Origin of the sequence: Pseudomonas sp. LAP_36, assembly GCF_019456785.1 — a bacterium.
GTDB lineage: Bacteria > Pseudomonadota > Gammaproteobacteria > Pseudomonadales > Pseudomonadaceae > Aquipseudomonas > Aquipseudomonas tritici.
Genome location: NZ_JAHZMS010000003.1, coordinates 656606 through 714072, shown reverse-complemented (window position 1 = coordinate 714072; position 57467 = coordinate 656606). Strand labels below are relative to the sequence as shown.

Here is a 57467-nt window from a genome sequence, read left to right as displayed (position 1 = left end):
CGCCAAGCTGGAGGTGTTGATCGAGCAGACCGGCGCCGATGAGCTGATTTTTACCAGCGACCTGTACGAACATGCTGACCGGATTCATTCCTATGAGCTGCTCGCGCAAGTCATGAAAGGCTAAACCCGAGGCGAAAAAAAACCGACGCACTCGCGTCGGTTTTTTATGTCTGGAGCACGAGATTAACCGCGCTTGTAGACGATTTCCTTGGTACCGCCTTCGCAGCTGCCGACCACTTGAGCGTCGGTAGAAGCGCCTTTATCCACCACTTCGAGCGAATAACCTGAAGCGCCCTTGGCGTCGATTTTCGCTGCGATTTCGCTTTTCAGCTCTTCGCATGGCTTGCCCGCCGCCAGGGCTGTACCTGCAATGCTCAACAGACCGACTGCTAACAGAAACTTCTTCATCCGTTACTTCCTTACGCTGATCGAATAGAACGTGCCGACGCTGTCGCATCGGCACCCCAACGTTGTAGCGCAGGTTATGGCAATCGGCCAGTCAGCAAGTTCAACTCACAGGATCAACTGCTGGCAATTCGGAACCCTACCTTGAGCGTGACCTGATAGTGCGCGACCTTGCCATTCTCGATATGGCCGCGGGTTTCAGTCACCTCAAACCATTCCAGATGCTTGATGCTCTTGTTGGCTTCAGCCACCGCGTTGTTGATGGCGTCTTCGATGCTGGTGGTGGACGAACCCACCAATTCGACTTTCTTGTACGTGTGATGATCAGACATGGCGTTTCTCCTGAGGTCTCTAGTGAGCGTAGCAGTCAATGTTCCTACTGCTTCTGGCGACGATTCGTCCTCGAAAGTTCAGATTTACTGCACTTTTTGAATAGGCCGCAGTCGGTATCTACACACGCCACTCAATCACTTCAGGAGATGTCCACATGGCCAACACTTCTTTACGCAAAGCGTCACTGGAAAGCATGGAAGCCGAGATTTCGAGCCTGCTCAAGTCCCTTGAGAGCCTCAAGGACGATGCGTCCGACGAGTCGCGCAAAACGTTGAAGGCCCTGAAAAGCAATGCCGAGAATGCCCTCAAGCACTCCCGTCATCTGATCAGCGATGCCTACGAAGAAAGCAAAGTCAAAATCCGCGAAACCAGCGTTGCTACCCGTGACTACGCGCAAGAGCACCCATGGACCACAGCCGGCGTTGCTGTCGGCGCACTGGGTCTGCTGGCAGCCTATCTGCTGTGCAAACGTGGTGACTGATTTTTTACCCGCTAATCAGCCTGGCGCAACAGCTCAACCTTGAGCCACTGCGCCAGTTGCCCGGCGCGCCCGTCTGCGGCGCGCTTGGGTAGCCACAACGCCAGGTGCGCCGGGGTTTCACTGAACCCCCACGGCGCCACCAGGCGACCCGCCCGCAAATCCTCTGCTACCAGCGGTTCCGGCGCAATCGCCACACCCAGCCCTGCCACCGCCGCCTCCAGCAAATAATATAAATGCTCAAAACCCTGGCCGTGCTTCAACGCGCCCGGCTTGATGCCGTGTTGCTGCGCCCAGCTGGGCCAGGCTTGCGGGCGCGATGTGGTGTGCAGCAACGCTTCATCGCACAACGCAGCGGCGGGTGCCTCGCGCAACCGCTCGTAACCGGCAAAACGCGGGCTCATCACCGGGCCGATGCGTTCGCTGGCCAGTTCATACACCTGCATATCCGCCGGCCAAGGCGGTTCGGCGAACACCAGCAGCGCATCCAGGCCGGGGCGGCGAGGATCAAGATCACCGTCACCTGCCGACAGGTGCAGGCGCAGATCCGGCAAGTCCGCATTCAAGCGACCCAGGCGCGGGATCAACCAACGCGCCAGCAGGCTGCCTGAACAGCCAAGCACGAAGGGCGCGTCAGCGCTGGCCTGGGTCAGCTCTGCACATGCATCCCTTAATCGCTCAAAGGCTTCGGCGCTGGCATCCCGTAGCCGCACGCCGGAATCTGTGAGTTTAAGGCCGCGCCCATCCTTGACGAACAAGCTGACACCCAGGTGTTCCTCCAACACCTTCAACTGCCGACTGACGGCGCCGTGGGTCACGTGCAATTGTTCGGCTGCTTGGCTGACGCTGTTCAGCCGCGCGGTGGCTTCAAACGCGCGAAGGGCATTGAGGGGTGGAAGGTCTCGGCTCATCTGTGAGTTTTCCTGACAGGTTACGGCGATCTTATCGGTTTTCAGCATAGGCCGTCAGGGGTAGAGTGGCCCTCATTGTTTCTCATACCGATTCTTTCCTGGAGCGTCCCATGACTCAGTCCCAGACCGATCTACGCAACGGCCCTGACGCCAGCGGCCTGTTTGGCGCGTTCGGCGGCCGTTACGTTGCTGAAACCCTGATGCCGTTGATCCTCGACCTGGCCCGCGAATACGAAGCGGCCAAGATTGATCCGGCATTCAATGAGGAATTGGCCTACTTCCAGCGCGACTACGTCGGGCGCCCGAGCCCACTGTATTTCGCCGAACGCCTGACCGAGTTCTGCGGCGGCGCCAAGATCTACCTCAAGCGCGAAGAGCTGAACCACACCGGCGCGCACAAGATCAACAACTGCATTGGCCAGATCCTCCTGGCGCGGCGCATGGGTAAAAAACGCATCATCGCCGAGACCGGCGCCGGCATGCACGGCGTGGCCACTGCCACCGTAGCCGCGCGTTTTGGCCTGCAATGCGTGATCTACATGGGCACCACCGACATTGAGCGCCAACAGGCCAACGTGTTCCGCATGAAGCTGCTGGGCGCTGAAGTGATCCCGGTGGTGGCCGGTACCGGCACCCTGAAAGACGCAATGAACGAAGCCCTGCGTGACTGGGTGACCAACGTTGAAGACACTTTCTACCTGATCGGCACCGTGGCCGGCCCACACCCGTACCCGGCGATGGTGCGCGACTTCCAGGCCGTGATCGGCAAGGAAACCCGTACCCAGCTGCAAGCCCAGGAAGGCCGCCTGCCGGACAGCCTGGTCGCATGCATCGGCGGTGGCTCCAACGCCATGGGCCTGTTCCACCCGTTCCTGGATGACACCAGCGTCGAAATCATCGGCGTGGAAGCCGCCGGCCACGGCATCGAAACCGGCAAGCATGCCGCCAGCCTCAACGGCGGCGTGCCGGGCGTGCTGCACGGCAACCGCACCTTCCTGTTGCAGGACGACGACGGCCAGATCATCGACGCCCACTCGATCTCAGCCGGCCTGGACTACCCTGGCATCGGCCCTGAACACGCCTGGTTGCACGATATCGGCCGCGTCCAGTACACCTCGGTGACCGACGATGAAGCCCTCGATGCGTTCCACAAATGCTGCCGCCTGGAAGGGATCATTCCTGCACTGGAAAGCGCCCACGCCCTGGCCGAAGTGTTCAAACGCGCACCGACCCTGCCGAAGGATCACCTGATGGTGGTCAACCTGTCCGGCCGTGGCGACAAAGACATGCAGACCGTCATGCACCATATGGAAAACTCTCTACAAGAGCCAGCCAAGCAGGAGAAACACTGATGAGCCGCCTGCAAACTCGCTTTGCCCAACTCAAAGAACAAAACCGCGCTGCCCTGGTGACCTTCGTTACCGCCGGCGACCCTGGCTATGACACCTCGCTGGCCATCCTCAAAGGCTTGCCCGCCGCTGGCGCCGACGTGATCGAGCTGGGCATGCCCTTCACCGACCCGATGGCCGACGGCCCGGCGATTCAGTTGGCTAACATCCGTGCGCTGGAAGCCAAGCAGAACCTGGTAAAAACCCTGCAGATGGTCCGCGAGTTCCGCAAGGACAACAACGACACGCCGCTGGTGTTGATGGGCTACTTCAACCCGATCCACAAATACGGTGTGCCGCAGTTCATCGCCGACGCCAAGGAAGCCGGTGTGGATGGCCTGATCGTCGTCGACATGCCGCCTGAGCATAACGGCGAACTGTGCGACCCGGCCCAGGCCGCCGGTATCGACTTTATCCGCCTGACCACGCCGACCACCGATGACGTGCGCCTGCCGACCGTCCTCAACGGCAGCTCCGGCTTTGTGTACTACGTGTCGGTAGCCGGTGTGACCGGTGCTGGCGCCGCTACCCTGGAGCACGTCGAAGAAGCCGTGACTCGCCTGCGTCGGCATACCGACCTGCCGATCAGCATTGGTTTCGGTATCCGCACCCCGGAACAAGCCGCCGCGATCGCGCGCTTGGCGGACGGTGTGGTGGTGGGTTCGGCGCTGATCGATCACATCGCCAATGCCAGCAATGACCAACAAGCCATCGACGGCGTGTTGACCCTCTGCGCGGCGCTGTCGGAAGGCGTACGTAACGCCCGTAAGTAAAGGCCCCGTAACCAGTAGGTAAAGTTCCTGATACAGAGGAATCAACCCGCTCGGGCACAGCCTAAACAGCAAGACCAAGGGATTTCGAACCTCGTTCGAGATCCCTTTTTTGTGTGTGTGCCCTGAGGAATACCCGATGAAAATGCCCAAATCCGTGATTGCAGGCCTTGGCGTGCTGGTGCTCGGCGCCAGCGCCCTGGTGCAGGCCGCGCCGTACGACCAAGGCGGCCCTGACCGTGGCGGTCCACCAGGCCAGCACGAACAACGTGGCGACGAGCATCGCGGCCCGCAGGACAACCGTCGCGGCGGCCCACCCCAGGATTTCGGCCCGGTGCGGCAGATCATCCACGACAATCACGGCCAGTTCTCCCGTGGCGCACCGCCACCGCCGAATGTGCGCCTGGTGCGTGGCCAGCCGTTGCCGCGTGGCTACTACGGCGAACGCCTTGACGGCCGTGCCCTGGCACGCCTGCCGGTGTACCCGGGTTACGAATGGCGCCGCTCCGGGCCGGATGTGGTGCTGATCGCCGTGGGCACGGGCGTCGTTTATGAAATCCTGGATGGCGTGTTGAACTGACCACGCGACAGCTGCATTTCTTCCGCTAGGCTTGGAGGGGAACACACCGTTCCCCTCTTAACCCACTTCATGCCTATTGCCGTCTAACCACCTCTGCAAGCCACGTATTTCTTGCCTCTCGGTCGTTAAGTTATTCGCATCAGAAGTCATCTTTGGCTCCCCGGAGTACAACATGGCATTTGATCTCATCACCGCATCGGACCGCCGCCACTCAACCTTACAAAAAGGCTTCAACCTGCGCTGGCCACTGGGCAATGTGCAGGGTCAATCCGCACCTAATGGCGCCGACCTGATTTACCTTTGTTACACCCCGCAGGACATCATCGCCGCAGCCGCTCAGGCGCTGGCGGTGCCCAATGGCCGGATCACCGTGCGCAGCGGCGGTCATTGCTATGAAGGTTTCGTGTCGAACAAGATGCCCAACAGCATCAATGAGGCACTGTCGATTCTGGATATCAGCCAACTCAACCAAGTGCTGTACGACGCCAACGGGCAGATCCGCTCCGACCTGGTACCCACCTCACCTCATCGCTACAGCTTTCGCCTGGAAGCGGGCGGCCAGAACTGGGACGCCTACGTAGCGCTGTACAAATTGGCTAACAAGAGCCTGCCCGGCGGCTCGTGTTACTCGGTCGGGCTGGGAGGCCATATCTGCGGGGGCGGCTATGGGTTGCTGTCGCGCAAGGATGGTTTGGTGTGCGACTGGTTGAGCGGTGTCGATATGCTCGTGCCAAACGCCCAAGGCGACGGCCTGATACCGGTGCATGTAGCCCGCAATAGCACAGATCAGGACGAGCTGGATCTGTTTGCCGCGTGCTGCGGCGCAGGCGGCGGGCAGTTCGGGATTATCACCAGCTACTACTTCGAAGACTTGCCTGACGCCCCCAATGAAGTGCTGTGGCTGGTGATGGAGTGGGACTGGTCGCTGCTGACCAAGCCAGCGCTCGACAACCTGCTGACGGCTTATCAGGACTGGTTTGCCCGCAACCAAGCCCACCCAGACACCTGGGGCCTGGCGACCAAGTTGGAAATGCGCCATCAGAACACCGGCAATGTCACCCTGGATGTTCATTATGTGGACAAGGATGGCGGGCTGAATGATCGGGCAGCCTTCGATGATTTCGTGACCGCCATGCTCAATGCCATCGGCATTCCCGCCACCGAATGCCTCAGCCAACTACCCACGACCCACCTGCCACGCAGCAACCCGGCAGGGCGCACGATCAACTCACTGTCGACGGCGCTGGCGGCCACACGTCAAATGGATTGGCTGCATTGCCAGCAGACACTCAACGGGTCCGGGCCCAACCAGCGTGGCCGGTATAAGTCGGCTTACCAGACAGGCGTGTTCACCCCAACGGTGCTGCAGGCGATCTGGGACACGCTGACGTGGAATGACTCTGAGAAATTTCTGACTCAAAGCCTGATCCAGATCCAGTCGTTCGGTGGGCAGATCAATGAAGCCAGCGCCGCAGTCCGCCGTGAATCATCAGTCGCGCAGCGCTCGTCGTACTTGAAGTGGCAACCACAGTGCTATTGGCGTGATGAAGAGATCGCGGCGGATCAAGCACATGAGAAGTGGATCCAAGGGTTGTTTTTCGCAGCCTTCGCCAATGACAGTGGCGTTCCGGTCAATGCCCAATTCCAGGGGTGCTACATCAATTACCCGGACCGCGACATGCTGTTTATTGGCGGTGACCCAAGCAAGGGCCTGAACCCGCAGTGGTACAAGATCTTCTTCCCTGACCTCATGATCGAAAGCCGCCTGCGCCGCACCAAACAGCGCTGGGACCCGCTGAATGTGTTCCGCAACGAAATGTCTGTGCCATGACCCAGGGCAGAGGGCGACCGCGAGGTCGCCCATTTTTTTACAACTCGATCCGCTCGACCTTGCCGACCAGCAAGATGTAGGACAGCGCCCCAAGCAACGCCAGCACCGCGATATAGGTAATCGCTGGCGCAAACGAATCACCGCTGGCCAGAAAGCCAATCACGATCGGCGTGGCAATCGCCGACAGGTTGCCGATGAAGTTGAACACACCACCGGTCAAACCCAGCAACCGTGCAGGCGCGAGAGTCGAGACCAGCGACCAGGTGATCGACGCCAGGCCATTACCAAAGAACGCCACCGCCAGGAACGCAATCACCCACGCGGTCGAGTCCACATAGTTGGCGCCGATGATCGCCGTGGAAATCAGCAAACCGCCAATGATCGGCAGCTTGCGTGCAAAACCCACCGACGCGCCGCGACGAATCAACCAGTCGGAAAAAAGCCCGGAACACAGCACACCGACAAACGCCGCAAGGAACGGCAGCGATGCCAGCAGGCCGGACTTGATGAAGTCCATGCCGCGATACTTCACCAAATAGGTCGGGAACCACGTCAGGAAAAACCACAGTGTGGAGTTGAGGCAGAACTGCCCCAGGTAGATCCCCCAGAGTTTGCGCTTGCTCAACACGATGCCCAGGTCGACCCAACTGAACGGCGCCTTGACGGTTTTTTCCTGCATGTCGACCAGCCCGCCGCCTTCACGGATCAGCTCGATTTCCGCAGCGTTCGCGCCTTTGAAATCCTTGGGCTCGCGGTACACCGCGTACCAGATCACCGCCCACACAATCCCCACGCCACCGGTCGCCACAAACACCATGTGCCAGCCAAACGCATGCTGCAGCCAAGCCAGTACCGGCGTGAGAAATGCCAGCCCGACAAACTGGCCCGAGGTGTAGACGCCAATCGCCGTGGCGCGCTCACGCTCGGGAAACCAGGTGGTGACCACACGGCTGTTGATCGGATAGGCCGGCGCTTCCAGCGCGCCCACCGCCATGCGCAGCACGAACAACGCGATAAAGCTGGCGGCGAAGCCGAGCATTACGGTGGCGATGGACCACAACAGCAGTGCTGCGGTGTAGAGGATGCGCGGTGGCACGCGATCGACCAGCCAGCCACCGGGGATTTGCATGGCGGCGTAAGTCCAGCCGAAGGCGGAGAAGATCAGGCCGACGTGCACCGGGTCGATCCCCAGTTCACTGGTCAGCGCCGGGGCGGCGATCGACAGGTTGCTGCGGTCGAGGTAATTGATCACCACGGTGATGAATAACAGCACCATGATGAAAAAACGCTTTCTGGTAGGCGTGACTAAAGACGCCTGCCCGGTGAAGGATTCAGGGTGCATGAGGGGGTGCCTCTTCTTATGTTTATTGAGGACAAATCTTGCTGAAAGAACCCGGTCAATGTGGGAGCAGGCACGCCAGCGCCCACATTTTGAATGGGTTTCTTCAGAGAACTATCACCACTCGGCAAAGCTGCCGTCGGCATGGCGCCAGATCGGGTTGCGCCAGCGATGGCCGATGGCCGCGCGTTCGATCACGTATTCCTCGTTGATCTCGATACCCAGGCCCGGTCCGTTAGGGATTTTCACGAAGCCTTTGTCGTAATCAAATACACGCGGGTCCTTCACATAGTCGAGCAAGTCGTTGCTCTCGTTGTAGTGAATGCCCAGGCTTTGTTCCTGGATAAACGCGTTGTAGCAAACCGCGTCCAGTTGCAGGCAAGCCGCCAAGGCAATCGGGCCCAGCGGGCAGTGCAGGGCCAGGGCCACGTCGTAGGCTTCGGCCATGTTGGCGATCTTGCGGGTTTCGGTGATGCCGCCGGCGTGGGAGGCGTCCGGCTGGATGATGTCGACGTAGCCTTCGCTGAGCACGCGCTTGAAGTCCCAGCGCGAGAACAGGCGCTCGCCCAGGGCAATCGGGGTGCTGGTCAACGGTGCCAGCTCCTTGAGGGCTTCGTAGTTTTCGCTGAGCACTGGCTCTTCGATAAACATCAGTTTGTACGGGTCCAGTTCTTTCATCAGCACCTTGGCCATGGGCTTGTGCACCCGGCCATGGAAGTCGACGCCAATGCCGACGTTCGGGCCGACCGCATCACGCACGGCGGCGACGTTGGCCAAAGCCAGGTCGACTTTTTCGAAGCTGTCGACGAACTGCAATTCTTCGGTACCGTTCATTTTCACCGCAGTGAAGCCACGGGCCACGGCTTCCTGGGCAGCACGAGCGGTGTCGGCCGGGCGGTCGCCGCCGATCCACGAGTACACGCGGATCTTGTCACGTACCTGGCCACCGAGCAGGTCGCTGACCGACACGCCAAGAGCCTTGCCCTTGATGTCCCACAGCGCCTGGTCGATACCGGCGAGGGCGCTCATGTGCACGGCGCCGCCGCGGTAGAAACCCCCGCGATAGAGCACGGTCCAGATGTCTTCGATGTTGCGTGGGTCTTTGCCGATCAGGTAGTCGGACAGTTCTTCGACGGCAGCCGCCACGGTGTGGGCGCGGCCCTCGACTACGGGCTCACCCCAGCCGGTCACACCCTGGTCGGTCTCGACCTTGAGGAAGCACCAGCGCGGCGGGACGATAAAGGTCGTCAGTTTGGTGATTTTCATCTGTTATCTCTCTTATAGATGCGGCGCCTGTGGGCGCGAAACTTGAATTCAGTTCAGGGCTTTCCAGGCGGCGACATAAGCCTGGGCGCGGCTCGCTACCTGATCCACTGTCATGCCCGGTTTGAACAACCCGGAACCCAGCCCGAAGCCTTTGGCGCCGGCGTCGATAAACACCTGCATGTTGTCCGGGGTGATGCCACCCACCGGCAGCAACAACGTGCCTGCCGGCAATACCGCCAGCCACGCCTTGATCACCGACGGGCCCATTTGCTCGGCCGGAAACAACTTCAACACATCGGCACCTTCGGCCAGTGCGGCGAAGGCTTCGGTGGGCGTTGCTACACCCGGTGAAAGGAACAGGCCCGCTGCTTTGGCGGCGCGCAATACCTTGGCATCGCTGTGGGGCATCACGATCACCTGGCCACCAGCGGCTTTCACCTGCTCGACCTGCTCAGGCAGCAACACCGTACCGGCACCGATCAGGCAATCGGCGGGCAGGCTGTCGCGCAGGGTGCGGATGCTGGTGTAAGGGTCGGGCGAATTCAGCGGGACTTCGATCACCCGAAATCCGGCCTCGTACAGCACCTGGCCAACGGCCTTGGCTTCGTCCGGGCGGATACCGCGCAGGATGGCGATCAAACCGTTTTGCGCGAGTGCTTGCTTGAGCATGTCAGGCCTCCGATACAGGTTGAGTGAGCCCAGCCGCCACTGCCAGTTGCCACAGGCCGCGTTCGCTGGCTTCCTGCGCCAGGCTGACGTGGGCGAAGCCGCAGAGGGCGAGGGCGCGTTGATAGCGGGCGCAGAGTGGCGCGGCACCGACCAGAATGATCGGCGTGTGTTTGGCCTTGCCGGGCAAGCCGGCGAGTTCATGGCCGATGAGCAAACCCGAGAGGTAATCGGGCTGTTCGTCGGGGGCGAGTTCGGCGGTGAGCCCAAGGGTGCGCGCGCTGAACAAGGTGGACAGCACGCCGCGCTGGCCGTCTTTGGAGAGCGCCACTTGCACGCCTCGGTCAAACGCTTCGGCTTGGAATATTTCAGACGGTTGCTGGGTACGGCCGAGGATGCTGTGCTTGCTCAGTACTGCAAACAGCTCACCGGTCATGAAGGTGTCGAAGTGAGTGATGCAGCCATCGACCACCTCGACCCACTTGGAATGGCTGCCGGGCAGGCCGATCAATACATCGGCGCCCAACCCTTGCAGCACGCCCAATACTTGGGTTTCTTCGCCGCGCATCACGTTGGGCAAACCGTTTTGCTCGATCACACCGGGCACGATATGCACATCAACCCCGCGCAGGCTGCGCACCTTATGCAGCGCCTGGCCCAAGCGGGCGACGTCGACGGGCGTATTGCGATAAGCCGCTTCGCTCCAACCCTGGGCGCTGCCGACCATACCGCAGGCGATCACCGGGAGGTCGGGTTGCGCCTCAAGCCAATCCCCGCACGCCGCATCGAACGCCAACTCGAAGCCATCGCTGCAATGCACACCGGCAATGTCGCGGGGCTCACTGGGCAAATGCATGATGCCCCACGCCAGCGAGCGCTGTTCCAGCACCACGCCTGCGGGGCCGAGTTTATAAGCACGAAGGGAACTGGTTCCCCAATCGAGCGCGATCAATTGCGCCTGCATCGCTTCACCTGAGTTCTGAGCGGATGCAGCGAATATAAACCTACGCGCGAGGAAGTCTCAATATATAAATATCAATCCCATATTTAGGGATAGCATTTAAGAAAAAGCTGACAAGTTCAGTTCCCGCATGGCCCCCATCCAGATGGCATAGTCGGTGTGATCTTTCAGGTCATCGCCGGTATCCGGGTGCAGGAACACCACCAGCCCATTGCGATGGATGACCAGCCACGGCAACACCACGCCAATGTATTCGGCGTCGAACGCGAGCTGGCAGCTCCAGTCCGGGTGCGGGCCCACGGGCCGTTCGTGCACACGGCCCATGCGCAGCGGGAAAAGCTTGGCGGCGTCTTCGCACAAGGTGCGCGCCTGCTCAATGGTGCTGGCGTCAAAGTAGATATGGGCGTGATAGCCCTTGATACGTTGCATGACCGACTCCGGATCCAATGTGCGCCAAATCCTAGACCGCAATGGACGGCAGGGCCAGCCCGGTCAGCGACTGCGCGCTGCTGGCCTGCTCGGCCACCAGCCAGTCGACAAACCGCTCCACCAGCTGCCCCCGGCGTTTGCGTTGGGGCTGCACCACGTAATAGCCGAAACGCGAGATGACGGTGTCGCTGAGCGGTCGGCACAGCCAGTTCTGCTCCAACAGGTTATCCACCAGATGGCGCCAACCGATGGCCAGACCCTGGCCGGCAATCGCGGCCTGGATCAGCAGCGTGTAGTTGTCGAAGCGCAGTTGGCCGGGCGTGGGCGCCGTGGCGATGCCCAGTTCGCGAAACACGCCGCTCCAGTCGAACCACTGGCTGTTATTTTCCTGGCGCAGGTGCAGCAAGGGGAAATCGTGCAAATTTTGTACAGTCAGCGGTGTGGCCTGGTCCTTCAGCCACTGCGGGCTGCACACCGGGAACACTTCCTCGTTGAACAACCACAGGCTGTCGCCCTGCTTGAAACGCCCGTCGCCAAACAGCACCGCCACATCGATATCGCTGCGCAGGGTGGCGTGGTTGCGTTCGCTGGTCACCAGGCTCACATCCACCTGGGGGTTGGCTGCGTGAAAGCGATGCAAACGCGGCATCAGCCAATAGGCGGCGAAAGCGAAGTCGGTGGCCACTTGCAGCACTTCGTGCTGATCCTGCTCGGTGATCGCACTGAGGCCCGCGTTGATGGCCTGCAAACCGCCCTGCACATGCTCGAACAACAGGGCACCGGCGTCGGTCAGTTCGATACCCCGGTAGATCCGATCAAACAAACGGATCGCCAGTTGCTCTTCCAGGCGCTTGATCTGCTGGCTGATGGCCGGTTGGGTGGTGCCCAGCTCCATCGCGGCGGCGGTAAAGCTGCGGTGGCGCGCTGCGGCTTCGAAGGCGCGCAGCAAATCGAGGGACACGTCACCGAGGGCTTCATACATAAGCTGTGCTTATCCTAGACATTGCTTTTCATGGGCTTTACCCCAATTTCCATGGGCTGCATGCTCATTCGCATAAACACCGCCTATGGAATGCCGAGAACCCATGAAGCGCAAGAACATTCTTTTTATCATGGCCGATCAAATGGCCGCGCCGTTGCTTCCGTTCTACGGTTCTTCGCCTATCAAGCTGCCTAATCTAAGCCGCCTCGCTGCGCAGGGCGTGGTGTTCGACGCGGCGTACTGCAACAGCCCGCTGTGCGCACCGTCGCGTTTCACCCTGGTCAGTGGCCAGTTGCCGAGCAAGATCGGCGCCTACGACAACGCCGCCGATTTCCCCGCCGATGTACCGACCTATGCCCACTACCTGCGTCGCCTCGGCTACCGCACGGCTTTGTCGGGCAAGATGCACTTCTGCGGGCCAGACCAACTGCACGGTTATGAAGAACGCCTGACCAGCGATATTTACCCCGCCGACTACGGTTGGGCGGTGAACTGGGACGAGCCGGACGTACGACCCACTTGGTATCACAACATGTCCTCGGTGCTGCAAGCCGGCCCGTGCGTGCGCACCAACCAGCTGGATTTCGACGAAGAAGTGGTGTTCAAGGCGCAGCAATACCTGTTCGATCACATCCGCGAGGACGGCGACCAGCCGTTCTGCTTGACCGTGTCGATGACTCACCCACACGATCCGTACACGATTCCCAAGCCATTCTGGGACCTGTACGACGACGCCGACATCCCGTTGCCTGCGACACCCGCGCAAGGTGATCTCGACCCGCACTCCCAGCGCCTGCTCAAGGTCTACGACCTGTGGGACAAGCCGCTGCCTCTGGATAAGATCCGTGATGCCCGCCGTGCCTACTTCGGCGCGTGCAGCTACATCGACAACAATGTCGGCAAGCTCCTGCAAACGCTGGAAGACACCGGCCTGACTGACGACACGATCATCATCTTCTCCGGCGACCACGGCGACATGCTTGGCGAGCGCGGCCTCTGGTACAAAATGCACTGGTTTGAAATGGCTGCCCGCGTGCCGCTGCTGGTCAGTGCGCCGGGGCAATTCGCGCCGGGCCGCGTAACCCAAGCCGTCTCAACCGCCGACCTGCTGCCAACCCTGGTGGAACTGGCCGGCGGCGAGCTTGACCCGCGCCTGCCGCTGGACGGCCGCTCGCTGGTCCCGCACTTGCAAGGGCAGGGCGGGCACGACGAAGTGTTTGGCGAATACATGGCCGAAGGCACTATCAGCCCGCTGATGATGATTCGTCGGGGTGCCTACAAATTCATCTACAGCGAAGACGACCCTTGTCTACTGTTCGATGTACACAACGACCCGCACGAGCGGGAGAACCTCAGCCAGTCACCGGAACACCGGCCACTGTTCGAGGCGTTTTTGAGTGAGGCGCGGGCCAAATGGGACATCCCGGCGATCCACCAACAGGTGCTCGCCAGCCAACGCCGCCGCCGCCTGGTGTTTGAAGCACTGACCCAAGGCAAGCTGAAGAGCTGGGATCACCAGCCATGGGTAGACGCCAGTCAGCAGTACATGCGCAACCACATCGACCTCGACGACCTGGAGCGCAAGGCACGTTATCCACAACCCTGCCAAAACCAATAAATAGACTGAGGGAAGGCCATGCAAAAGTTGACTGTAGTGCTGGGTATGTTGGTGTTGAGTAGCGCCAATGTGTACGCGGACGCCAGTTGCGAGACCGTGAAGATGGCTGATCCGGGCTGGAGCGATATCGCCGCCACCAATGCCATCACCGGTTTTTTGCTGACGGGCATGGGCTATAAGGCCAAGGTCGACACCCTCGCGGTGCCAATCACTTTTGGTGGGCTCAAGGACGGCCAGGTGGATGTGTTCCTGGGCAATTGGATGCCGGCGCAGCAGGGCTTTTACGACAAATTCGTGGCCAATGGCGATGTGGTGCAACTGGCGAAAAACCTCGAGGGCACCGAGTTCACCCTCGCCGTGCCCGACTACGTATGGGACGCCGGGGTGCATGACTTTGCCGACCTGAACACGTTTGCGGACAAGTTCGACAAGAAAATCTATGGCATCGGCTCCGGTGCGCCGGCGAATATCTCGCTGCAGGAGATCATCAAGAAGAACGACTTCGATCTCGGCCAGTGGAAGCTGGTGGAGTCCAGCGAACAGGCGATGCTTGCCGAAGTCTCGCGGGCCGTTAAGAAGCAGAAATTCGTCACCTTCCTTGGCTGGACGCCACACCCGATGAACGTGCAATTGAAAATGCACTACCTCAAAGGAGGCGAGAAATACTTTGGCGACACTGGCAGCGTGTACACCCTGACCCGCAAGGGTTACGCACAGGCCTGTCCGAACGTAGGCAAATTGCTGACCAACCTGAGTTTTACCCAGGAGATGGAGAACAGCATCATGGCTGAGGTGGCCAACAACAAGGTCAGCAATGCGGATGCGGCGAAAGCGTGGATCAGGGCGAATCCGGCGGTGCTGGATAAATGGCTGGACGGCGTAAAAACCCTGGATGGCAAGGATGCGTTGGCGGCGGTAAAAGCCAAACTCTAAAGCCCAACACCAATCCCTTGTGGAAGCTGGCTTGCCAGCTTCCACAAGATCCGGTGTGTACTGATACCCTGAGCCAAACCTTTTCTACCCGAGCCTTCGATGCCCCGGCCCAACCGCCACACACTTTTCCCCTTCCTCGCCTGGCTCCCGCGCCAAACCCGCGCCAGCGTCGGACGCGATGCAATCGTCGGTCTCAGCGGCGCCGTGCTCGCGCTGCCGCAGTCGATTGCCTACGCGCTGATCGCGGGTCTCCCACCCGAGTACGGCCTGTATGCCGCGATCATCCCAGTATTGATCGCCTGCCTCTGGGGCTCATCCTGGCACCTGATCTGCGGCCCCACGGCGGCGATCTCCATTGTGCTCTACGCCAGCGTCAGTCCGTTGGCCGTGCCGGGGTCACAGGACTACATCACGCTGATCCTGCTGCTGACATTCCTTGCCGGGGTGTTTCAGTGGTTACTCGGCATGCTGCGCTTTGGCACTTTGGTGAATTTCGTCTCCCATTCGGTGGTGCTGGGTTTCACCCTGGGTGCTGCGGTCGTGATCGCACTGGGGCAGTTGCCCAACCTGCTGGGCCTGGATTTGCCGAGCCAGGCCACGGCAATCAAGAGTTTACTGGCGCTTGTGGATCACGGTGGAGAATGGGACCACGCCTCTCTCACCCTTGGCCTGGGCACTTTGTTGGTCGGCGCACTGCTCAAATACCTGGTGCCCCGCTGGCCGACGCTGTTGATCGCCCTGGCACTCGGCAGCCTGGCGGCGTGGCTGTGGCCAGCCCTGTTCGGACATGTGGCACGGGTCAGTTCGTTTATCGGCAAACTGCCACCGTTCAGCCCGTTGCCGATGGACCTGGACATGATCCTGCGCCTGCTGCCCAGCGCCGTGGCGGTGGGCATGTTGGGGCTGGTGACCAGCCTGTCGATTGCCCGCTCGCTGTCGGCGCGTTCACAGCAATTGCTTGATGCCAACCAGGAAGTCCGTGCGCAGGGTTTATCCAATATCGTTGGCGGATTTTTCTCCGGCTATCTGTCGGCCGGCTCCTTTACCCGCTCGGGCCTCAGCTATGAGGCGGGCGCCTGCTCGCCGTTGGCCGGCGTGTTTTCGGCGCTGTGGGTGGCGTTGTTCGCGTTGTTGGGTGCGGCGCTGATCGCGCACATTCCAATCCCGAGCATGGCCGCGAGCATCCTGCTGATTTGCTGGGGTTTGGTGGACCATCGCGGCATTCGCGCGTTGTTCCGCGTCAGTCGCGCTGAGTTTGTGGTGATGAGCCTGACGTGCGTGGCGACCTTGTTGCTGGAGCTGCAAACGGCGATTTACGCCGGGGTATTGGCGTCGCTGTTTTTCTATCTCAAACGCACGTCGCAACCTCGGGTTCAGCAATGGCGAGACGGGGATGAAGATGTGCTGCGGGTGGGCGGCTCGATCTTTTTTGGCGCCAGCCATTATCTGCAGGTACGCCTGCAAAGTTTGCAGGGCGAGCGGGTGGTGATTGAGGCGCAGCAGATCAACTTTATCGATTATTCGGGGGTGGAGATGCTGCACCAGGAAGCGCGGAGGTTGAAGGGGTTGGGGCGAAGTTTGACATTGCGCCGGGCCAGGCCGCAGGTGGTGGAAGAACTGAAGAAGCTCGAAGGACCGGCAAACTGCCCCCTCCATTTCGAAGACTGAACGCAGTTAAAACTGTGGGAGCTGGCTTGCCTGCGATAGCGGTGGATCAGCCATTACATCTGTATCTGCTGGACCGCCATCGCAGGCCAGCCAGCTCCCACATTAGATCTTCATGGGCGTGAAATCAGTTGGCAGCCAACTGCCGGCGCAGCTCAGCCAACACCGGCGCCGACTCCGGGCGCACACCGCGCCACAGGTAGAAAGCTTCGGCCGCTTGCTCCACCAACATGCCCAACCCATCCATTGCCACGGCTGCGCCTTGTTCAGTCGCCCAGCGGCAGAACGGGGTAGGTTCCTTGGCATACATCATGTCGTAGCAAAAGGTCTTACCCGGCTCGATCAGGCTGCCAGCAATCGGCGGTACATCGCCTGACAGGCTGGCCGACGTAGCGTTGATGATCACGTCCACCGGCTCACGCAGCCAGTCGAACCCACTGGCAGACACCGGGCCCAGATCGGCAAACAACTCGGCAAGCAACTCCGCCTTTTCCACCGTGCGGTTGGCGATGATCAGCGAAGCCGGCTGCTCGGCCAGTAACGGCTCCAGCGCGCCGCGCACCGCCCCACCGGCGCCCAGCAGCAGGATGCGTTTGCCTTGCAACGTCAACCCGGCGTTGACCTTGAGGTCGCGCACCAGGCCAGCACCGTCGGTGTTGTCGCCGAGCAAGGTGCCCTCGGCGAGTTTACTCAACGTGTTCACCGCGCCAGCGCGTTGGGCGCGCTCGGTGAGGGTGTTGGCCAGGCGGTAGGCGTCTTCCTTGAACGGCACAGTCACATTGGCGCCACGGCCTTGTAGGAAAAACTCACGGGCGCAGCCGGTGAAATCCGCAAGCGGCGCAAGCAAGGTGCTGTAGTCCAGTTGCTCGCCCGTCTGCTCGGCGAACATGCGGTGGATCAGCGGCGACTTGCTGTGGCCGATGGGGTTGCCAAATACCACATAACGATCCATCAGACCGCCGCCTTGGGCGCAGCGATGCCCAGCCAATCGCGGTCTTGCAGGAAGTAATCGGTAAGGCGCGCTTCTTCGCTGCCAGCCTCAGCCTTCCAGTCATAGCTCCAGCGCACTTGCGGCGGCAGCGACATCAGGATCGACTCAGTGCGCCCGCCCGATTGCAGGCCGAACAGGGTGCCACGGTCGTAGACCAGGTTGAATTCAACGTAGCGGCCGCGACGGAATTCCTGGAATTCGCGCTGTTGCTCGGTGTACGCGATGGCCTTGCGCCGTTGCACGATCGGCAGGTAGGCGTCGATAAAAGCGTCGCCGATGGCGCGGATGAAGGCGAAGCAGGTGTCGAAGTCCCACTCGTTCAAGTCATCGAAGAACAGGCCGCCAATGCCACGCGGTTCGTTGCGGTGCTTGATATGAAAATAACTGTCGCACCAAGCCTTATAGCGCGAATACACGTCCGCGCCGAATGGCGCACAGGCCTGCTCGGCCACGCGGTGCCAGTGGATGCAGTCTTCTTCGTTACCGTAGTAGGGCGTGAGGTCGAAGCCGCCGCCAAACCACCACACCGGCTCTTCGCCTTCTTTTTCGGCGATGAAAAAGCGCACGTTGGCATGAGAGGTCGGCACATGGGGATTATGCGGGTGGATCACCAGCGACACGCCCAGGGCCTCAAAGCCGCGACCGGCCAACTCTGGGCGATGCGCGCTCGCGGACGGTGGGAGACCGCTGCCAAATACGTGGGAAAAGTTAACGCCGCCTTTTTCAATCACCGAACCGTTTGCGATCACACGGGTGCGACCGCCGCCGCCCGCAGGCCGGGTCCAGGCGTCTTCGATAAAACGAGTGTCCGTCTCGAAGGTTTCCAGGGCGCTGCAAATGCGGTCTTGCAGGTCAAGCAGGTAGGCTTTTACGGCCTCGGTGCGGGTAGTCATGGCATCACCTTGAATCGGGCAAAGCTACGCGAAGCCATTGGGCGTCGGCGGCAAATGGGCGCACAGGATAACACCGCACCCCATTGCGTCGCAGTTGACGAAGATCAAGCTTAGGAGTTCGATAGGCGGCTACGCGAGTTCGAACCAAGGAGAAGGCAGATGGCAAAACGTATCCAGTTCAGTGCCCATGGCGGCCCCGAAGTGCTTGAGTATGTCGACTACACGCCAGCGGAGCCTGGCCCGCAGCAGGTTCGCGTGCGTAACGAGGCGATCGGCCTGAACTTCATCGACACCTATTTCCGCAGTGGTCTGTACGCGCCGCCAGCCCTGCCATCGGGCTTGGGCGCAGAAGGCGCCGGCGTGGTCGACGCGGTCGGCAGCGAAGTCACCCAATTCAAGGTCGGCGACCGTGTGGCCTACGGCAGTGGTCCGTTGGGTGCCTACAGCCAATTGCACGTGCTGCCCGCCGCCCACCTGGTGCACCTGCCGGACGAGATCAGCTTTGAACAAGCGGCCGGCGCCATGCTCAAGGGCCTGACCGTACAGTACCTGCTGCGCCAGACCTATGAAGTGAAAGCCGGTGAAACCATCCTGTTCCACGCCGCTGCCGGTGGCGTGGGCTCGCTGGCCTGCCAATGGGCCAACGCCCTGGGCGTGAAGTTGATCGGTACCGTCAGTTCGCCGGAAAAGGCCGCACTGGCCAAATCCCTCGGCGCCTGGGAAACCATCGACTACAGCAAGGAAAACGTCGCACAGCGTGTGCTGGAATTGACCGACGGCAAAAAAGTGCCGGTGGTGTACGACGGCGTCGGCAAGGACACTTGGCTGACCTCGCTGGACAGCGTGGCGCCGCGCGGGCTGGTGGTGAGCTTCGGCAACGCGTCAGGCGCGGTGGATGGGGTGAACCTGGGGATTCTGTCGGCCAAGGGCTCGCTGTATGTCACCCGGCCTACCTTGGCGACCTATGCCAATAACCCGCAGAACTTGCAGGCGATGGCTGATGACCTGTTCTCGATGATCAAGAGCGGCAAGGTGCGTATTGATATCAACCAGCGGTATGCGCTGGCGGATGCGGCGAAGGCGCAGACGGCGTTGTCGGGGCGGCGGACTACTGGGTCGACCATTCTCCTGCCATAAGGCTATGGATATCTGGAGTCTGTAAGGGCCTCATCGCGGGCAAGCCCGGCTCCCACATTTGACCGCGTTGTCATGAAGGACACCGATCAACTGTGGGAGCCGGGCTTGCCCGCGATGGCCATGACTCGGTCTCAGGAAGGCCGCACCACCTCACCCGTCACCAAATCCCGAATCAGGCTCGGGTTCTTGCGCCCACCCAACGCACCACCCAACACCAGATCCACCTGCCCACGGAAATACTGCTCCACGCGAATCCGTGTGCGCGCAGCCGGGCGCCCCTGAGGGTTGGCCGAGGTGGAAATCAACGGCCCCACCAACGAGCACAAATCCCGCACCAGCGGATGATCAGTGACCCGCACCGCCACGGTGTCGTGCACACCTGTTACCCATTCCGGCAGCAACCCCTGGTGAGGCACCAGCCAGGTGTTCGGGCCAGGCCAGGTGCTGGCCATGCGATCGATCCAATCCTGCGGGAAGTCTTCGAACAGGAAGTCGAACTGGCGGATATTGTCCGCCACCAGGATCAGGCCCTTGTCCACCGAGCGGTTCTTGATGGCGAGCAAACGGTCCACTGCTTCTTCATTCCACGGGTCGCAGCCCAAGCCCCAGACCGCTTCGGTCGGATAGGCAATCACCGCGCCTGCGCGAATTTCTCGTGCGGTTTCCAGCACACGCCACCGGTTGACCATTGTTTACTCTCCAGACTAAAGCTCTGCGCAGTTTACCGATCTTCTTTACAAAACCTAGCAGCGCGCAAGCCAGCGCCCATTTTCACAGATAACCTGACCTTCCAGCTCCAACTCGGTCAGCGTCGCCAGCACCTGGGACAACGGGCGCCCGCTGGCAATCACCAAGGCCTCACTGGTCTGGGGTGCTGCGTGCAACAGCGCCACCAGCGGATGGATGACAGGCATCGGCGCCGGGCGCGACAGCGCTTGCCAGCCACGCAAACCTTCAAGGATGTGCTCGATGGTCTCCACCAGCACAGCGCCGTCGCGGATCAACTGATGACAGCCCTTGGCGCCGGGATGATGGATGGAGCCCGGGATCGCATACACCTCACGCCCCTGCTCGGCGGCCAGCTTCGCGGTGATCAGCGAACCACTGGCCATGCTGGCTTCCACCACCAGTACGCCCAGGGACAAACCACTGATGATCCGGTTACGCCTGGGGAAGTTGCTGGCCTGGGGCGGTGCGTCCAGTGGAAACTCGGAAACCACGGCGCTGCCTTGGTCAATCATCGCCTCCGCGAGCCGTCTGTGGCGTTGTGGATAAAAATTTTCGAGCCCAGTGCCGAGTACGCCGATTGTCTGACCGCCCCCATCCAATGCCGCTTGATGGGCTGCGCCGTCGATGCCTAATGCAAGGCCACTGGTGATGACAAAACCGGCGCTCGCCAGACTGCGCGAAAACGCAGCGGCGGTGTCCATACCAGGACGAGAAGCGCGACGACTTCCGACCATCGCCAGTTGCGGTCTTTCCAGGATTGAAGGGTCACCGGCGACGAATAAAAGCGGCGGCGCATCGTCAATCTCGGCGAGCAGAGCGGGGTACTCCGGTTGGTCCCACATCAGCAAATGCTGGGTCGGGCACGCCAGCCAGGCCAATGCCGCACTGGCGCCGTCGCGGATCTCATGACTGCGCCGGGCATCGGCGCTGATGGCTGGCAACCCCAGCGAACGCCAGGCACTCGCAGGCGCGCTGATGGCCTTTGACGCCGAGCCGAACGCTTCGATCAGTAAGCGAAAACGCTTCGGACCCAGTTCCGGCAGCCTGTGCAAGCGTAGTCGGGCTTCCAGTTCTGACGGGGATACTTCGCGGTTGTTTATGGGATGCATGTGATCGTCCTTGACCGGAACAAGCTGTGGATAACTCTGTTGGTAACTTATTTAGCAGGCTATTTATTGTGTTTGATGGGCAGTCTTGAAACGGTCCATTACCGCCAGCGGCCGTGAAGCACTGAGCACCAGGCCGTAACTGAGCTTTTCGTAGGTGCGAAACACCAGCAGGGTGCCGGCGCGTTCATCAGGGAGTTGCGTCGGCGCGCCAGTGAGGCTGTCGCGGACGGTGGCGCCGGTCTTGATCACGCTGAGCAGTTGGCCTTCGACCAGACCATCGCGTCGGCCTTTGTTGAGGGTCACCGCGTCGAGCACGCCGATGTGCGTAACACCCTTGGGGATATCGATGATGTGTCCTTCAACAAAGGGCACGGTGGGCGCGGTCGCAAGCGTTGTCGGATCGATAGGCGGTTGTGCACGCAGCAAGCGGTCTCCGGGGCGCACCTCCTGCGTGACGCGCTGTACGGTCAGGGTAGTAAGGTCGCCCGCCACGACAAATCGCGCAGTACCAATGTCGTCAGCGTTAACGCCCAACAGCTCTTTAGTCACCGGGTCGGTGTAAACCTTGCCTCGTCGGAATATTCCGTAATTCGGCTGGGAAGGCTCCAAGTCGCCCCTGGCATATACCCGCTCGCCATTGGCACCCAGCACTCGGCCAGCATGGGCGGCAACGATGTACGGCGCGTTGTCCAGGTCTCGAGGCGAATCAAGAATGCGGTTATGCAGTAAAAAGCGCTGGATAGCCTGTTGCGTCGGCTGATCCAGCCGCTGCACAGGCGGCGGCACCAGGGCCATGGCGAACGGGGCCCACAACAGCAAGACGAGTAGCGATTTCCTCATGGGGTGAATCTCCTTTATTATGTGCGTTCGCGTGAAATGCCAGAGCCTTCGCGGCTTTTGGGTGTTTCACACCGGCGGTCTGGGTCCATCCCAACGCCGATTTGCCTCTACCTCACATGTGCAGCAATTACGCTTATGGCTATTTTGAACATCCTCGAATTCCCCGACTCGCGCCTGCGCACTGTCGCCAAGCCGGTGGCCGTAGTGGACGACAAGGTTCGTCAGTTGGTCGATGACATGTTTGAAACAATGTATGAAGCCCCGGGCATCGGCCTCGCCGCGACCCAGGTCAACGTGCATTTGCGTGTCGTGGTCATGGACCTGTCGGAAGACCGCAGCGAGCCGCGGGTGTACATCAACCCCGAGTTCGAACCGCTGACCGAAGAGATGGGCGAATACCAGGAAGGCTGCCTGTCGGTGCCGGAGTTCTATGAGAACGTCGAGCGACCGCTGCGCGTGAAGATCAAGGCCCTGGACCGCGACGGCAAGCCGTTCGAGCTGATCGCCGAAGGCCTGCTGGCGGTGTGCATCCAGCACGAGTGCGACCACCTCAACGGCAAGCTGTTTGTCGATTACCTGTCGACGCTCAAGCGCGACCGGATCAAGAAGAAGCTGGAAAAAAAGCATCGCCAGCAAGCTTGATGCCCTCCTTCCAAAGGCTTGCTGCGGCAAGCCTTTTTCTTTTGTGACTGCTTTTAACCGAGACCACCCATGACCGAGCCACTGCGCATTGTTTTTGCCGGCACTCCTGAATTCGCGGCCGAACACCTGAAGGCACTGCTTGCCAGCCCTTATGACATCGTCGCGGTGTACACCCAGCCGGATCGCCCGGCCGGTCGTGGGCAAAAACTGATGCCGAGCCCGGTCAAGCAACTGGCGCTGGAACACAACATTTCCGTGCTGCAGCCGCCAACCCTGCGTAACACCGAGGCTCAGGCCGAGCTGGCGGCCCTGAAGCCGGACCTGCTGGTGGTGGTGGCCTACGGCTTGATCCTGCCGCAAGTGGTGCTGGATATTCCGCGCCTGGGTTGCATCAACAGCCATGCGTCGCTGCTGCCGCGCTGGCGCGGCGCGGCGCCGATCCAGCGCGCGGTGGAGGCGGGTGACAGCGAAAGCGGCGTAACCGTAATGCGCATGGAGGCGGGTCTGGACACCGGCCCGATGCTGCTGAAAGTCACCACCCCGATCACCGCCCAAGACACCGGCGGCAGCCTGCACGATCGCCTTGCCGAGCTGGGCCCGCCCGCCGTAATCCAGGCCATCGCCGGCCTGGCTGCCGGCACCCTGGAAGGCGACGTGCAGGACGACAGCCTGGCCACCTACGCCCACAAGCTGAACAAAGACGAAGCGCGCATCGACTGGAGGCGCCCGGCCGTGGAGCTGGAACGCCTGGTACGCGCCTTCAACCCGTGGCCGATCTGCCACAGCACCCTCAACGGCGAAGCCTTGAAAGTACTGGCCGCGACCCTGGCCGAGGGCACAGGCGCGCCGGGTGAAATCATCGGCGCCAGCAAGGACGGCCTGTTGGTCGCTTGTGGCGAACAGGCGCTGTGCCTGACCCGTCTGCAATTGCCCGGTGGCAAAGCGCTTAATTTCAGCGATTTGTTCAACAGCCGTCGTGAGAAGTTTGCCCTGGGCACTGTTCTCGGGGTGGTCGCCCAATGAACCCGCGTCTGGCCGCCGCCAAGGCCCTTGCCGCCGTGCTCAACGGCAAGGCATCGCTGAACAGTTCGCTGCCCACGCAGATGGATAAGGTTGAAGACCGTGATCGCGGCTTCACCCAGGACCTGGCCTTTGGCACTGCTCGTTGGCAGCCACGCTTGTCGGCACTGGCCGCCAAGTTGCTGCAAAAGCCGTTCAAAGCTGCGGATGCCGACGTCGAGGCGCTGCTGCTGGTGGGCCTCTATCAGTTGCTCTACACCCGCGTACCCGCTCACGCCGCCATCGGCGAGACGGTCGGTTGCGCCGACAAGCTGAAAAAGCCCTGGGCCAAGGCCTTGCTCAACGCCGTGCTGCGCCGCGCCCAGCGCGAGAGTGAAGCGCTGCTGGCCGAACTGGAACATGACCCGGTGGTGCGCACCGCCCATCCGCGCTGGCTGCAAAAATCGTTGAAGGCGTTCTGGCCTGAGCAATGGGAAGCCATTTGCGCAGCCAACAATGCGCACCCGCCGATGATCCTGCGGGTCAATCGCCGTCATCACAGCCGCGACGCCTACCTGCAATTGCTCACCGACGCTGGCATCAACGCTACGCCGTGCGTGTACAGCGTCGACGGCATCGTGCTCGAAGCGGCCGCCGATGTGCGCAGCCTGCCGGGCTTTGCAGAAGGCTGGATCAGCGTGCAGGATGAAGCCGCACAATTGGCTGCCGACCTGCTCGACTTGGCGCCCGGCCAACGCGTGCTCGACGCCTGCTGCGCACCTGGCGGTAAGACCTGTCACATTCTGGAAGTCGAAACAGACCTCGCCGGTGTCGTCGCTGTCGACCTCGAAGCCAAGCGCCTGGTGCGCGTGCGGGAAAACCTTGCACGCCTGGGCCTCAGCGCCGAGCTGATCGCCGCCGATGGCCGTGACACCGCCACCTGGTGGGACGGCAAACCGTTCCAGCGCATTCTGCTCGATGCACCGTGCTCCGCCACCGGTGTGATCCGCCGCCACCCAGACATCAAGCTCACCCGCCAACCCGACGACATTGCCGCCCTGGCCGTGCTGCAAGGCGAGCTGCTCGACGCGCTGTGGCCGACCCTGGAAGTCGGCGGCATCCTGCTCTACGCCACGTGCTCCACCTTGCCGACTGAAAATACCGAGGTGATCGAAGCCTTCCTCGCCCGCACCAGTGGTGCTCGGGAGCTGGATCTCGCCACAACCGCCGGCATCAAGCAGCCCCACGGTCGCCAACTGCTGGCGCAAGAAGGCGGACACGATGGCTTCTACTACGCCAAACTGATCAAGATTGCCGCCGCGCGCGGCTGAATGGTTTTAAGGGAGTGACCGGATGAAAATCATCATCCTTGGAGCAGGGCAGGTCGGCGGCACGCTGGCTGAACATTTGGCCAGCGAAGCCAACGACATCACCGTGGTCGACACCGACGCCGAGCGCCTGCGCAACCTCGGCGACCGCCTCGACATCCGCACCGTACAAGGCCGCGCGTCGTTCCCGACGGTGCTGCGCCAGGCCGGTGCCGATGACGCGGATATGCTGGTGGCTGTGACCAACAGCGACGAAACCAACATGGTCGCCTGCCAGGTCGCTCACACCCTGTTCCACACCCCGACCAAAATTGCCCGTGTGCGCGAAGCGGCCTACCTGACCCGCGCCGGTTTGTTCGACAACGACGCGATTCCAGTGGACGTATTGATCAGCCCGGAACAGGTGGTCACCCACTACATCAAGCGCTTGATCGAAATTCCGGGCGCCTTGCAGGTAATCGACTTTGCTGGCGGCAAGGCGCAACTGGTCGCGGTGAAGGCCTATTACGGCGGCCCACTGGTCGGCCAGCAACTGCGCCAGTTGCGTGAGCACATGCCCAACGTGGAAACCCGCGTCGCGGCGATTTTCCGGCGGGATCGGCCGATCCTGCCGCAGGGCGATACGGTGATCGAAGCCGACGACGAAGTCTTCTTCATCGCCGCCAAGGCGAATATTCGTGCCGTCATGAGCGAAATGCGCCGACTCGATGAGACCTACAAGCGCATCGTCATCGCGGGCGGCGGGCAGATCGGCGAGCGATTGGCCGAGGCCATCGAAAGCCGCTATCAGGTGAAGATTATCGAGATGAGCCCGGCACGCTGCCGGCATTTGTCCGACACCCTCGACAGCACCGTCGTACTCCAAGGCAGCGCCTCGGACCGCGACCTGCTGATGGAGGAGAACATTGCCGACGCGGATATCTTCCTGGCCCTGACCAACGATGACGAAGCCAACATCATGTCCTCCTTGCTGGCCAAGCGGCTGGGCGCGAAGAAGGTGATGACCATCATCAACAACCCGGCCTATGTCGACCTGATCCAGGGCGGCGATATCGACATCGCCATCAGCCCGCAGCTGGCCACCATCGGCACCTTGCTCGCCCACGTGCGCCGGGGCGACATCGTCAGCGTGCACTCCCTGCGCCGTGGCGCGGCGGAAGCCATCGAGGCCATTGCCCACGGTGACTCGAAGTCGAGCAAGGTGATCGGCAAGGCCATCCGCGATATCGGCTTGCCGCCGGGGACGACCATCGGCGCGATTATTCGTGACGAAGAGGTGATCATTGCCCACGACGATACGGTGATCGAAACCGGGGATCATGTGATCCTGTTCCTGGTGGATAAGAAACATATCCGCGATGTGGAGAAACTGTTCCACGTGGGGTTGAGCTTCTTCTAAATCGGGTATTCCACTGTGGCGAGGGAGCTTGCTCCCGTTGGACTGCGTAGCGGTCCCGTAGATTTTGCGAGCGCTTCGCACTCGAGCGGGAGCAAGCTCCCTCGCCACAACAGCCTTCTTTCGCTCAAGGTGACAGTAAATGCTCGAATCCCTGGAAAAAATGCTCGCCAAGGGCGTGGATAACTCACTGCTTCGCTTTGGTTTGGGCAAGGGTTATCTGGACTTGAAGGAAAACGCCAAGGCAGCGGAGCATTTGCACAAATGCGTCGAGTTCGATCCTAAGTATTCGGCGGCTTGGAAGCTGTTGGGCAAGGCACATATGGGATTGGAGGATCGCGCAGCGGCACGGCTGGCGTGGGAGAAGGGCATCGAAGCGGCCCAGGCCCATGGTGATAAACAGGCCGAAAAAGAGATGACGGTGTTCTTGAAGAAACTCGATCGCCAAACTTGAGCCGATCTTCTGTGGGAGCTGGCTTGCCTGCGATGCAGGCAACTCGGTCTCTCAGTTACACCGAGGTGATGCCATCGCAGGCAAGCCAGCTCCCACATCAGATCTTCATGGGTCTTGAGTCAGAGGTGGCTCAGTACCACCGCGCCTCACCCGGCGGGCGTTTCTTGAAGCGCTTCATGCTCCACATGTACTGGCTCGGGTAAGCGCCGACATACCGCTCCACCACCTTGCTCATCGCCGCGCAGGACGTGGCGGTGTCGGTGCTGTACATATCTTCCGGCGCCGCTTCCAGGATCACTTTGTAACCCGAACCGTCCGGCAGCCGCAGCGCATGCAGGAACACGCCGACCGCTTTGTGGCCCGCCAACATATTTGGCACAAACTTGCTGGTCAGCGCCTGGGTGGCGAAGAACGGTACGAAGATCCCCGCAGATTCCGCCGGCTCCGGGTCCGCCGGAATACCCACCTGGCCGCCCTTACGCACTTCCTTGATCACACTGAGGATACCTTCCTTGGTCGACGCCGCCACCCGGTTACCCAGTTGCACCCGCTGCTTGCGCAGCAACTCATCCACTGCCTTGAGCTTGGGCGGCCGGTAAAAAATGATGGGTTTGCACTGGTTGCAATAGAAATGGTTCAGCACTTCCCAGTTGCCCAGGTGGCTGGTGATGCCGACCACGCCTTTGCCCGAAGCCAAGGCTTCGTGCAGCACGTCCAGGCCTTCGACTTCGCGCACCAGGTCGATGGAGCGCTGGGCTGGCCAGATCCAGGCGCAGGCGCTTTCGGTGAGGGACTTGCCGATGTCCATCAGGCTGCGGCCGACTAACGCTTCGCGCTCGGCGGGGTCCATGTCGGGGAAGCATTTGGAAAGATTGATCCGCACCGTCTCGCGGGAACGGTTGGGGGTTTTCCACATGATCCAGCCAATCGCCGTGCCGACGGCCTGGACTGCGCGCCAAGGCAGCAGGGCAAACAACCGGAGAGCGCCTACCAGCAAGGCGCCTTTAAACTTTTCCACAGGTCACTCCTGTTCGTGTGTGGTGCGCAAAGCGGGCATTCTAACCGGCGTTGGCCAATTCCGCGTAACGGTCGCAGTCCTGAGTGTGGTCCATGACCATCCCCGAAGCCTGCATGAACGCGTAGCAAATGGTTGGCCCGACAAAGGTGAAGCCGGCTTTTTTCAGGGCTTTGCTCATGGCTTCGGCCTCGGGCGTGATCGCCGGGACTTCACTGCGGTCCTTGAAATGATTGACCTTGGGTTTGCCGCCGACAAACGACCAGAGCAACCCCGCTGGGTCGTCCAATTCCAGCCAGGCCGCAGCGTTGCGTCGAGTGGCGTTGAGCTTGAGTCGATTGCGCACGATGCCAGGATCCTGCATCAGGGCTTCGATCTCGCCATCGCTCAACTGCGCCAACCGTTGCGCATCAAACCCGAACAAGACCTTTCGATAATGCTCGCGTTTGCGTAAAACGGTGATCCAGGACAGGCCCGCCTGGAACCCTTCGAGCAAAAGCAACTCGAACAAACCCTGCGCATCGCGCAGCGGCGTTCCCCACTCCTGATCGTGATAAGCCATGTACAGCGGATCTTCAGAACACCAAAAGCAGCGTGGCATAAGGCTCCAGGGGATGGTGGCGCGGCCGAATCGGGTATACTCCCGCTCTTTAAATCGCAGCCCAAGTAACAGGTGAATTTCGTGAGCCAGCCTACGCCAGCCGTGCGTACCTTCCAAGACTTGATCCTCGCCCTCCAGCAATACTGGGCCGAGCAAGGTTGTGTGGTACTTCAGCCCTACGATATGGAAGTAGGCGCCGGCACTTTCCACACCGCTACCTTCCTGCGGGCCATCGGCCCGGAAACCTGGAACGCCGCTTATGTGCAGCCCAGTCGTCGCCCGACTGACGGCCGCTACGGCGAAAACCCGAACCGTCTGCAGCACTACTACCAGTTCCAGGTGGTATTGAAGCCGAACCCGGACAACTTCCAGGAACTGTACCTGGGCTCGCTCAAACACGTCGGCCTGGACCCACTGGTGCACGACATCCGTTTCGTCGAAGACAACTGGGAATCGCCAACCTTGGGCGCCTGGGGCCTGGGCTGGGAAGTCTGGCTCAATGGCATGGAAGTGACGCAGTTCACTTACTTCCAGCAAGCGGGCGGCATCGAATGCTACCCGGTGACCGGCGAAATCACCTACGGCCTCGAGCGCCTGGCCATGTACCTGCAGGGCGTGGACTCGGTCTACGACCTGGTGTGGGCTGACGGTCCGTTCGGCAAGGTCACCTACGGCGATGTGTTCCACCAGAACGAAGTGGAGCAGTCCACCTACAACTTCGAACACGCCAACGTCGACAAGCTGTTCGAACTGTTCGACTTCTATGAAAGCGAAGCCAAGCGCCTGATCGAACTCGACCAGCCGCTGCCGTTGCCAAGCTATGAAATGGTGTTGAAGGCGTCCCATACCTTCAACCTGCTGGATGCGCGCCGTGCTATCTCGGTGACCGCGCGTCAGCAATACATCTTGCGTGTACGCACGCTGGCGCGTTCCGTCGCCCAAGCCTACCTGCTGGCTCGCGCCAAGCTGGGCTTCCCGATGGCAACCCCGGACCTGCGTGATGAAGTGTTGGCTAAGCTGGAGGCTGCACAATGAGTGCTCAAGATTTCCTGGTTGAACTGGGCACCGAAGAGCTGCCACCCAAGGCTCTCAACACACTGGCCGACGCGTTCCTGGCCGGTATCGAAAAAGGCGTGCAAAGCGCTGGCTTGAAGTTCGAAGCGAAGAAGGTCTACGCCGCGCCACGTCGCCTGGCCGTACTGCTGACCGCACTGGAAACCCAGCAGCCGGACCGCAGCATCAACATCGACGGCCCGCCACGCCAGGCTGCGTTCGACGCCGAAGGCAACCCGACTCAAGCCGCCCTTGGCTTCGCCAAGAAGTGTGGCGTCGAGCTGAGCGAGATCGACCAGAGCGGCCCGAAACTGCGGTTCAGCCAGGTCATCACTGGCAAACCGACCGCCAGCTTGTTGCCCACCATCGTTGAAGACTCGCTGAACGACTTGCCGATCCCGAAGCGCATGCGCTGGGGCGCACGCAAAGAAGAGTTCGTACGTCCGACCCAGTGGCTGGTAATGCTGCTCGGTGACCAGGTCATCGACTGCACGATCCTCGCCCAAACAGCAGGTCGTGACTCCCGTGGTCATCGCTTCCACCACCCGCAAGCTGTGCGCATCACTTCGCCGGCCAACTACGCCGCCGACCTGCGTGCCGCCTACGTGCTGGCCGACGCCAATGAGCGTCGCGAGTTGATCAGCAAGCGCACCGAGGAGCTGGCCCGCCTGCAGGAAGGCACCGCTATCGTGCCGCCAGGCCTGCTCGACGAAGTGACCGCATTGGTCGAATGGCCGGTGCCGCTGGTGTGCTCGTTCGAAGAACGTTTCCTCGATGTGCCGCAAGAAGCGCTGATCACCACCATGCAGGACAACCAGAAGTATTTCTGCCTGCTGGACGTTGACGGTAAGTTGCTGCCGCGTTTTATCACCGTGGCCAACATCGAGAGCAAGGACCCGCAGCAGATCATCGCCGGTAACGAGAAAGTCGTTCGCCCGCGCCTGACCGACGCCGAGTTCTTTTTCAAGCAAGACAAAAAACAGAAGCTCGAAGACTTCAACCTGCGCCTGCAAAACGTGGTGTTCCAGGAAAAACTCGGCAGCGTCTACGACAAGGCCGTGCGGGTTTCCAAGCTGGCCGCTTATATTGCGCCACGCATTGGCGGCGATGCTGCCTGGGCGGCGCGTGCGGGCATGCTGTCCAAGTGCGACCTGGCCACCGAGATGGTCGGCGAGTTCCCGGAGATGCAAGGTGTTGCCGGCTACTACTATGCGCTCAACGACGGCGAGCCGGATGACGTTGCCTTGGCGCTGAACGAGCAGTACATGCCGCGCGGTGCTGGCGCTGAGTTGCCAAGCACCCTGACCGGTGCAGCCGTGGCCATCGCTGACAAGCTCGACACGCTCGTTGGCATCTTTGGTATCGGCATGCTGCCCACCGGCAGTAAAGACCCGTACGCCTTGCGCCGTGCGGCCCTGGGCGTGTTGCGCATCCTGATCGACAAGAAGCTGGACCTCGACCTGACCCAGGCCGTGGTGTTCGCGGTCGGCCAGTTCGGTGCCAAGGTCAAGCAAGCCGGCCTCGCCGAGCAAGTGCTGGAATTCGTGTTCGACCGCCTGCGCGCGCGCTACGAAGATGAAGGCGTGGATGTGTCGGTGTACCTGTCGGTGCGTGCCCTGCAACCGGGTTCGGCGTTGGACTTCGACCAGCGCGTACAAGCCGTGCAGGCCTTCCGCAAACTGCCGGAAGCCGACGCATTGGCTGCCGTGAACAAGCGTGTGTCGAACCTGCTGAGCAAGGCCGAAGGCCTGGGCAACGCTGACGTCGACCCTGGCCTGTTCGCCGATGCCAAGGAGTTCTCGCTGAACTCAGCCATCGCCAAGGCTGAAAACGCAGTGAAACCGCTGATCGCTGAGCGTAATTACGCCGAAGCACTGGCGCGCCTGGCGACCTTGCGTGAGCCGGTGGATGCGTTTTTCGAAGCCGTGATGATCAATGCCGAAGATGCAGGCGTGCGGAAAAACCGCTACGCCATGCTCGCGCGTCTGCGTGGCTTGTTCGTCAACATCGCTGACATTTCGACGCTGAGCTGACCATGGTGAAACTGCTGATTCTCGATCGGGACGGGGTGATCAATTACGACTCCGACGCTTACATCAAGTCGGTGGCGGAATGGGTTCCACTGCCCGGCTCGATCGAGGCCATCGCGCAGTTGAGCAAAGCCGGCTGGACGGTGGCCATCGCCACCAACCAGTCCGGCATCGCCCGTGGCTACTACGACATCGCAACCCTGGACGCCATGCACACGCGCCTGCGCACCTTGGTGGCCGAGCAGGGTGGCGAGGTGGGGTTGGTGGTGTATTGCCCCCACGGGCCGGATGAGGGCTGCGATTGCCGCAAACCCAAACCCGGCATGTTGAAAACCATTGCAGAACATTACAAGGTGCCCTTGGCTGGGATATGGTTCGTCGGGGACAGCCTCGGTGACCTGGAGGCGGCCAAAGCCGTCGACTCTCAGCCAGTTTTGGTTAAGACCGGAAAAGGCGAAAAGACCCAGGCGAAAAACCTGCCGGTAGGCACTTTGATTTTTGACGATCTGGCGGCCGTGGCCGCAGAACTTATCAACAACTAGCTGCCCTCGACTTCCTGACCAAGGATGTTCGGGAGAGCGCTTTTAACAGGCGGGCGTTGTCCCGCAACGGTAAATGCCGCCATGTCGATTTTGCAGGCCATCAGAACCTTTTTCTTTTACCTGCTGCTGGGCACCAGTTCGTTTCTCTGGTGCACCCTGAGCTTTTTTATTGCACCGTTCCTGCCATTCAAAGCGCGTTATCGCTTTATCAATGTCTATTGGTGCCGTTGCGCGTTGTGGTTGACCAAGGTGTTCCTGGGCATTCGCTTCGAGATCAAAGGCGCGGAAAATGTCCCGGACCAGCCCTGCGTGATTCTGTCGAACCACCAGAGCACCTGGGAGACGTTCTTTCTTTCGGCGTACTTCTCGCCGTTGAGCCAGGTGCTCAAGCGTGAGCTGCTGTACGTGCCGTTCTTCGGCTGGGCCATGGCCATGTTGCGTCCGATCGCTATTGACCGTGACAACCCCAAGGCAGCGCTCAAGCATGTGGCCAAGAAGGGCGACGAGCTGCTCAAGGATGGCGTTTGGGTACTGATCTTCCCCGAAGGTACACGTGTGCCCTTCGGCACCGTAGGCAAGTTCTCGCGCGGAGGTACGGCTTTGGCGGTCAACGCCAACCTGCCAGTGCTGCCGATTGCGCATAATGCCGGCAAATTTTGGCCTAAGACTGGCTGGGCCAAACGCGCGGGGACTATCACGGTGGTCATTGGCGAACCGATGTACGCCGAAGGTGAAGGTCCACGGGCAATTGCCGCGTTGAATGACCGTGCCCAGGCATGGAATCAAGCGCAGCAACGGGCGATGGGTTCGCTGCCGCCGGAGCCGATTGTGGTCGACACACCCGTGATCTGAGTATCTGTGGATAAGCTGTGCACGGATTGTTGGCGAATTGCCCTTTTTGTCTTATAAGAATTTGATTTTGTTAGATATTTCAAAAGCTCATAAAATCACGAAAAACGTGCATAAGTTTTTTCAGCATAAAAAAACCGGTCCTTGTGACCGGTTTTTTATGCACAGCGCTAAAGTCGATTTTTTCAGTCTTCCAGCAGCGGCAGTTGCAGGCTGAAAGTGCTGCCTTTGCCCACCACGCTTTCGCAACTGATGCGCCCACCATGACGCTCCACCACGGCTTTGACCATGGTCAGTCCCAATCCTAATCCCTCGCTGCCCTGAGCTGAATCGAAGCGACGGTATTGGCTGAACAGTTCCGGCAAGTCCTCTTCGGCAATCCCTGGGCCTTGGTCACTGATGCGACATTCCAACCAGCCTTGCGCGCTGCTTTTCCTCAACCTCACGGTCGTACCGGAGGACGAATACTTGATGGCGTTCTCAAGCACGTTGAACAACGCACGCGTAAGCAGTGACTGGTCAGCCGAGACCATACCCTCATCGGCTTCATTCAGGTCGTGAACCAGATGGATCCCCTTCAGTTGGGCGATCACTGCCACTTGATCAAAGGCATCCATTACCAACATGGCGAACAACGTTGGCTGGAACTGGTAACCGTCAGCTTCGGCTTTCGCCAGTTGCACGAAGGATTCGGTGAGGCTCAAGGCGCGACGCACTTGTTGTTCGATCTGAGCGAAAACCGGTGACTCGCCGTTATGCACATCCAGCAGCGCGAGGATCGCCGAATGCGGTGCGCGCAGGTCGTGGGAGAGGAACCGCAACATGGTCTCGCGGTGTTGCTGGGCTTCGCGTTCCTTACTCAAGTCCGTCAGGCTTAGCAGCCATCCAAGTGCAACATCGCCCTCGGCCGGTAGCAACGGTGCAAGCTCCATGCGCAGGCTGCGCTGGTGGATATCCCGGAACTCGACGAGCTCCAGCGCTGAGAGGGCAGGGCGGACGCCATTGTGCAGCGGCGGGTAGCCGAGATCTGCCAGTTGCTCCAACAGGTTTTCATTGACCAGGACATTACCGAACACTTCGCGGGCGATGCGGTTGGCCAGCAGGATATTGCCCTTGGGATCGGTAATCAGCGTCGCTACCGGCAAGCACTCCAGACCATCGGACATGAAGCGTCGTGTGTCGCGCGTGCGGCTTACGGCTTGTTCCAGGGCAAAGATACGCGCCTGTAGCACATCGCCTTTGCTGGCGGGCGCACGGCGGCGTTCGGGCAGTACTTTGGGCTCGTTATCAAGGCGGGTCAGTTCCCAACCGAAGTAGGCGATGATCACGCTGAGACGACGCCAGTTCCAGATCAGGTAGCTGAGCAACAAGCCGATCAAACAGGCCGCGGGCGACCACCAATGGCCGAGGCGCAGCAACGCCCAGGCACCCAGCAGAGAGATGGCCATGCAGCCCAGGGTCATCCAGAGCGCATAGCGCGGTCGGTAGAGCAGCAGGCCCAGCAGCAACGCCACCAGGGAGGTCGCCATCAGCGCCGCGAGCCAGCCCGGCAGATCAACGATGCTGCGGCCTTGCAGCAAGCCATTCAGCACGTTGGCCTGGATCTCCACGCCCGCCGTGTTGCCGACCGTGGAGGAGAGTGGTGTAACGAACCGATCGCCCATCCCGGAAGCCGTCGACCCGACTAGGATCAGTCGATTGCGCAGCTGCTCGGGAGGTACCTCACCGCGCAGGACACTGACATAGGACACACTGGGAAAACGCGCATGTGGCGCGATAAACGGGATACGGATTGCATGTTCACGATGCCAGTGCTGGGTGATCGACCGCTGAGGTTCACCCGGCATCTCTGATAACTCACCACTCATCTCGTAGGCCAGCCAGGCCAGTTGCGGCGCCGTAGCATCGGGTGGGCCTTCACGCATATACAGGCTACGGACTATGCCATCACTGTCCGCCTCCACATTGATGTGGCCCACGCCCTTGGCACATTTGAGCAACGGCAGCATCTGCGCGCCGGGTTGGCTGTAGCTCGCCGTACCTTCGCGCACCAGCGGCAACAAGACATTGCCGGCGTTGCAGACGGACTCGGCCAGGCGCTTATCCTGTGCAGGATCGCCGGGTTCACTGAAGATCACATCGAACAGAATACCCGCGGGCTGGGCGGCACTCAGGCGGTCGATCAGATCCGCGTGCAGGCTTCGCGGCCAGGGCCATTGGCCGAGTTTTTTCAGGCTGGGATCATCGATGGTCACCAGCAGGATACGCGGGTCGACCGGCAGGGGCGTGAGACGGCGCAGGCTGTCGTACAACGGGTTATTCAGAGCCAGGCCTGGGCTCAATGACAGATAAGCGGTGAAGGGCAGCAGCAGCAAACCAATCCATAACCACTCACGCACCAAGCCATGGAACAGGCGCTGAGCATGGGTAGGTTGACGTTTCTCGGTCTTGCGCCAGAGCATCATTGGTCATGTGCCTGAGTGGTGGGCGGGTAGTAAAAGATGTCATAGACCCCGGTTTCTCCCTCCAGTCCGTTTTCATCGTATGCCGACAGCCGCACGTGATAAAACGAGGCTTTGAGCCCAGTGAAGCTCATTTTCGGCACGCTGGAAAAATTTTCCTGCTTGATGTTCATAAAGGCTTTATCAGTGGCGACCTGGGCACGGTATCGCTGGGCACCGGGCAAAGGCCGAAGGTACAAACTCCAGACGGGAGCGTCGCCTTTCTGACCGTCCTGCCCAACAAGCTTCGGTGCGGCGAGCAGTTCCACGGGTTTCAGTTCACCCTGTGTCTTGAAAAGCAGACCTTGCCGCGCACCCACTTTTACTTCGTTTTCCACTGGCTTGGTTTTCATGTCGCGTTTGACCGCTACCTGGCCTTCCAACACCTCAAGCACCGATTGCTCCGCATCATTGCGCACCCGAAAGTGCGTACCTCGCACGCCCAGTACACCCACCGGCGTCACGATCTGAAAGCGGTCGTGGTCACTGGCGCGCTTGATCACATAGGCCTCGGCCTGGCCCTGTTCGAGCACGACCTGGGGAATCGAAAGCTTTTTCTCCAGGTGCAATCGCACTTGGGAGCTGGCGGGCAACACCACCCGGGAACCATCGCCGAGCAACAGGCTGACAAACGCGGTCGACGAGGTCTTCACGCCTTCCTGTTCATCAATGGTCATGCCTTCAAGCAAAGGGCTCGCCTTGCCCTTGGGATCGAGCTTCCAGGCGTCCCCCGTGAGGTGCAGGACTACTGCCGGCAAAGGCTGGGCGCGACACAGCTGGTTGTCATCAATGTAAGGCGAGCGAATCTTGGCGGCAGCATCCACAGAACCGAACACCATGATCAACAATGAGGGGAGGGCAAGGCGCAAGCAGTTGGGGGAAAGGATCATGGTGCTCATCACGGTTGGGATTCCAGAGGGCATCTGACATCAGCACACACGAGTTTACGACAGCGCATGCGTCGGCTGATCCTTTTCCTTACGGTCGGGAGCCGGTATCTTTCCCCCATCGGTATCGAAGACTTTCAATGGGTTAATAGCTCATTGATGTCATCGTATAGAGAGATCCAAGGGGTCGACGAATCTGAGCACAATTATTCAGATTCAAAGACCGGCATCTGCGCTGTATGTGCCTGTAAATAAACCGGCCGACGGCTGCTGTACTCTTCAAGAAAGGACCCACTCATGCGTGTCGCAATACTGGATGACGAGCCCGCGGAATTGCGACGGGTGGAACAGACACTGCGACAAATCCCCAGCACCGCCGAACAGCCCTGGACCCTGCATTGCTTCGAACGCGGTGAAGACCTGCTACGCCAACTGCGTCGCGAAACCTTCGACCTGTTGATACTCGACTGGCAACTGCCGGACATCACCGGTATCGCGCTGCTGCGCTGGACCCGTGAACACATGGAGTCGCCACCCGCGGTAATCATGCTCACCAGCCGTGATGCCGAGAGCGATATCGTCGCTGCGCTGAACAGCGGCGCCGATGATTACGTCAGCAAACCCTTTCGTCCTAATGAGTTGAAAGCACGAGTCACCGCGGTTCTACGTCGCCACGGCCTGCAGAAGTCAGCAACTCACGAAGTACAGAGTTTTAATGACCTGACCTTTGACGATGCTGAACTGACAGTGACGCGCGCAGGTAAACCGATCAACCTCACCGAACGTGAGTATCGTCTGGCTAGCTGCTTGTTTGCCAACCTGGCGCGGCCACTGTCCCGAGAGTATCTCTACGAGCGGTTCTGGACCCATGAAGAAATGGTCTCGTCGCGGCCGCTCGATACGCATATCTATCGGCTGCGCAACAAGCTGGGGTTGACCGCAGACCGCGGTTGGCAGTTGCTGACGATCTACGGGTACGGGTATCGGTTGGAGAGTGTGGCAGCGGCATCTCAAGACTGAAAATGATGATGTTCCACGTGGAGCATTTGGAAAGTCATCCATCTGCACTCAATAAAAAAGGCCAACGCTAAGCGTTGGCCTTTTTGTGTTTGCGATTATCTGGATCAGAAGTCCAGGTTAGAAACCGCCAACGCATTGCTCTCGATGAAGTCACGGCGAGGTTCGACCGCATCACCCATCAGGGTGTTGAAGATCTGGTCTGCGCCAATGGCGTCTTCGATGGTCACACGCAGCATGCGGCGCTGAGCGGGGTCCATGGTGGTTTCCCACAGCTGGTCGGGGTTCATCTCGCCCAAACCTTTGTATCGCTGGATGGTGTGGCGCTTGGTGCTTTCAGCCATCAGCCAGTCAAGGGCTTCCTTGAATTCCCTAACCTGCTTCTTGCGTTCGCCACGCTGAATGTAAGCGCCGTCATCCAGCAGGGTGCTCAACTGCGCGCCCAGGGTAACCACTGTCTTGTAGTCATTGCTGCCGAAGAAGTCGCGGTTGAAGGTGACGTAGTTGGAAAGGCCGTGGGAGATCAGTTCGACCTCTGGCAGCCACACGTTACGTTCACGGTCTTCACGCAGGCTGGCTTTGTACACTAGGCCAGACTTCTCGACGGTGCGCAGGCGCACTTCGTACTGGGCCAGCCAATCCTGCATGTGCGCATGATCGCCCAACTGTTCCAGGCTCACGGCTGGCAGATAGATGAAGTGCTCGGTCAGTTCCTGAGGGTACAGGCGCGACAAACGCTTGAGGGTCTTCATCACCATGCGGAAGTCGTTAACCAAGCGCTCCAGCGCCTCACCGGAGATGCCCGGGGCTTCATCGTTCAGGTGCAAGCTGGCATCTTCCAGAGCCGACTGCGTCATGTACTCTTCCATGGCGTCGTCGTCTTTGATGTATTGCTCTTGCTTGCCCTTTTTCACTTTGTACAACGGCGGCTGGGCGATGTAGATGTAGCCACGCTCGATCAGCTCTGGCAACTGACGGAAGAAGAAGGTCAGCAGCAAGGTACGGATGTGCGAACCGTCGACGTCAGCATCGGTCATGATGATGATGTTGTGGTAACGCAACTTGTCGATGTTGTACTCGTCACGGCCGATACCGCAGCCCAACGCCGTGATCAAGGTGCCGACTTCCTGAGAGGAAATCATCTTGTCGAAGCGAGCCTTCTCGACGTTGAGGATCTTACCCTTCAACGGCAGGATAGCCTGGGTGCGACGGTTACGACCCTGCTTGGCGGAGCCGCCAGCAGAGTCACCTTCCACCAGGTACAGTTCGGAAAGGGCAGGGTCTTTCTCTTGGCAGTCAGCCAGTTTGCCCGGCAGGCCGGCGATATCCAGCGCACCTTTACGACGGGTCATCTCACGGGCTTTACGCGCGGCTTCACGGGCGCGTGCAGCATCGATCATCTTGCCGACAACCAGCTTGGCTTCGTTCGGGTTCTCCAGCAGGAAGTCGGAGAAGTACTTACCCATCTCCTGTTCCACTGCGGTCTTCACTTCGGAAGACACCAGCTTGTCTTTGGTCTGGGAGCTGAACTTGGGATCCGGCACTTTCACCGAAATGATCGCGGTCAGGCCTTCGCGCGCATCGTCACCGGTGGTGGCGACTTTATGCTTCTTGGCCAAGCCTTCGGCTTCGATATAGGTGTTGAGGTTACGCGTCAGTGCGGAACGGAAACCCACCAAGTGAGTACCACCGTCGCGCTGTGGAATGTTGTTGGTGAAGCACAACAGGTTCTCGTTGAAGCTGTCGTTCCACTGCAGGGCGATTTCCACGCCGATGCCGTCTTCACGCTGGATGTTGAAGTGGAACACCTGGTTGACCGCAGTCTTGTTGGTGTTCAGGTATTCAACGAACGCACGCAGACCGCCTTCGTATTTGAACAGCTCTTCCTTGCCGCTGCGCTCGTCCTTGAGGACGATACCCACACCGGAGTTAAGGAAGGACAACTCGCGAATACGCTTGGCCAGGATGTCCCAGCTGAAGTGGATATTCTTGAAGGTTTCGGCAGACGGTTTGAAGTGAATCTGCGTACCGGTAGTTTCGCTGTCACCGACAATTTTCATCGGTTCTTGTGGAACACCGTGCACGTAGGTCTGTTCCCAGATCTTGCCGCTACGGCGAACAGTCAGGATCAGCTCTTCGGACAGCGCGTTCACGACTGACACACCTACGCCGTGCAAACCACCGGAGACTTTATAGGAGTTATCGTCAAACTTACCGCCGGCGTGGAGCACAGTCATGATGACCTCTGCCGCCGAAACGCCTTCTTCTTTGTGCACGTCTACCGGAATACCGCGACCGTTGTCGCGCACGGTAATAGATTCATCCGGGTGGATGATGATGCTGATGTCGTCGCAGTGACCGGCCAGAGCTTCGTCGATGGAGTTGTCGACCACCTCGAACACCATGTGGTGCAGACCGCTACCGTCATCAGTGTCGCCAATGTACATACCGGGACGTTTGCGTACGGCATCCAAACCTTTCAGCACTTTAATGCTGGTCGAGTCGTACGTATTTTCTTCGCTCATGCCTTCACTCCCGATGGTCGTGGGTCTGGGTGATACGGCCTTGTTCCACGTGGAACAAAGCGACTGGCGTTTCCGTCTGCCAGCCTTCCCTCAATAATTCGTGGTCTACACAGGTGATAAACACCTGGCAGCGTAATTCTTCCAACAAACGGCATAACGCGCGGCGATGTTGCTCGTCTAGTTCGGACGGCAAGTCATCCACCAGATAAATACACTGACCGCGCCGGGCCTGGCTAACCAAATGGCCTTGGGCGATCCGCAGCGCACACACCACCAACTTTTGCTGACCACGGGACAAAATGTCCGCAGCATTGTGAGCGCCTAATCTAAGACGCAAATCAGCCCGTTGGGGTCCGGCCTGGGTATGGCCAATTTGCTGATCCCGCTGTAAGGACGTCGCGAGCACAGCACTCAGCTCACGCTCTTTGTCCCAACCACGGTAGTAACTCAGCGTCAGGCCCTCGAGGTCCAACAACTCACTCAAGGTCTGCTCAAAGACTGGTTTCAAGGCTTTGATATAGGCACGGCGGTATTCATCTATTTCGTCGCTGGCCAGGCACAGTTCCCGGTCCCAGGCCGCTTGCGAAGCGGCGTCAAGTGTACCATGCCGCAGCCATGAGTTCCGCTGCCGCAGGGCCTTCTGCAGGCGCTGCCAAGTGGCCATGAAACGCGGTTCCACGTGGAACACTCCCCAATCGAGGAATTGCCTACGGATTTTCGGCGCGCCTTCCAACAGACGAAAGCTGTCAGGGTTGATCAGTTGCAGTGGCAGGATTTCCGCCAACTGCGCAGCACTGCGAGCATTTTGCCCATCAATGCGAATCTGGAACTCTCCGCCGCGGTCACGGGATATTCCAAGACTGCTGTGCCCACCCTCAGCCAGTTCGACCTGGCCAAACACCGTGCACGCCAATTGTTCATACTGGATAACCGGTAGCAGGCGGGCACTGCGAAATGAACGGGCAAGCCCCAGCAAGTGGATGGCTTCCAGCACGCTGGTTTTGCCACTGCCATTAGCGCCGTGGAGGATATTGATGCGGGGAGAAGGGGAGAAGGTCACCGGGTGCAGATTGCGCACCGCGGTGACCGAGACGCGACTGAGGGACATCTAGCTTCTGCTGAGCATGATTACAGGCGCATCGGCATGACAACATAAGCCGAGTCGTCGTTATCGGATTCCTGCACCAGAGCGCTGCTGTTAGAGTCCGACAAGATCAGGCGAACCTGTTCAGTGGTCATCACACCCAGCACGTCCAGCAGGTAACTCACGTTAAAGCCGATTTCCAGCGAACCGCCGTTGTAGTCGACGCCCACTTCTTCTTCCGCTTCTTCCTGCTCAGGGTTGTTGGCCTGGATTTTCAGCTGACCGTTGGCCAACTGCAGACGAATACCACGGTACTTTTCGTTGGAAAGAATCGCGGTGCGGCTGAAAGCTTCACGCAGGGCCTGACGGTCACCGATCACCAGCTTGTCGCCACCTTTAGGCAGCACGCGCTCGTAATCCGGGAATTTGCCATCGACCAGTTTGGAAGTGAAGGTGAACTCGCCGGTGGTGGCGCGAATATGGTGCTGGCCCAGCACAATGCTGACATTACCTTCCGGCTCGGTGAGCAGGCGCGCCAGCTCGAGAATACCTTTACGCGGCACGATCACCTGGTGACGGTCTGGCTGACCGATATCGGCGCGCATCGAGCACATCGCCAGGCGGTGACCGTCGGTAGCCACGGCACGGATGATGCCTTCCGACACTTCCAGCAGCATGCCGTTGAGGTAGTAACGCACGTCCTGCTGCGCCATGGCGAAACTGGTGCGCTCGATCAAGCGACGCAGTTTGCTCTGCTCCAGGCTGCAGGTCAGCGAACCTGGGCCTTCTTCAACCGTTGGGAAATCATTGGCTGGCAAAGTGGACAGGGTAAAACGGCTGCGACCCGCCTTGACCACCAACTTGGCTTCATCAACCTTGATGTCGATCAACGCGTCATTTGGCAGGCTTTTGCAGATATCCATCAGCTTGCGCGCAGGCACAGTGATCTCGCCAGGTTCGGCAGGCTCTTCCAGCTGCACACGACCGACCAGCTCCACTTCCAGATCGGTACCGGTCAGGGACAACTGCTGGCCTTCGACGACCAACAATACGTTGGAAAGCACCGGCAAGGTCTGTCGGCGCTCGACGACGCCTGCGACCAGTTGCAGGGGTTTCAACAGGGCTTCGCGTTGAATGGTGAAATGCATGGTCTAGTCCCTTGCCTTAATAAGCTGCGCTGGTGTCATCAAGTTGTCAGTGTACGCAGCAGGTTCTTGTAGTCCTCGCGAATATCCGCGTCGGATTCCTTAAGTTCATTGATCTTGCGGCATGCGTGCAAGACTGTCGTGTGGTCACGCCCGCCAAACACATCACCGATTTCCGGCAGGCTGTGGTTGGTCAGCTCCTTGGAGAGCGCCATGGCCACCTGACGGGGACGTGCTACCGAACGCGAACGGCGCTTGGACAGCAGGTCGGAAATCTTGATCTTGTAGTACTCAGCCACAGTGCGCTGGATGTTATCCACACTCACCAGTTTGTCCTGCAGTGCCAACAAGTCTTTGAGGGATTCACGAATCAGCTCGATGGTGATGTCGCGGCCCATGAAGTGCGAGTGCGCGATAACCCGCTTGAGCGCGCCTTCCAGCTCACGAACGTTGGAACGAATGCGTTGGGCGATGAAGAACGCCGCGTCGTGCGGCAAGTCGACCTTGGCCTGGTCGGCCTTTTTCATCAGGATCGCGACACGGGTTTCCAGTTCCGGCGGCTCTACAGCTACGGTCAAGCCCCAGCCAAAGCGCGATTTCAGACGTTCTTCCAGGCCTTCGATTTCTTTCGGATAACGGTCACTGGTCAAGATGACCTGTTGGCCGCCTTCGAGCAGGGCGTTGAAGGTGTGGAAAAACTCTTCCTGGGAACGTTCCTTGCGGGCGAAGAACTGAATGTCATCGATCAGCAAGGCGTCAACCGACCGGTAGAACCGCTTGAATTCGTTGATGGCATTGAGCTGCAAGGCCTTGACCATGTCAGCCACGAAGCGCTCCGAGTGCAGGTACACGACCTTGGCATTCGGGTTCTTCTTTAATAGGTGGTTACCCACAGCGTGCATCAAGTGAGTCTTACCCAAGCCAACGCCGCCATAAAGGAAGAGTGGGTTGTAGCCGTGCTTGGGGTTATCGGCTACCTGCCAAGCAGCTGCACGAGCCAGCTGGTTGGATTTACCCTCAACGAAGTTCTCGAAGGTAAACGTGCGGTTCAGGTAACTCGTGTGCTTGAGCGCGCCTTCTACCTGCACGGTGCGCTGTTCAGCGCGAACCGGTGCTTGCTGGGAGGCGGCCCCGGCCATCGGGTCAAAACTGTCACGGGACGGCTCTTCATGCTGTGATGCATTCTTTTGCGCAGAGGACTTGGAGGCTGTCGGCGCAGGTGCACTGGGGGCCGGTGCAGCAGCGGCCTGAGCGTGCGACGCAGCAGCGGCCAACGGCGCATTCGGCGCAGCACGAGGTGCGGAGCTGCGTTTGCTGCCTATTAATAAGGAAAGCACGGGCGCGAGGCCGTTGCCATGTTCGTCGAGCAATTCGAGAACGCGGCTCAGGTACTTCTCGTTGACCCAGTCGAGGACAAAACGATTGGGCGCGTAGACACGCAACTCGTCGCCTTCGGCTTCGACCTGTAGCGGACGGATCCAGGTGTTGAATTGCTGGGCAGGCAGCTCATCGCGCAAAAGCTCCACGCACTGCTGCCAAAGTTCCACTGACACGGATATCCCCTAAGTTGAAAGCCGGTGAGGCAAAAACAGCCGCCATTGTAGCGGCGAGCCGCCCACTTATCCACATGTAGGTTGATCAGAGGCCAGCCAAAATCAACGTCTTAACGGTAAAGAAGTCGACCAATGGTCTGTGCATAAGCTCTGTGGATAAGCGCTCCTAAGGTCGTTGTACAAGTGGGGGCGAAAGTCTGTGGGTAACTGGCCTGTGGATAACAGACCATTCCACACACAGCTTATCCGACAGCGCAGCACAGGCAGAGCACCGTTTCTCCCCCGTGTTGTCATTCTCTGTACATCACGTGGAATATGGCCTAAAGGCACTTATCCACAGAGGATGGCCTGCCTAGCTTTTATAAGCTTTACAGAAAAGCTTTAAATAACTTCCTTCTTTATTTTTATATCTATGCCACTGCCCGTGAAGGCCAAGCAGACAGAAAAGGCCAAATGGAGCCTAGAGATCTAATTGAAGGAAAAGCTGGTTGGAAATTGACCTAGAGGCTTGCTTTCTCTAGAATCGCCGGTCTCTTAAAACGGGGGCCATTCCGGCCCGTTGTGGACGAACCAGGTAACAACGCCATGAAACGTACTTTCCAACCAAGCACCATCAAACGCGCCCGCACTCACGGCTTCCGTGCTCGCATGGCTACCAAGAACGGCCGTGCTGTCCTGTCGCGTCGTCGCGCCAAAGGTCGTGCGCGTCTGGCAGTTTGATAATCCGGTACTGGTGGTGAGTCAGGACTTCAGTCGGGAAAAGCGTTTGCTGACCCCCCGGCATTTTAAGGCAGTCTTTGACTCCCCCACCGGCAAGGTTCCGGGGAAAAATCTCCTGCTCCTTGCGCGTAACAACGATCTTGATCACCCCCGTCTCGGGTTGGTGATCGGCAAGAAGAGCGTAAAGCTCTCCGTTGAGCGCAATCGCCTCAAGCGTCTGATGCGCGAATCGTTTCGCCTCCACCAGGACACTCTGGTTGGTTGGGATATTGTTATCGTCGCGCGCAAAGGCTTGGGGGACGTAGAAAACCCCGAATTGATTCAGCATTTCGGCAAGCTCTGGAAACGTTTGGCGCGTACCCACAAGCCAGCACCAGCAGTCAGCACCGAAACTGTAGGGGTAGACAGCCTTGATGCGTAAACTGGCAATCGTTCCGATCCAGTTTTATCGCTATGCCATTAGTCCTCTGATGGCCAGCCACTGTCGTTTCTACCCCAGTTGTTCCTGCTACGCGTTAGAGGCCATAGAAAATCATGGTCTTCTGCGCGGTGGCTGGCTGACCTTTCGTCGTTTAGGTCGCTGTCATCCGTGGAATCCCGGTGGTTATGACCCGGTTCCATCTATCCCTACCTCCCGTTCTTCTTCGATGGCCGAGTAATCATGGATATTAAACGCACGATCCTGATCGTCGCCCTGGCAATCGTGTCCTACGTCATGGTTCTTAAGTGGAACCAGGACTACGGCCAAGCTGCCCTGCCGACTCAGAATGTTGCTGCCAATGCTGTTCCTGCGGGGCTTCCCGACACAGTGAGTGGCACCAAAACTGCCGCCAGTGACGACATTCCACGTGCACCGGGCGAGACAAACGCACCTGCCGAAGTTCCAGTTGCCGCCAGCACGGACCTCATCCAGATCAAGACGGATGTATTGGACCTGGCTATCGACCCGCAAGGTGGCGATGTTGCCAAGCTGACGCTTCCGCTGTATCCGCGCCGTCAGGATCATCCGGAAATTCCATTCCAGCTGTTCGATAACGGTGGCGAGCGTGTTTACCTGGCTCAAAGTGGCCTGATCGGCACCAACGGTCCCGATGCAAGCGCTACCGGTCGTCCGGTTTTCTCTTCGGAGAAGAAGAGTTACCAACTGGCCGACGGCCAGGACCAATTGGTTGTTGACTTGAAGTTCAGCAAGGACGGCGTCAACTACATCAAGCGGTTCACCCTCAAACGTGGCCTGTACGACGTTGTTGTCACCTACTTGATCGACAACCAGAGCGCTCAGCCTTGGACCGGCGCTATGTTTGCGCAGCTCAAGCGTGATGCCAGCTCCGATCCGTCGTCCAGCACCGCCACTGGCACCGCGACGTACCTGGGCGCAGCCCTGTGGACAAGTTCGGAGCCTTACAAAAAAGTGTCGATGAAAGATATCGACAAGGTCAACGAAGACAAACAAAAGGCACCGATCACCTATAACGTGAACGGCGGCTGGGTTGCCTGGTTGCAACACTACTTCGTGACGGCGTGGATTCCTCAGCCTGGCCAGAACAACGTGGTTGCGGCTCGCAAGGACACCAAAGGCAATTACATCATTGGCTACACTGGCCCGGCATTGACCGTTGCTCCAGGTGCCAAGGCAGAAACCAGCGCCACCCTGTACGCCGGTCCGAAAAGCCAGGCTGTACTGAAAGAGTTGTCCCCAGGTCTCGAACTGACTGTGGATTACGGCTTCCTGTGGTTCATTGCCCAGCCGATTTTCTGGCTGCTGCAACATATCCACAGCATTGTCGGTAACTGGGGCTGGTCGATTATCTTCCTGACCATGCTGATCAAAGGGATCTTCTTCCCTCTGTCGGCAGCCAGCTACAAGTCGATGGCGCGCATGCGTGCCGTGGCGCCGAAACTGGCGGCACTGAAAGAGCAACATGGCGATGACCGGCAGAAAATGTCGCAGGCCATGATGGAGCTGTACAAGAAAGAGAAGATCAACCCGCTGGGTGGATGCTTGCCGATTCTGGTACAGATGCCGGTATTCCTGTCGCTGTACTGGGTACTCCTGGAAAGCGTGGAAATGCGCCAGGCACCGTTCATGCTGTGGATAACTGACCTGTCGATCAAAGACCCGTTCTTTATCCTGCCGATCATCATGGGCGCAACCATGTTTATCCAGCAGCGTCTGAACCCGACTCCGCCGGACCCGATGCAGGCCAAGGTAATGAAAATGATGCCAATCATCTTCACCTTCTTCTTCCTGTGGTTCCCAGCTGGTCTGGTGCTGTATTGGGTGGTCAACAACGTGTTGTCGATCTCTCAACAGTGGTACATCACACGTAAAATCGAAGCGGCTACCAAAAAAGCCGAGGCGTAATTTACTCTGTGGATAACCACTCAAGACGCCCCCTAGTGGGGCGTTTTGCTTTCCGTCACTTTTGTTCTGGAACCTGCTGATGAGCGCTCGTCGTGAAACCATCGCTGCTGTCGCTACCGCTCAAGGTCGCGGCGGTGTCGGTATCGTTCGAATTTCCGGGCCGCTCGCGGGCTTGGCAGCGAAGGCCATCAGTGGTCGTGAGTTGAAACCGCGCTATGCGCATTACGGCCCGTTCCTGGACGCTGACGAAAGCGTATTGGACGAAGGCCTGGCAATTTATTTCCCGGGCCCAAATTCCTTCACCGGCGAAGACGTCCTCGAATTGCAGGGCCATGGCGGCCCCGTTGTGCTGGATATGTTGTTGCAGCGCTGCCTGCAATTGGGCTGCCGCTTGGCCCGCCCAGGAGAATTCAGCGAACGCGCGTTTTTGAACGACAAGCTCGACCTGGCTCAGGCCGAAGCGATCGCTGACTTGATCGAAGCCAGTTCTGCACAAGCGGCGCGCAATGCGTTGCGCTCGCTGCAGGGGGCGTTCTCCTTGCGTGTGCATAACTTGACCGAACAATTGATCAGCCTGCGTATCTACGTCGAGGCGGCGATTGATTTTCCCGAGGAAGAAATTGACTTTCTTGCCGATGGCCACGTATTGGCGATGCTGGACAAGGTGCGCGACGAGTTATCCACAGTGCTGCGCGAAGCCGGGCAGGGCGCCTTGTTGCGTGATGGAATGACGGTAGTGATCGCTGGGCGGCCCAATGCGGGCAAATCCAGTCTGCTCAACGCACTGGCGGGACGTGAAGCAGCCATCGTCACTGAGATCGCCGGCACGACCCGGGATATCCTGCGCGAACATATCCACATCGACGGCATGCCACTGCACGTGGTTGACACTGCGGGTTTGCGCGATACCGATGACCAGGTTGAAAAGATCGGCGTGGAACGCGCCCTTAAGGCCATCAGCGAAGCGGATCGGGTGTTGCTGGTGGTGGATGCGACGGCGCCCGAGGCTGTGGATCCTTTCGCCCTATGGCCGGAATTCCTCGAGCAACGTCCAGACCCGGCCAAGGTCACGTTGATTCGCAACAAAGCCGATTTGACGGGTGAAGCCATCGCGATGGAAACCAGCGCGGATGGCCATGTCACTATCAGCCTCAGCGCAAAGTCAGCAGGTGATGGCTTGGAATTGCTGCGTGATCACCTCAAGGCCTGCATGGGCTACGAGCAGACCTCGGAAAGCAGCTTCAGTGCGCGCCGCAGGCACCTGGAGGCGTTGCGCCACGCGAGCGCAGCCTTGGAGCACGGTAGGGCACAATTAACCTTGGCGGGCGCAGGGGAGCTGCTGGCTGAGGATTTACGTCAGGCGCAGCAGCTGCTGGGGGAAATCACCGGCGCATTCAGCTCCGATGATTTGTTGGGCCGGATCTTCTCCAGCTTCTGCATTGGTAAATAACCGAGTTATCCACAACCTTACCAGTTGTAAGACACCGTACCGAGCAAGGTACGGCTGTCACCCCAATAGCAACGCCCTGCATCGTTGCAACCAGATACATATTCCTTGTCGAACAGGTTCTTGGCGTTTAAATCGACTGACCAGTTTTTGTCGATTTGATAGCCAACTGCAGCGTCTACCAGCGTCACGCTGCCGGCATCCAGTTTTCCGTAAAGGCTGGGTGCCGTGTAGGAAAACGTACTGTCGAAGTAGCGCACACCACCCCCCAGGGACAGACCTTTGAGTTGACTGTCGAGGAATCGATACTTGCCCCAAATCGACGCTTGGTTACGCGGCACGCCGGTCATCTGGTGCCCCTCAACCAGAGAGGTGGCCGAATCCTTGGTAATCCGCGCGTCAGTGTAGGTGTAGGCAGCAGTCACATTCAGGTTAGGCGTGATGGCGCTGTTCACTTCAACTTCCACGCCCTTGGCCCGGCTTTCGCCGACTTGACGATAGCTGTTGGTGGTGGCATCGAGGTAAGTGTCGTCCTGCTTGCGCAAGTCATACACCGAAACCGTCATCGCCGTATCCCATCCGATCGGCTCGTATTTCACGCCCACTTCGTATTGGCTGCTGGTGATCGGTTTCAACGGTGAACCCGCGTTGGAAATCTGCTGCACCGGGACGAACGCAGTGGAGTAGCTGACATAGGGCGTAAGCCCATTGTCGAACTGGTACATCACCCCACCCTGGTAGGTGAACTTGCGGTCTTCGGAGCCTGTGTTGCTGGCCTTGTTCACCTTGTCGCGATAATCGCTGTCGACCCAATCCTGGCGACCGCCAAGCAAGAACAACCAGTGGTCATACTTGCTCTGGAGCTGTGCATAAACCCCTTTCATCTGTTGTTCGAGCAAGGTGTTTTGCACAGCCACCGGCGTCAAAGGATCTCGCAAGTACACAGGGTTATACACATTGATGGTGCCGGCAGAGCCTGCGTCCCAATCCTGGTTGAACGAGGTACGGTCATAGCTCGCGCCGAACAGCACGGTATTTTCCAGCCCGCCGACCTGGAATTTGCCTTCCAGTTGGTTATCCAGGGAGTAGACCATCGACTTGTTGTAGCGGTCGTAGGCAGTCATGTTCAGCTGAGTGCCAAAGCCACGGTTATTCAACGCGCCAGGCCAGGTTTCATGACGGTTAATGCGCGACTGCATATAGCGCGAGTTCTGGCGGAACTGCCAATCGTCGTTGAAGCTGTGGCTGAATTCGTAGCCGGTGCTCCAGGATTCGCGTTCAAAGGTGTTCCAATCCGGGTTACCGAGCATGGTGTGCTTGGACAGCTTGCCATTGGGGTTTGTAAGCAAGGTACCTGCGGCTGGTAGGCCAAGTTCGAGGTTGGTGTGGTCCTTCTGGTAATTGGCCAACAGGGTGAGGGTGTTGTAGTCGTCAAAATTCAGGGTCAGGGAAGGCGCAATGTAGAGTCGATCGTCTGGGACGTGATCGGTCTGTGTATCGGACTTGCGGCCAAGCATCACCACTCGCCCAAGAATGTTGTCGCTGTCATTGAGCGGGCCGGAGATATCCACACCCACTTGGCGTCGGTTGTTTGAGCCGGAACCCAGTTGCAACTCACCTTGCGGTGTGGCGGTCGGGTGTTTGCTGACCAGGTTCACCAACCCACCTGGTGCGTTTTCACCGTAGAGCAGGGAAGAAGGGCCGCGGAATACTTCGACTCGCTCTAGACCGTAAGGCTCGCTCGTGGTGTCGTACCGATTGCCTTGTACGCGTAGGCCGTCTCGCAGTAGGCCGTAGCCGTAATCCGTGGCGTTGAAACCGCGGATGAAGAACAGGTCACCGGCCAAGCCATCGCCGGCCGCAAAAGGGGGGGCGAAGATGCCAGGCACATAGCCCAATACTTCAGTCAGCGTTTGCGACTTCTGGTCCTTGATGCGTTGGCCGGTGACAACCGAAACCGAACGTGGTGTTTCTGACAAAGGCGTGCTGGTCTTGGTGCCGATGCGACTGTTTTGCGCCTTGTAGCCCACGTCACCGGCGATCTCCTGATTGAAACCAGCCTGTTGATAAGTGCTTACCGTGGTGGGCGCCAGTGTGAGTTCGCCAGCAGGCATGGCCTGCAGGACATAACTGCCGGGCGCCTGGACGACCGCCTGCAATCCCGAGTTTTGCAGCAGTAGCGCAAAGCCTTGATCCACCGAATAGTCACCTTCCAACCCTGGCGTGTTCAAACGCGTGGTTTGCTGGGGCGAAAAAGACAGAATCACATTCGCCCTGGCAGCAAATTGGCTCAAGGCATTATCCAGCGGGCCTGCAGCAATGGCGTAGTGTTGCACCGTGCTGGCGGCCATGGCGCTGGTTGATAGCAAAACAGCGGCCGTGGCTGCAGTACTGAGCAGTAGGCTGCCGGTCAAACCGTGGTAGGAAAGCCGCTGGCGAAACTTGGTAGGGAGGCGCATAGGTGGGTTAGCCCTGAAGGTTGCGTCGTGATTACCTGTAGGGCCGCACCAGGCAAAAAAAAGATAACCCCCTTATGGATAATTTTTCCAGTCAGCTGATTCGCTTCACCGAAACCCAATAGCGAGTGAAATACTTCACTTTGATCGGCAAGGTCGCTTGCAGATTGGCCAGTACCGCATCCGTTGAATCCAGGCGCAACGTACCGGAAACGCGCAGACGTGCCGAAGCCACGTCGCATTGCAATACGCCCGGCCGATAACGCGCGAGCTCGTCGAGTACATCCCCGAGTCGAGCATCCAATACGATCAACTGGCCATCGACCCAGGCCGCCTGGGAACCGCGATACACAATGTTCGGCCCGACGTTTTGGCGATCAAAGTCAGCGCTTTCACCTGCTCCGAGCAAGCGGGCGTGGTTGGGCTGGTCACCTGGCGACACGCTCACGCGATCCTCCAGAACGCCGACACGTGTGGTGTCCGACAGTTGGCGCACGGTAAATCGGGTACCCAATGCCTGGACTCGCCCTTGGCGGGTTTCGACATAAAAGGGCGTGTGCCCGCCCAATTTTCCCGTGTGGATAAGTACTTCACCTTCGCGCAGGCGGATCAAACGCTGACGCCCGTCGAATACCACGTCAATCGCCGTGCCGGTGTTGAGATCAAGTTGCGTGCCATCGGCCAATTCGATACGCCGGCGTTCACCCACGGAAGTCCGGTAGTCGGCCAATACATTGCCCAGAGACGTGTGTTGCTGAACATTCCAGCCCAAGTACCCGGTACCGCCTAACACCAGCATCCACTTCAGTACCTGGCGACGTTGCTGCGTGGTCGACAATGCACGGCGGGTTAAATCCTGGGGCAGAGCGCCAAGACTGCGCTGTAATTGCTCCATCTGGTTCCATGCCGCCTGATGGGCCGGATCATCGTTGAGCCATTGCTGCCAGGCCTGGCGTTCTGCGGGTGTAGCCGGTTGGGATTGAAATTGCACATACCAACTGGCTGCGGACTCGAAGGTCTTGCGATCGGGAATCGCCATTACAGGCTGGCCATGATCAGCGAACACTCAGTCAATGCCCGAATCATATGCTTCTTCACTGTGGTCAGTGACACCTGCAGTTGATTGGCGATCTGTTGATAAGTCAGCCCTTCGATCTGCGACATCATGAAAATCCGCCGCGCCCGCTCGCCGAGTCCGGACAGGGCTTTATCCACAGCCACCAGGGTCTCAATGATGATGGCCTTGTCTTCTTCACTGATGGCGGTGCCTTCAGGCCGTTCAGCCAGTGTTTGTCTGTAGGCCTGTTCGATGGCGTGCCGGCGATAACGATCAATCACCAGGCCCTTGGCGATGGTCGCCAGATAGTCCCGCGGTTCAACGATCTGCGCCGCATGCCGTCCGCCTAGTATCCGCACGAACGTATCGTGCGCCACATCGGCGGCATCGCAGGCGTTATGCAACTTCCCTTTGAGCCACCCGTGCAACCAGGAATGGTGCTGCTCATAGATATGCTGGACTGCAACCGTGTGTGAAGAAGGGGGCATAGGGCATGACGAACTAGGTTAATGATAATCGCTATTATTAACTGCCCTACGGTGTTCCCACAATAGATCTCTACTTTCTGCGCTTACCAACGAATGTGAGGATTTGGTTGGCCTGCGTGTGGGCGAAATACACACGGTTGAACCAATTTCTGTGGATTAAACCCTGTGAATAACCGCCCTTGTGCCCAGTTGATAACAGGGCCTGAAACCTGAGTAAAAACCTGCCTGTGGATAACCACCTGTTTAATCCACAGGCTTAAACCACTTATCCAAGGGCCTCATTGGCACATGACCACAGACTTTTGAATCTCTGTACACATTGTAAATAGGGGCTTGTAGAGATCTATCCACAGAAAAGGTGATAAGTAGAAATAAACATAAAAACAAAGATTTAATAAATTTCTCTCTTTTAATTTCTATTGTCTGTGATTCATCCACAGCTGGTTAAATTTTGTGCAAAGGGTTCTTTAGCAAGGGCTAAGTCCCTATACTTGCCGGCATTGCTCCAATCTCTTTCAACAGACAATTCCTGATTACCTACATAAGCAGGCACGAGGTGCGTGGTGGATTTCCCTTCCCGTTTTGAAGTGATCGTCATCGGCGGCGGTCATGCCGGTACCGAGGCAGCACTGGCGTCAGCACGCATGGGTGTCAAAACCCTGTTGTTGACGCATAACGTGGAAACCCTCGGTGCCATGAGCTGCAACCCCGCCATCGGTGGGATCGGCAAAAGCCATCTGGTCAAGGAAATCGACGCCCTTGGCGGCGTGATGGCCATGGCGACTGACAAAGGTGGTATTCAATTTCGCGTGCTCAACAGCCGCAAAGGCCCGGCCGTACGGGCTACCCGGGCTCAAGCCGACCGCATCCTGTACAAGGCGGCGGTACGCGAAACCCTGGAAAACCAGCCGAACCTGTGGATATTTCAGCAGGCAGCGGATGACCTGATCGTCGAGCAAGACCAGGTACGCGGTGTTGTCACGCAGATGGGCCTGCGTTTTCACGCAGAATCCGTGGTGTTGACCACCGGTACGTTCCTCGGCGGACTTATCCACATCGGTATGCAGAACTATTCCGGCGGCCGTGCGGGTGACCCACCCTCGATCGCCCTGGCTAAACGACTGCGTGAATTGCCGCTGCGCGTCGGCCGTTTGAAAACCGGGACCCCGCCGCGTATCGACGGGCGTTCTGTGGATTTCTCAGTGATGACCGAACAAGCCGGCGATACACCGATCCCGGTCATGTCGTTCATGGGCTCCAAAGAACAGCACCCCAAACAGGTCAGCTGCTGGATCACCCACACCAATGCACGCACCCACGAAATCATCGCGGCGAACCTCGACCGTTCGCCGATGTATTCCGGGGTGATCGAAGGCATCGGCCCACGTTATTGCCCGTCGATTGAAGACAAGATCCACCGCTTTGCCGACAAGGAAAGCCACCAGGTCTTCATCGAGCCCGAAGGCTTGACCACCCACGAGCTGTACCCGAACGGGATTTCCACCTCACTGCCGTTCGACGTACAGATCCAGATCGTGCAATCGATTCGCGGTATGGAAAACGCGCACATCGTGCGTCCGGGCTACGCCATCGAGTACGACTACTTCGACCCGCGTGACCTGAAGTACAGCCTGGAAACCAAAGTCATTGGCGGTTTGTTTTTCGCCGGGCAAATCAACGGCACCACCGGTTACGAAGAAGCCGGCGCCCAAGGTTTGCTGGCCGGGACCAACGCGGCATTGCGCGCGCAGGGCAAAGACACCTGGTGCCCGCGCCGCGATGAAGCGTATATCGGCGTATTGGTCGACGACCTGATTACCCTGGGTACCCAGGAACCGTACCGGATGTTCACTTCCCGGGCGGAATACCGATTGATCCTGCGCGAAGACAACGCCGACCTGCGTCTGACCGAAAAAGGCCGCGAGCTGGGCCTAGTCGATGACGCACGCTGGGAAGCTTTCTGCAAAAAACGCGAAAGCATTGCGTTGGAAGAGCAGCGCCTGAAAAGCACTTGGGTTCGCCCGGGCACCGAGCAGGGCGACGCGATCGCCGAAAAATTCGGCACGCCGCTGACCCACGAATACAACTTGCTGAACCTGCTGTCCCGTCCGGAAATCGACTACGCTGGCTTGGTCGAAGTGACCGGCCACGGCGCAGAAGACCCACAGGTTGCCGAGCAGGTCGAAATCAAGACCAAATACGCCGGTTACATTGACCGCCAGCAGGACGAGATCGCTCGGCTGCGTGCCAGTGAAAACACCAAGCTGCCTGTGGATATCGACTACACCGGGATTTCCGGGCTGTCGAAAGAAATTCAAAGCAAGCTGGGGATAACTCGGCCAGAAACCTTGGGGCAGGCGTCACGTATTCCCGGTGTCACCCCGGCAGCCATTTCGCTGTTGATGATTCATTTGAAAAAACGCGGCGCGGGCCGTCAGTTGGAGCAAAGCGCTTGAGTTCGTCTGTTACCTCGCAACACGCCGAAGAGTTATCCACTGGGGCGCTCCAGCTGGGCGTTGACCTGACCCCGGCCCAGCACGAATTGCTGTTGGGCTACCTGGCCCTGTTGATCAAATGGAACAAGGCTTACAACCTGACTGCTGTGCGTGACCCTGATGAAATGGTTTCGCGTCACTTGCTCGATAGCTTGAGCGTAATGCCATTCATCGAAAACGGTCGCTGGTTGGACGTGGGCAGTGGCGGTGGCATGCCTGGCATCCCGCTGGCCATCCTGTTTCCCGAGTCGCAAGTAACCTGCCTTGACAGCAACGGCAAGAAAACCCGCTTCCTGACCCAGGTCAAACTTGAACTCAAACTGGACAACCTGCAGGTTATCCACAGCCGCGTCGAAGACTTCACGCCTGAACAGCCCTTCAACGGAATTGTTTCCCGGGCGTTCAGCAGCATGGAGAACTTCAGCAACTGGACTCGCCACCTTGGCGACCGTGACACGCGATGGCTGGCAATGAAGGGCGTTCATCCAAGCGACGAGCTGTTAGCATTGCCGGCAGACTTCCACCTCGATAGCGAACACGCCTTGGCCGTACCCGGTTGCCAAGGCCAACGCCATCTGCTGATACTGCGCCGCACGGCATGATTGGGAACACAAGCAAGAATGGCTAAGGTATTCGCAATAGCGAACCAGAAAGGTGGCGTGGGTAAAACCACCACCTGCATCAACCTCGCAGCATCCCTGGTCGCCACCAAGCGTCGGGTGCTGTTGATCGATCTCGATCCACAGGGCAACGCCACCATGGGTAGCGGTGTGGATAAACACGGCCTGGAAAACTCGGTCTACGACGTGCTGATTGGCGAGTGCGACCTGGCTCAGGCCATGCACTACTCCGAGCACGGCGGTTATCAACTGCTGCCGGCCAACCGCGATTTGACCGCGGCGGAAGTGGTGCTGCTCGAAATGCAGATGAAAGAAAGCCGTCTGCGCAGCGCCTTGGCGCCGATCCGCGAGAACTACGACTACATTTTGATCGACTGCCCACCGTCGCTATCGATGCTCACGCTCAACGCGTTGGTGGCCGCCGATGGGGTGATTATCCCCATGCAGTGCGAATACTTCGCACTGGAAGGTTTGAGCGACCTTGTGGATAACATCAAGCGAATCGCCGAGTTGCTCAACCCGAACCTGCAGATCGAAGGCTTACTGCGCACGATGTACGATCCGCGCCTGAGCCTGATGAACGATGTGTCGGCGCAGCTCAAGGAACACTTCGGCGAGCAGTTGTACGACACCGTGATTCCACGCAACATCCGCCTGGCCGAAGCGCCAAGCTATGGCATGCCCGCGTTGGCCTATGACAAAACGTCGCGCGGTGCCATTGCTTACCTGGCACTGGCCGGCGAGATGGTTCGTCGCCAACGCCGCAACTCACGCACCGCTGCAGCCCAGCCAACTTAAGGAATCCCCATGGCCGTCAAGAAACGAGGTCTCGGACGTGGACTGGATGCACTGCTGAGTGGTCCGACCGTCACATCGCTTGAAGAACAAGCGGTGCAGGCCGACGAGCGCGAGCTGCAACACCTGCCCCTGGACCTGATCCAGCGCGGCAAATACCAGCCACGCCGGGACATGGACCCCCAGGCGCTGGAGGAGTTAGCCAATTCGATCAAGGCCCAGGGCGTGATGCAGCCAATCGTGGTACGCCCGATTGGTGACGGCCGTTATGAAATCATCGCCGGTGAACGCCGCTGGCGCGCGAGCCAGCAGGCTGGCAAGGAAACCATCCCGGCGATGGTGCGCGATGTGCCGGATGAAACCGCCATCGCCATGGCGTTGATCGAGAACATCCAGCGTGAAGACCTCAACCCGATCGAAGAAGCGATTGCCTTGCAGCGTCTGCAGCAGGAATTCCAGTTGACCCAGCAACAAGTCGCGGACGCGGTGGGCAAGTCCCGCGTGACCGTGTCCAACTTGCTGCGCCTGATCGCATTGCCGGAAGTCATCAAGACCATGTTGTCCCATGGCGACCTGGAAATGGGCCACGCCCGTGCCTTGCTCGGTTTGCCGGAAAATCAACAGGTTGAAGGGGCGCGACACGTTGTCGCACGGGGTCTCACCGTTCGTCAGACCGAGGCCCTGGTTCGCCAGTGGCTCAGCGGCAAACCCGCACCGGTTGAAACGGCCAAACCTGATCCGGATATCGCGCGTCTTGAGCAGCGTCTGGCCGAGCGGCTGGGCTCTTCGGTGCAAATTCGTCACGGCAAGAAGGGCAAAGGGCAACTGGTTATCGGGTATAACTCGCTGGATGAGCTTCAGGGTGTTCTTGCTCACATCCGCTGAAACATTTGCTCATGTAGCGCGCGATCGGAAATCACTACCCGGCAGTTGAATAGGGGCTGAACCGCCCCTATACTCTGCGCGCATTTTGTCGGCACAAATTATGCCAAGTTATTGATTTCCGGCAGCCGACCATTGAGGAGCAAAGGTGATGGAAACCCGCACGCCAAACACGTTGCCGTTCCATCGCTTGGCCGTTTTTCCGGTTTTATTGGCTCAATTTGTGATTTTACTGATCGCCGCTTTGGCGCTTTGGTACGGGCATGG

General features: G+C 59.2%; 55 protein-coding genes (2 of these 55 running past the window's edge). 30 read left to right on the top strand and 25 right to left on the bottom strand.

The genetic code is table 11. The annotated features are described in order from the left end of the window. Window positions 1-124 carry the final stretch of an LLM class flavin-dependent oxidoreductase gene (locus tag JBO08_RS14360; protein ID WP_065875608.1) on the top strand. It extends 878 nt beyond the left edge of the window, so only the last 124 of its 1002 coding nucleotides appear in the window; its start codon lies beyond the left edge, outside the window; its stop codon occupies window positions 122-124. A 59-nt stretch (window positions 125-183) separates the two neighbouring features. Here the strand turns inward: JBO08_RS14360 and JBO08_RS14355 are convergent, their stop codons facing one another. Then, window positions 184-408 carry a DUF1161 domain-containing protein gene (locus tag JBO08_RS14355; RefSeq protein ID WP_049710777.1) on the bottom strand — a complete coding sequence of 75 codons (225 nt, stop codon included), beginning with the start codon at window positions 406-408 and terminating at the stop codon, window positions 184-186. 113 nt (window positions 409-521) lie between these two features. Further along, window positions 522-737, bottom strand: coding sequence for a dodecin (locus JBO08_RS14350; RefSeq protein ID WP_049710778.1), 216 nt, complete (start codon window positions 735-737; stop codon window positions 522-524). A gap of 155 nt (window positions 738-892) precedes the next feature. Here JBO08_RS14350 and JBO08_RS14345 point away from each other — a divergent pair, with 155 nt between their 5' ends. Beyond that, on the top strand, window positions 893-1219 hold the full coding sequence (locus JBO08_RS14345) for a YqjD family protein (protein ID WP_032885107.1): 327 nt from the start codon (window positions 893-895) through the stop codon (window positions 1217-1219). A gap of 11 nt (window positions 1220-1230) precedes the next feature. On the opposite strand, the gene JBO08_RS14340 is transcribed toward JBO08_RS14345, so the two are convergent. Further along, window positions 1231-2127 carry a LysR family transcriptional regulator gene (locus tag JBO08_RS14340; protein ID WP_065875672.1) on the bottom strand — a complete coding sequence of 299 codons (897 nt, stop codon included), beginning with the start codon at window positions 2125-2127 and terminating at the stop codon, window positions 1231-1233. A 110-nt stretch (window positions 2128-2237) separates the two neighbouring features. On the opposite strand from JBO08_RS14340, the gene trpB reads away from it, so the two are divergent. The 4 genes from trpB to JBO08_RS14320 all read left to right on the top strand — a co-directional run bounded on the left by trpB (window position 2238) and on the right by JBO08_RS14320 (window position 6696). After that, entirely contained in the window at window positions 2238-3479 is a 1242-nt protein-coding gene (gene trpB, locus JBO08_RS14335; protein ID WP_220074640.1) for a tryptophan synthase subunit beta, read from the top strand. Beyond that, on the top strand, window positions 3479-4288 hold the full coding sequence (gene trpA / locus JBO08_RS14330) for a tryptophan synthase subunit alpha (protein ID WP_065880353.1): 810 nt from the start codon (window positions 3479-3481) through the stop codon (window positions 4286-4288). Before trpB ends, trpA begins: the two co-directional genes overlap by 1 nt. Before the next feature lie 136 nt (window positions 4289-4424). After that, window positions 4425-4865 (top strand): anti-virulence regulator CigR family protein, encoded by a 441-nt coding sequence (locus tag JBO08_RS14325; protein WP_065875605.1) that lies wholly within the window; start codon window positions 4425-4427, stop codon window positions 4863-4865. A 172-nt stretch (window positions 4866-5037) separates the two neighbouring features. Continuing rightward, window positions 5038-6696: a BBE domain-containing protein gene (locus tag JBO08_RS14320; RefSeq protein ID WP_065875604.1), complete on the top strand. Its 1659-nt coding sequence runs from the start codon at window positions 5038-5040 to the stop codon at window positions 6694-6696. A 37-nt stretch (window positions 6697-6733) separates the two neighbouring features. Here JBO08_RS14320 and JBO08_RS14315 read toward each other — a convergent pair whose 3' ends face one another. From JBO08_RS14315 to JBO08_RS14290, 6 genes are all read right to left on the bottom strand, one after another. Next, a complete protein-coding gene (locus JBO08_RS14315) occupies window positions 6734-8038 on the bottom strand; it encodes an MFS transporter (protein WP_065875603.1) in 1305 nt (434 codons plus the stop codon). A 114-nt stretch (window positions 8039-8152) separates the two neighbouring features. Continuing rightward, the gene (dgoD, locus tag JBO08_RS14310; RefSeq protein ID WP_012721479.1) at window positions 8153-9301 is read right to left on the bottom strand and encodes a galactonate dehydratase; all 1149 of its coding nucleotides are present in this window, start codon (window positions 9299-9301) and stop codon (window positions 8153-8155) included. A gap of 48 nt (window positions 9302-9349) precedes the next feature. Next, window positions 9350-9970, bottom strand: coding sequence for a 2-dehydro-3-deoxy-6-phosphogalactonate aldolase (locus JBO08_RS14305; RefSeq protein ID WP_065875602.1), 621 nt, complete (start codon window positions 9968-9970; stop codon window positions 9350-9352). 1 nt (window position 9971) lies between these two features. Next, entirely contained in the window at window positions 9972-10931 is a 960-nt protein-coding gene (locus JBO08_RS14300; RefSeq protein WP_220074641.1) for a 2-dehydro-3-deoxygalactonokinase, read from the bottom strand. 96 nt (window positions 10932-11027) lie between these two features. Next, window positions 11028-11357, bottom strand: a complete 330-nt coding sequence (locus JBO08_RS14295; RefSeq protein ID WP_065875600.1) for a DOPA 4,5-dioxygenase family protein — start codon at window positions 11355-11357, stop codon at window positions 11028-11030. A gap of 31 nt (window positions 11358-11388) precedes the next feature. Continuing rightward, window positions 11389-12339 (bottom strand): choline sulfate utilization transcriptional regulator, encoded by a 951-nt coding sequence (locus JBO08_RS14290; RefSeq protein WP_065875599.1) that lies wholly within the window; start codon window positions 12337-12339, stop codon window positions 11389-11391. A gap of 103 nt (window positions 12340-12442) precedes the next feature. Between JBO08_RS14290 and betC the strand changes: the two genes are divergently transcribed. From betC to JBO08_RS14275, 3 genes are all read left to right on the top strand, one after another. After that, window positions 12443-13957 (top strand): choline-sulfatase, encoded by a 1515-nt coding sequence (gene betC / locus JBO08_RS14285; protein WP_220074642.1) that lies wholly within the window; start codon window positions 12443-12445, stop codon window positions 13955-13957. A gap of 18 nt (window positions 13958-13975) precedes the next feature. Next, window positions 13976-14890 (top strand): choline ABC transporter substrate-binding protein, encoded by a 915-nt coding sequence (choX, locus tag JBO08_RS14280; RefSeq protein WP_220074643.1) that lies wholly within the window; start codon window positions 13976-13978, stop codon window positions 14888-14890. Between the two features lie 99 nt (window positions 14891-14989). After that, entirely contained in the window at window positions 14990-16558 is a 1569-nt protein-coding gene (locus JBO08_RS14275; protein WP_065875596.1) for a SulP family inorganic anion transporter, read from the top strand. Between the two features lie 124 nt (window positions 16559-16682). Here the strand turns inward: JBO08_RS14275 and aroE are convergent, their stop codons facing one another. Both aroE and hemF read right to left on the bottom strand, forming a co-directional pair. Further along, window positions 16683-17507, bottom strand: a complete 825-nt coding sequence (gene aroE, locus JBO08_RS14270; RefSeq protein WP_065891276.1) for a shikimate dehydrogenase — start codon at window positions 17505-17507, stop codon at window positions 16683-16685. Then, a complete protein-coding gene (gene hemF, locus JBO08_RS14265; RefSeq protein WP_065875594.1) occupies window positions 17507-18439 on the bottom strand; it encodes an oxygen-dependent coproporphyrinogen oxidase in 933 nt (310 codons plus the stop codon). Before hemF ends, aroE begins: the two co-directional genes overlap by 1 nt. Window positions 18440-18598: 159 nt before the next feature. Here hemF and JBO08_RS14260 point away from each other — a divergent pair, with 159 nt between their 5' ends. Beyond that, window positions 18599-19576: a quinone oxidoreductase gene (locus tag JBO08_RS14260; protein WP_065875593.1), complete on the top strand. Its 978-nt coding sequence runs from the start codon at window positions 18599-18601 to the stop codon at window positions 19574-19576. Window positions 19577-19707: 131 nt separating this feature from the next. On the opposite strand, the gene JBO08_RS14255 is transcribed toward JBO08_RS14260, so the two are convergent. The 3 genes from JBO08_RS14255 to JBO08_RS14245 all read right to left on the bottom strand — a co-directional run bounded on the left by JBO08_RS14255 (window position 19708) and on the right by JBO08_RS14245 (window position 22254). Further along, the gene (locus tag JBO08_RS14255) at window positions 19708-20265 is read right to left on the bottom strand and encodes an L-threonylcarbamoyladenylate synthase (protein ID WP_012721468.1); all 558 of its coding nucleotides are present in this window, start codon (window positions 20263-20265) and stop codon (window positions 19708-19710) included. Between the two features lie 54 nt (window positions 20266-20319). Then, window positions 20320-21414, bottom strand: coding sequence for a DNA-processing protein DprA (gene dprA, locus JBO08_RS14250; protein ID WP_065880347.1), 1095 nt, complete (start codon window positions 21412-21414; stop codon window positions 20320-20322). Window positions 21415-21477: 63 nt separating this feature from the next. After that, the gene (locus JBO08_RS14245) at window positions 21478-22254 is read right to left on the bottom strand and encodes a peptidoglycan-binding protein (protein ID WP_065875591.1); all 777 of its coding nucleotides are present in this window, start codon (window positions 22252-22254) and stop codon (window positions 21478-21480) included. Between the two features lie 135 nt (window positions 22255-22389). On the opposite strand from JBO08_RS14245, the gene def reads away from it, so the two are divergent. The 5 genes from def (at window position 22390) to JBO08_RS14220 (ending at window position 27073) form a co-directional block, all read left to right on the top strand. Next, a complete protein-coding gene (gene def / locus JBO08_RS14240) occupies window positions 22390-22896 on the top strand; it encodes a peptide deformylase (protein ID WP_049710796.1) in 507 nt (168 codons plus the stop codon). 69 nt (window positions 22897-22965) lie between these two features. Beyond that, window positions 22966-23919: a methionyl-tRNA formyltransferase gene (fmt, locus tag JBO08_RS14235; protein ID WP_065891278.1), complete on the top strand. Its 954-nt coding sequence runs from the start codon at window positions 22966-22968 to the stop codon at window positions 23917-23919. Beyond that, a complete protein-coding gene (rsmB, locus tag JBO08_RS14230) occupies window positions 23916-25226 on the top strand; it encodes a 16S rRNA (cytosine(967)-C(5))-methyltransferase RsmB (RefSeq protein ID WP_065875589.1) in 1311 nt (436 codons plus the stop codon). The genes fmt and rsmB overlap by 4 nt, the downstream gene beginning before the upstream one ends. Before the next feature lie 22 nt (window positions 25227-25248). Further along, a complete protein-coding gene (gene trkA, locus JBO08_RS14225) occupies window positions 25249-26622 on the top strand; it encodes a Trk system potassium transporter TrkA (protein WP_065875588.1) in 1374 nt (457 codons plus the stop codon). Between the two features lie 139 nt (window positions 26623-26761). Next, the gene (locus JBO08_RS14220) at window positions 26762-27073 is read left to right on the top strand and encodes a M48 family metallopeptidase (RefSeq protein ID WP_065875587.1); all 312 of its coding nucleotides are present in this window, start codon (window positions 26762-26764) and stop codon (window positions 27071-27073) included. 130 nt (window positions 27074-27203) lie between these two features. On the opposite strand, the gene JBO08_RS14215 is transcribed toward JBO08_RS14220, so the two are convergent. Both JBO08_RS14215 and JBO08_RS14210 read right to left on the bottom strand, forming a co-directional pair. Next, window positions 27204-28091, bottom strand: a complete 888-nt coding sequence (locus JBO08_RS14215) for a lysophospholipid acyltransferase (RefSeq protein WP_065875586.1) — start codon at window positions 28089-28091, stop codon at window positions 27204-27206. A gap of 40 nt (window positions 28092-28131) precedes the next feature. Continuing rightward, window positions 28132-28689: a DNA-3-methyladenine glycosylase I gene (locus tag JBO08_RS14210; RefSeq protein WP_220074644.1), complete on the bottom strand. Its 558-nt coding sequence runs from the start codon at window positions 28687-28689 to the stop codon at window positions 28132-28134. Between the two features lie 81 nt (window positions 28690-28770). Here JBO08_RS14210 and glyQ point away from each other — a divergent pair, with 81 nt between their 5' ends. From glyQ to JBO08_RS14190, 4 genes are all read left to right on the top strand, one after another. Further along, a complete protein-coding gene (glyQ, locus tag JBO08_RS14205; protein ID WP_003187265.1) occupies window positions 28771-29724 on the top strand; it encodes a glycine--tRNA ligase subunit alpha in 954 nt (317 codons plus the stop codon). Further along, entirely contained in the window at window positions 29721-31775 is a 2055-nt protein-coding gene (gene glyS, locus JBO08_RS14200) for a glycine--tRNA ligase subunit beta (protein ID WP_220074645.1), read from the top strand. Before glyQ ends, glyS begins: the two co-directional genes overlap by 4 nt. 2 nt (window positions 31776-31777) lie before the next feature. Then, window positions 31778-32314 (top strand): D-glycero-beta-D-manno-heptose 1,7-bisphosphate 7-phosphatase, encoded by a 537-nt coding sequence (gene gmhB, locus JBO08_RS14195; RefSeq protein ID WP_175403036.1) that lies wholly within the window; start codon window positions 31778-31780, stop codon window positions 32312-32314. Window positions 32315-32395: 81 nt separating this feature from the next. Next, window positions 32396-33166, top strand: coding sequence for a 1-acyl-sn-glycerol-3-phosphate acyltransferase (locus JBO08_RS14190; RefSeq protein WP_049710804.1), 771 nt, complete (start codon window positions 32396-32398; stop codon window positions 33164-33166). A 182-nt stretch (window positions 33167-33348) separates the two neighbouring features. Here the strand turns inward: JBO08_RS14190 and JBO08_RS14185 are convergent, their stop codons facing one another. Next, the gene (locus tag JBO08_RS14185) at window positions 33349-35628 is read right to left on the bottom strand and encodes a CHASE2 domain-containing protein (protein ID WP_065880342.1); all 2280 of its coding nucleotides are present in this window, start codon (window positions 35626-35628) and stop codon (window positions 33349-33351) included. Beyond that, entirely contained in the window at window positions 35625-36563 is a 939-nt protein-coding gene (locus JBO08_RS14180) for a FecR domain-containing protein (RefSeq protein ID WP_065891280.1), read from the bottom strand. Before JBO08_RS14180 ends, JBO08_RS14185 begins: the two co-directional genes overlap by 4 nt. A 285-nt stretch (window positions 36564-36848) precedes the next feature. Between JBO08_RS14180 and JBO08_RS14175 the strand changes: the two genes are divergently transcribed. Beyond that, entirely contained in the window at window positions 36849-37571 is a 723-nt protein-coding gene (locus tag JBO08_RS14175; protein ID WP_065880340.1) for a response regulator transcription factor, read from the top strand. Window positions 37572-37675: 104 nt separating this feature from the next. Here the strand turns inward: JBO08_RS14175 and gyrB are convergent, their stop codons facing one another. From gyrB to dnaA, 4 genes are read right to left on the bottom strand one after another with little or no spacing between them, the layout of a single operon-like run. After that, window positions 37676-40093, bottom strand: coding sequence for a DNA topoisomerase (ATP-hydrolyzing) subunit B (gyrB, locus tag JBO08_RS14170; protein ID WP_065875581.1), 2418 nt, complete (start codon window positions 40091-40093; stop codon window positions 37676-37678). Between the two features lie 4 nt (window positions 40094-40097). Continuing rightward, window positions 40098-41201: a DNA replication/repair protein RecF gene (gene recF / locus JBO08_RS14165; RefSeq protein WP_012721452.1), complete on the bottom strand. Its 1104-nt coding sequence runs from the start codon at window positions 41199-41201 to the stop codon at window positions 40098-40100. Between the two features lie 20 nt (window positions 41202-41221). Then, a complete protein-coding gene (dnaN, locus tag JBO08_RS14160; protein ID WP_065875580.1) occupies window positions 41222-42325 on the bottom strand; it encodes a DNA polymerase III subunit beta in 1104 nt (367 codons plus the stop codon). A gap of 38 nt (window positions 42326-42363) precedes the next feature. Further along, window positions 42364-43875, bottom strand: a complete 1512-nt coding sequence (gene dnaA, locus JBO08_RS14155; RefSeq protein WP_065880339.1) for a chromosomal replication initiator protein DnaA — start codon at window positions 43873-43875, stop codon at window positions 42364-42366. Between the two features lie 585 nt (window positions 43876-44460). Here dnaA and rpmH point away from each other — a divergent pair. From rpmH to mnmE, 5 genes are all read left to right on the top strand, one after another. Beyond that, window positions 44461-44595 (top strand): 50S ribosomal protein L34, encoded by a 135-nt coding sequence (gene rpmH / locus JBO08_RS14150; RefSeq protein ID WP_003213577.1) that lies wholly within the window; start codon window positions 44461-44463, stop codon window positions 44593-44595. 13 nt (window positions 44596-44608) lie between these two features. Further along, complete coding sequence (rnpA, locus tag JBO08_RS14145; RefSeq protein ID WP_020302575.1) at window positions 44609-45016, top strand: ribonuclease P protein component; 408 nt, start codon at window positions 44609-44611, stop codon at window positions 45014-45016. Beyond that, entirely contained in the window at window positions 45009-45254 is a 246-nt protein-coding gene (yidD, locus tag JBO08_RS14140; protein ID WP_083207160.1) for a membrane protein insertion efficiency factor YidD, read from the top strand. Before rnpA ends, yidD begins: the two co-directional genes overlap by 8 nt. Window positions 45255-45256: 2 nt before the next feature. After that, a complete protein-coding gene (gene yidC / locus JBO08_RS14135) occupies window positions 45257-46960 on the top strand; it encodes a membrane protein insertase YidC (protein WP_065875578.1) in 1704 nt (567 codons plus the stop codon). A gap of 79 nt (window positions 46961-47039) precedes the next feature. Further along, window positions 47040-48410: a tRNA uridine-5-carboxymethylaminomethyl(34) synthesis GTPase MnmE gene (gene mnmE / locus JBO08_RS14130; RefSeq protein WP_065880338.1), complete on the top strand. Its 1371-nt coding sequence runs from the start codon at window positions 47040-47042 to the stop codon at window positions 48408-48410. A 17-nt stretch (window positions 48411-48427) separates the two neighbouring features. Here the strand turns inward: mnmE and JBO08_RS14125 are convergent, their stop codons facing one another. From JBO08_RS14125 to JBO08_RS14115, 3 genes are all read right to left on the bottom strand, one after another. Next, entirely contained in the window at window positions 48428-50866 is a 2439-nt protein-coding gene (locus JBO08_RS14125) for a TonB-dependent siderophore receptor (RefSeq protein WP_220074646.1), read from the bottom strand. A gap of 91 nt (window positions 50867-50957) precedes the next feature. Next, window positions 50958-51902, bottom strand: a complete 945-nt coding sequence (locus JBO08_RS14120) for a FecR domain-containing protein (protein WP_065880336.1) — start codon at window positions 51900-51902, stop codon at window positions 50958-50960. Beyond that, complete coding sequence (locus JBO08_RS14115; protein ID WP_065891281.1) at window positions 51902-52408, bottom strand: sigma-70 family RNA polymerase sigma factor; 507 nt, start codon at window positions 52406-52408, stop codon at window positions 51902-51904. Before JBO08_RS14115 ends, JBO08_RS14120 begins: the two co-directional genes overlap by 1 nt. Window positions 52409-52971: 563 nt before the next feature. On the opposite strand from JBO08_RS14115, the gene mnmG reads away from it, so the two are divergent. The 5 genes from mnmG to JBO08_RS14090 all read left to right on the top strand — a co-directional run. Continuing rightward, window positions 52972-54864, top strand: a complete 1893-nt coding sequence (mnmG, locus tag JBO08_RS14110; RefSeq protein WP_065875670.1) for a tRNA uridine-5-carboxymethylaminomethyl(34) synthesis enzyme MnmG — start codon at window positions 52972-52974, stop codon at window positions 54862-54864. Beyond that, entirely contained in the window at window positions 54861-55505 is a 645-nt protein-coding gene (gene rsmG / locus JBO08_RS14105; protein ID WP_065880334.1) for a 16S rRNA (guanine(527)-N(7))-methyltransferase RsmG, read from the top strand. Before mnmG ends, rsmG begins: the two co-directional genes overlap by 4 nt. 18 nt (window positions 55506-55523) lie before the next feature. Next, complete coding sequence (locus tag JBO08_RS14100) at window positions 55524-56321, top strand: ParA family protein (RefSeq protein ID WP_049710818.1); 798 nt, start codon at window positions 55524-55526, stop codon at window positions 56319-56321. A 9-nt stretch (window positions 56322-56330) separates the two neighbouring features. Continuing rightward, window positions 56331-57203, top strand: a complete 873-nt coding sequence (locus JBO08_RS14095; protein WP_065875572.1) for a ParB/RepB/Spo0J family partition protein — start codon at window positions 56331-56333, stop codon at window positions 57201-57203. Between the two features lie 148 nt (window positions 57204-57351). Continuing rightward, window positions 57352-57467 carry the beginning of a F0F1 ATP synthase subunit I gene (locus JBO08_RS14090; protein ID WP_003177069.1) on the top strand. It continues 292 nt past the right edge of the window, so only the first 116 of its 408 coding nucleotides appear in the window; its start codon is at window positions 57352-57354; its stop codon lies beyond the right edge, outside the window.

Bases quoted from the DNA above. Each gene is read 5' to 3' on its own strand.
- JBO08_RS14355 (WP_049710777.1), bottom strand. From the start codon at position 408: ATGAAGAAGTTTCTGTTAGCAGTCGGTCTGTTGAGCATTGCAGGTACA.
- JBO08_RS14350 (WP_049710778.1), bottom strand. From the start codon at position 737: ATGTCTGATCATCACACGTACAAGAAAGTCGAATTGGTGGGTTCGTCC.
- JBO08_RS14345 (WP_032885107.1), top strand. From the start codon at position 893: ATGGCCAACACTTCTTTACGCAAAGCGTCACTGGAAAGCATGGAAGCC.
- JBO08_RS14340 (WP_065875672.1), bottom strand. From the start codon at position 2,127: ATGAGCCGAGACCTTCCACCCCTCAATGCCCTTCGCGCGTTTGAAGCC.
- trpB (WP_220074640.1), top strand. From the start codon at position 2,238: ATGACTCAGTCCCAGACCGATCTACGCAACGGCCCTGACGCCAGCGGC.
- trpA (WP_065880353.1), top strand. From the start codon at position 3,479: ATGAGCCGCCTGCAAACTCGCTTTGCCCAACTCAAAGAACAAAACCGC.
- JBO08_RS14325 (WP_065875605.1), top strand. From the start codon at position 4,425: ATGAAAATGCCCAAATCCGTGATTGCAGGCCTTGGCGTGCTGGTGCTC.
- JBO08_RS14320 (WP_065875604.1), top strand. From the start codon at position 5,038: ATGGCATTTGATCTCATCACCGCATCGGACCGCCGCCACTCAACCTTA.
- JBO08_RS14315 (WP_065875603.1), bottom strand. From the start codon at position 8,038: ATGCACCCTGAATCCTTCACCGGGCAGGCGTCTTTAGTCACGCCTACC.
- dgoD (WP_012721479.1), bottom strand. From the start codon at position 9,301: ATGAAAATCACCAAACTGACGACCTTTATCGTCCCGCCGCGCTGGTGC.
- JBO08_RS14305 (WP_065875602.1), bottom strand. From the start codon at position 9,970: ATGCTCAAGCAAGCACTCGCGCAAAACGGTTTGATCGCCATCCTGCGC.
- JBO08_RS14300 (WP_220074641.1), bottom strand. From the start codon at position 10,931: ATGCAGGCGCAATTGATCGCGCTCGATTGGGGAACCAGTTCCCTTCGT.
- JBO08_RS14295 (WP_065875600.1), bottom strand. From the start codon at position 11,357: ATGCAACGTATCAAGGGCTATCACGCCCATATCTACTTTGACGCCAGC.
- JBO08_RS14290 (WP_065875599.1), bottom strand. From the start codon at position 12,339: ATGTATGAAGCCCTCGGTGACGTGTCCCTCGATTTGCTGCGCGCCTTC.
- betC (WP_220074642.1), top strand. From the start codon at position 12,443: ATGAAGCGCAAGAACATTCTTTTTATCATGGCCGATCAAATGGCCGCG.
- choX (WP_220074643.1), top strand. From the start codon at position 13,976: ATGCAAAAGTTGACTGTAGTGCTGGGTATGTTGGTGTTGAGTAGCGCC.
- JBO08_RS14275 (WP_065875596.1), top strand. From the start codon at position 14,990: ATGCCCCGGCCCAACCGCCACACACTTTTCCCCTTCCTCGCCTGGCTC.
- aroE (WP_065891276.1), bottom strand. From the start codon at position 17,507: ATGGATCGTTATGTGGTATTTGGCAACCCCATCGGCCACAGCAAGTCG.
- hemF (WP_065875594.1), bottom strand. From the start codon at position 18,439: ATGACTACCCGCACCGAGGCCGTAAAAGCCTACCTGCTTGACCTGCAA.
- JBO08_RS14260 (WP_065875593.1), top strand. From the start codon at position 18,599: ATGGCAAAACGTATCCAGTTCAGTGCCCATGGCGGCCCCGAAGTGCTT.
- JBO08_RS14255 (WP_012721468.1), bottom strand. From the start codon at position 20,265: ATGGTCAACCGGTGGCGTGTGCTGGAAACCGCACGAGAAATTCGCGCA.
- dprA (WP_065880347.1), bottom strand. From the start codon at position 21,414: ATGCATCCCATAAACAACCGCGAAGTATCCCCGTCAGAACTGGAAGCC.
- JBO08_RS14245 (WP_065875591.1), bottom strand. From the start codon at position 22,254: ATGAGGAAATCGCTACTCGTCTTGCTGTTGTGGGCCCCGTTCGCCATG.
- def (WP_049710796.1), top strand. From the start codon at position 22,390: ATGGCTATTTTGAACATCCTCGAATTCCCCGACTCGCGCCTGCGCACT.
- fmt (WP_065891278.1), top strand. From the start codon at position 22,966: ATGACCGAGCCACTGCGCATTGTTTTTGCCGGCACTCCTGAATTCGCG.
- rsmB (WP_065875589.1), top strand. From the start codon at position 23,916: ATGAACCCGCGTCTGGCCGCCGCCAAGGCCCTTGCCGCCGTGCTCAAC.
- trkA (WP_065875588.1), top strand. From the start codon at position 25,249: ATGAAAATCATCATCCTTGGAGCAGGGCAGGTCGGCGGCACGCTGGCT.
- JBO08_RS14220 (WP_065875587.1), top strand. From the start codon at position 26,762: ATGCTCGAATCCCTGGAAAAAATGCTCGCCAAGGGCGTGGATAACTCA.
- JBO08_RS14210 (WP_220074644.1), bottom strand. From the start codon at position 28,689: ATGCCACGCTGCTTTTGGTGTTCTGAAGATCCGCTGTACATGGCTTAT.
- glyS (WP_220074645.1), top strand. From the start codon at position 29,721: ATGAGTGCTCAAGATTTCCTGGTTGAACTGGGCACCGAAGAGCTGCCA.
- gmhB (WP_175403036.1), top strand. From the start codon at position 31,778: ATGGTGAAACTGCTGATTCTCGATCGGGACGGGGTGATCAATTACGAC.
- JBO08_RS14190 (WP_049710804.1), top strand. From the start codon at position 32,396: ATGTCGATTTTGCAGGCCATCAGAACCTTTTTCTTTTACCTGCTGCTG.
- JBO08_RS14185 (WP_065880342.1), bottom strand. From the start codon at position 35,628: ATGATGCTCTGGCGCAAGACCGAGAAACGTCAACCTACCCATGCTCAG.
- JBO08_RS14180 (WP_065891280.1), bottom strand. From the start codon at position 36,563: ATGAGCACCATGATCCTTTCCCCCAACTGCTTGCGCCTTGCCCTCCCC.
- JBO08_RS14175 (WP_065880340.1), top strand. From the start codon at position 36,849: ATGCGTGTCGCAATACTGGATGACGAGCCCGCGGAATTGCGACGGGTG.
- gyrB (WP_065875581.1), bottom strand. From the start codon at position 40,093: ATGAGCGAAGAAAATACGTACGACTCGACCAGCATTAAAGTGCTGAAA.
- recF (WP_012721452.1), bottom strand. From the start codon at position 41,201: ATGTCCCTCAGTCGCGTCTCGGTCACCGCGGTGCGCAATCTGCACCCG.
- dnaN (WP_065875580.1), bottom strand. From the start codon at position 42,325: ATGCATTTCACCATTCAACGCGAAGCCCTGTTGAAACCCCTGCAACTG.
- rpmH (WP_003213577.1), top strand. From the start codon at position 44,461: ATGAAACGTACTTTCCAACCAAGCACCATCAAACGCGCCCGCACTCAC.
- yidD (WP_083207160.1), top strand. From the start codon at position 45,009: ATGCGTAAACTGGCAATCGTTCCGATCCAGTTTTATCGCTATGCCATT.
- yidC (WP_065875578.1), top strand. From the start codon at position 45,257: ATGGATATTAAACGCACGATCCTGATCGTCGCCCTGGCAATCGTGTCC.
- mnmE (WP_065880338.1), top strand. From the start codon at position 47,040: ATGAGCGCTCGTCGTGAAACCATCGCTGCTGTCGCTACCGCTCAAGGT.
- JBO08_RS14125 (WP_220074646.1), bottom strand. From the start codon at position 50,866: ATGCGCCTCCCTACCAAGTTTCGCCAGCGGCTTTCCTACCACGGTTTG.
- JBO08_RS14120 (WP_065880336.1), bottom strand. From the start codon at position 51,902: ATGGCGATTCCCGATCGCAAGACCTTCGAGTCCGCAGCCAGTTGGTAT.
- JBO08_RS14115 (WP_065891281.1), bottom strand. From the start codon at position 52,408: ATGCCCCCTTCTTCACACACGGTTGCAGTCCAGCATATCTATGAGCAG.
- JBO08_RS14100 (WP_049710818.1), top strand. From the start codon at position 55,524: ATGGCTAAGGTATTCGCAATAGCGAACCAGAAAGGTGGCGTGGGTAAA.
- JBO08_RS14095 (WP_065875572.1), top strand. From the start codon at position 56,331: ATGGCCGTCAAGAAACGAGGTCTCGGACGTGGACTGGATGCACTGCTG.